Below are 54,997 nucleotides of genomic sequence, written 5' to 3'. Positions count from 1 at the left end.
AGGTGTCGGCGCCGCGCGATTCCAGGCCGTCGATTTCTTCGAAGAGGGCTTCAAGATTCACCACGCAGCCATTGCCGATAATCGGAGTGGCGTTCGGGGAAAGGATGCCGGCAGGAAGGAGCTTGAGCTCGTACTTCTCGCCGCCTACGACCACGGTGTGCCCGGCGTTGTTGCCGCCGTTTGGCTTCACTACATAGTCGACCTTGCCACCGAGCAGGTCGGTAGCCTTTCCTTTGCCTTCATCGCCCCATTGGGCTCCGACGATCACGATTGCTGGCATGGGATCCTCCCCCTTGCTTAAAGCAGCGGTTGCGGCGTGCTTAGCGCCGTCCCGGCACGGTGCCGGACAAAAAATATGCCCCTGTCCTGCTCACTGAAACCTGAAGGTCCGTTGCAAGAGTTAGGGGCTCTTACGACCAAAGTTTACCGAAACGATTAGCGAATCTCGAGTTGCACGTCACGATGTCGCCCACGCAGGCCATAAGCGACAACCAGAAAAGCTATTCCCGCGAAGAGCACGGCAATGGAAACAACGTACAGGGCAATGACGGGGTATCCCTGATCCGGGTCGAGGAACGGGTAAGGAACCCATCCATCGGACGCTCCGCGAATCAGCACTACCCCGGTCCAGAGCAACGGGTAAATCAGCAATAGCGGCACCGCCCGGTAGGACAGGGAAGTACGGTCCCTGGCCAAGAGCCAATCGGCCAGAACCAGCAGGGGACCGAGAATATGCATTACCCAATTCGCCCAAGGAAGCGGAACCCCGCCTGCGGCCCCTAAGGGTGCCAGCAGCGTGAGGTAGATCAGCCCGACCACGACCATGCACACGCTCGCCATGGCACGCAGGCCCACAACCCAGCGGGGCATCGAAGCACCCTTGGCTAGGCCCATCAGTCCTGCGATAAGCCCGACCAGAACCACCACCAGATTCGACTGGATGGTGAAGTAGCCAAAGAAATTCAGTGGCTGCACCGGGCCCCGTGAGGCAGTGTCGGCGCAGGTCGCCACGATAGCGCCCAGGGTGGCCAGCGCCCACAGTATCCGAGCCAGGTTGAGGAAGCGCAAGGCGGTTTGACGGGTCTTCACCCTGGAAGACTATAGCCAGCTGCTGCCTCATCCAAGGATTCATGCGTAGCTGCTCGGAGATTCCGGAACTTTGCCGGCCGTCAAAACCGCCCGGGAGAACTCTCGCGATGCAACAATTATTCCAGAACCAGCCAAGGGCTTGACCCTGACACAGTGTGAGGGCGGAGAACTGAAGCATGCTATCCATCGGGGCGTTTGCGCAGATCGGCCAGGTTACCCACCGCATGCTGCGGCACTGGGATACCGCCGGGGTGCTCAAGCCCGCCCACGTAGACCCGTGCAGCGGCTACCGTTCCTACGACCCTTCCCAGCTCCAGCGCTTGCATCAGATCGTGGCCTTGCGCGAGCTGGGTTTCGGCCTGGAAGAGGTTTCCCTGATCCTGGATCAGGGAGCCACCGCGGAAAAGATTGCTGAGCACTTGCAGAATCGTGCCGCGCAGGTCGAGGCCGAACACCGGCTGGCCACGCAGCGGCTGCAGGATGTGCAACGGCGCCTGCGCTTGATCTCAAAGGAGAATCTCATGTCACGCATTGAAATCATCCACAAGCCACTGCCCGCAGTGCGCTTGGCCGCAGGCCGCTTCACGGTGTCCGAGCAACCTGAAATCGCTGGTCGCATCGGCCCGCTCTTCGACAGAATCGCGCAGTCCATTCAGGGCCAAAGCCTTGCCACGCCCATTGCGCAATACAACGGAACTGAGGATGGAGTAGAGGTCATTGCCGGATACGCCACTAACGCTCCCAACCTCGCCGATGTCGAAATCATCGAGCTCCCCGCGGTGCCCGAAGCCATCTGCGGAGTGCACCTCGGCTCCATGGACACCATCCATGAAAGCTGGCAGGCCGTGCACGAAGAAGTCCTAGCCCGCGGTTTGGTTCCTACCGGTCCGTGCCGCGAAGTCTACGTGCGTGCCATCTCCGAAGACCAAGGTGATTGGGTGACCGAACTGCAGCAGCCGGTAGGCGTTTCTCAACCCACCAGCTGATGCGGGGCCTCCAACAGGTCCCCCGCCACGCTGCGCGCGGCACCGACCAGCGCACCTGTTTGGCCCAGCGGCGAGCACAGCAGTCGAGCCTGGCCGGCGATGCTCGGCGCGTGCATCTGGAGGCTGGCTTCCATGGCAGGACGTAGCCACTGTTCCAGGGCGGCAAAGTGCCCGCCAAAGACTACCGTGGAAACGTCATACAGGCGCATGGCCGAGGCCACCGCAATTCCCAAGGATTTTCCGGCCTCGGCTACCGCGCTCAGCGCGGGTTCGGTTCCGGTTTCCAGCGCTTGGAATAGCTGGTGGATCCGCCGTTGGCGCGAGGCGCTATCGACCATCGCCCCTAGATCAGCGGCAGCCAGGATCGCTTCCTGCCCGGCAATGGTTTCCAAGCATCCACGACCGCCGCAGCTGCAGGCCCTGCCCTCGGGGGCAATCACCACATGCCCGAGTTCACCGGCGTGTCCCTGGGGACCGGCAAAAAGTTCAGCGTCGATTACCAATCCGCCACCGATGCCCACTTCCCCGGAGACAAACAGGAAGTCGCGTTCTTGGACGTCCATCAACTGCTGCTGGGCCAGCGCTGAGGCGTTGGCTTCGTTAAAGAGCCTGAAGCGGGTTTTGGCGTCGGGCAGCAATGCTGCGACATCCAGGTCTTGCCGCTCCCAGCCGAGGTTAGGGGCCTGCAGGACGGTGTACCGCTCCTCGTTGACCAAACCAGGAACAGCCAACCCGCCGCCGAGAATCATTAGCCCTTGGGCCCGGGCGGCAGCTTGGAGCCTTTGACTCAGCTCTCCCAGCGCAGCGAGCACTTCGCTGGCTGTTGAGCTGTGGTTGGCACTGGGCAGGATTTCGTGTGCCAGCAGTTTGCCGCTGAGGTCCACCAGCCCGGCGGTTATGTAGTCAACGTTGATTTCCATGCCCATGACACAGCGTGCGGGGTTCAGGATGAGCCCCACCGAGGGCCGCCCGCGTTCCCCGTCGCGGTGCACGCCAATTTCGATAACTAGTCCGGCCGCCAGCAAATCGGCGACCAGGCTGGAGACCGAGGCCTTGGTGAGCTGGCTGAGTTGGGCGATATCGGCGCGTGATAACCGCTGGTCTTCCCCTGCGCCTGCGATCACCGATAGGACCCTGGCCAGGTTGGCTTTGCGCACGTCTCCGACGTTACCCGGGGCCGAAGAGCTTGCGGCACGGGCGCTAGACGCTGGTTGGCGCATGCCTTCTCCTTGAGAATTTTTTGGGACGAATCGTTCACTGCTCGCTATTGACTCTAGCGCATCACCACCCATATAGTTCAGGACATAAACTAAATGGCATCAGCCAACCCCCGATCCAAGGATGCATCCCATGACTCTTCAGCCAACCGCCGCCGACCGCTTCACTTTTGGACTGTGGACCGTGGGATGGACCGGTGCCGATCCCTTCGGTGTAGCCACCCGCAAGAACCTGGATCCGGTGGAAGCTGTCCACAAGCTGGCCGAGCTCGGCGCCTACGGCATCACCTTCCACGACAACGACCTGATTCCTTTTGACGCCACCGCTTCCCAGCGCGAGCAGATCCTTTCGGACTTCCGTGCAGCACTCAAGGAAACCGGCCTGAAGGTCCCGATGGTGACCACCAACCTGTTCAGTCACCCGGTATTCAAGGATGGCGGCTTCACCTCCAACGACCGCTCGATCCGCCGCTTCGCGCTGGCCAAGGTCCTGCACAACATCGACCTGGCAGCCGAAATGGGCGCCGAAACCTTCGTCATGTGGGGCGGCCGCGAAGGCGCCGAGTACGACGGCTCGAAGGACCTGGCCGCGGCACTTGACCGCATGGGCGAAGGCGTGGACACCGCAGCCGGCTACATCAAGGAAAAAGGCTACAACCTGCGCATCGCGCTGGAGCCGAAGCCGAATGAGCCACGCGGCGACATCTTCCTGCCAACCGTAGGCCACGGCCTGGCCTTCATCGAGAAGCTGGAACACGGGGACATTGTCGGATTGAACCCGGAGACCGGCCACGAGCAGATGGCTGGCCTGAACTTCACCCACGGCATCGCCCAGGCGCTGTGGGCAGGCAAGCTGTTCCACATCGACCTCAACGGCCAGCGCGGCATCAAGTACGACCAGGACCTGGTCTTCGGCCACGGCGATCTGTCCAGCGCCTTCTTCACCGTCGACCTGCTGGAGAACGGCTTCCCGACCGGCGGACCGAAGTACGATGGCCCCCGCCACTTCGACTACAAGCCATCGCGCACCGACGGCTACGACGGCGTGTGGGACTCGGCCAAGGCAAACATGTCCATGTACCTGATGCTCAAGGAACGCGCACAGGCATTCCGCGCAGACCCCGAGGTCCAGGAGGCGATGAAGCTCTCGGGCGTGTTCGAGCTGGGCGAGAGCACCCTGGACGCCGGCGAAACCGCGCAGCAGCTGATGGACGATGCGGCAAGCTTCGCCGACTTCGACGCCAACGCCGCAGCGCAGCGCAACTTCGCGTTCATCCGCCTGAACCAGCTGGCCATCGAGCACCTGCTCAACGCCCGCTAGACCGCTCACCCCCGCCCACCGCAGAAAGCAGCCGAAGAACAATGACGCTCGTTGCCGGCATAGATTCATCCACCCAGTCATGCAAGGTGGTCATCCGCGACGCCGCAACAGGCGCCCTGGTCCGCTCCGGCCGTGCCTCGCACCCCGATGGCACCGAAGTGGATCCGGAATCCTGGTTCAGCGCATTGCAGGAAGCGATCGCCCAGGCCGGGGGCCTGGACGACGTGGACGCCATCTCGGTGGGCGGGCAGCAGCATGGCATGGTGGTGCTCGACGCCAGCGGTGCGGTGATCCGCCCGGCACTGCTGTGGAACGACACCCGCAGCGCGCAGGCGGCCAGCCAGATCATCACCGAGGCAGGCCAGGGCGATGCCGCGGCGGGTGCCCGGTACTGGGCACAGCGCACCGGCACCGTCCCGGTCTCCTCGATCACGCTGACCAAGCTGCGCTGGCTGAGGGACAATGAGCCCCAGAACGCGGCCAAGGTCGCTGCCGTCTGCCTGCCGCACGACTGGCTGTCCTGGCGCCTGGCCGGCTACGGCCCGGGCTCCGGGGCAGCAGGGCTGGCCGCCCTGCGCACCGATCGTTCGGATGCCTCGGGCACCGGCTACTACCGTGCCGCCGAAAACGCCTATGACTACGAGGCGCTGGAGCAGCATCTGGGCCACGCCCCGATTCTGCCTACGGTCGCTGGCCCGCTGGAATCCATTGGCCGCACCACTTCCGGCGCACTGATCGGTGCCGGCGCGGGCGATAACGCCGCGGCCGGCTTGGGCGTAGGCGCCAAGGTGGGCGATGCGGTGATGTCCCTGGGCACCTCCGGCACCGTCTTCGCGGTTGCCGATTCCCCCTCGGCAGATGCTTCCGGCCTGGTGGCAGGCTTCGCCGACGCTACCGGCAACTACCTGCCGTTGGTATGCACCCTGAACGCCACCCGCATCTTCGACGCCACTGCCAGCCTGCTGCAGGCCAGCCTCGAAGAATTCAATGACCTGGCGCTGTCCGCCGCCCCGGGCTGCGACGGCCTGGCCTTGCTGCCCTACTTCGACGGCGAGCGCACCCCTAACCTGCCAGAGGCCACCGGCTCGCTGCATGGCATTACCCGAGCCAACTACACCGCCGCGAATCTGGCCCGCAGCGCGGTGGAAGCGGTAGTTTGCTCGCTGGCCGACGGCCTGCGCGCACTGGAAGCGCAAGGTGTCCAAGCCCAGCGCGTCATCCTGGTCGGCGGGGGCGCTCAGTCCCGCGCGGTCCAGCAGATCGCCGCACAGATCCTGGGCTTGCCAATCCTGGTCCCCGCCCCGGGCGAATACGTGGCCGATGGAGCCGCCCGCCAGGCGGCCGGCGTCCTGGCCGGAGAATTCCCCCACTGGGCACAGGGCACTGCCCAAGTCCCGGCGATGGAACCGGCCCCGCAGGTACTGGAACGCTACCGCGCACTGGTTTCCAGCCAGTGGCTCGACAAGTAGGGAATAGCCTTGGAACTGCGCAACAGGGAACTGAACTGGGCCGGAAATCTTGAATACCGGGCCAAAGAACTGCTCTACCCCACCAGCCTTGAACAGTTGCGGAACCTGGTGCGTGCTGCAAAATCCGTGAAGGTCTTGGGTTCGCGCCATTCATTCAATGACATCGCCGATACCGAGGAGCTGATGATCTCTCTGGCCAAGATGCCAGAAGCCATCGAGATTGATGAGCTGGCCATGGCCGTGCGCGTCAGCGCCGGCACCACCTACGGCGCCCTGGCTGATGCACTGCAACGCGCCGGCTATGCCCTGCACAATCTCGCCTCCCTGCCGCATATCTCGGTTGCCGGGGCGGTATCCACGGGAACCCACGGTTCCGGCGAAACCCATGGCAACCTCGCCACCGCCGTGCGCGCGGTGGAACTGGTGCTGGCCGATGGCTCGCAGCTGAGCGTGAAGCGCGGCGGCGAGGATTTCAATGGCATCGTGGTCGGCCTGGGTGCGCTGGGCGTGCTGACCCACCTCACCTTGGATATCGTGCCCAGCTTCGAGGTGGAGCAGACCGTCTACCAGGACCTGTCCTGGGACAAGGTGCTCGAGGACTTCGACACCATTCAGGCTTCGGCCTACAGCGTCAGCCTGTTCACTGACTGGAGCGGCGAGCAGGTAGGCCAGGCCTGGCTCAAGCGCCGCGTTGGCGACGCGCTGGCAGAGCATATTGACCAGGGCCGATTCGGCGGGTTCCCGGCGACCGCTGCGCTGCACCCGCTGCCCGGCGCCGACGGCGGGATCTGCAGCATCCAGTTGGGCCAGGCCGGTGCATGGTCGGATCGCTTGGCGCATTTCCGCATGGACTTCACCCCCAGTGCCGGCGATGAATTGCAGACCGAATACCTGGTTCCGCGCGAGCACGCAGTCGAAACGATCCAGGCTGTCCGCAGTCTTTCTCCTGCCATCACTCCCCTGCTGCTGGTCTCGGAAGTACGCACCATTGCCGCCGATGACCTGTGGCTCAGTGGAAACTACGGCCGTGACGGCATTGCCTTGCACTTCACGTGGAAGCCCCAGCAGGAGGCTGTCGAGGCGCTCCTTCCACGGATCGAGGAAGCATTGGCACCTTTTGCGGCACGTCCGCATTGGGGCAAGCTCTTCGCAGCCACCGGCGCGCAACTGGCCGGGCTGTATCCGAAGTTCAACGACTTCATTGCCTTGGCGCAGCGCCTGGATCCGTCCGGCAAGTTCCGCAACGGCTTCCTGAACCGCACGGTGTTTGGAACCTGAACGCGCACAGGCGTTGCGACTAGACTTGTCACCATGGCATTGACTCAGTTAACGGTCGTGGACACCGCGGTCGGCATCCTGCAACAGTTCGGGTTGGCTGATTTGTCGATGCGCCGATTGGCCAAGGAACTCGATGTCCAGGTCGGTGCGCTCTACTGGCATGTGAAGAACAAGCAGGAGCTGCTGGCGCAGGTTGCCGCCCAGCTGCTGAACACCCCTGCGCTGTCGGTGGTTGCCGAGGACTACAATTCCCCATCCGAGGCAATCCTGCAGCTGGCGCGCAAGCTCTACCTCGCGTTGCTGCCGATCCAGGACAGCCCCGAGGTCATCGAAGTCGCCACCGCAATGCAGGCCACCGAGCTCCAGCCGGTGCTGCAGCTTCGCACCCTGCTGGAAGCAGCAGGGCTGCCTGCCGAAAATGCCCGCCATGGACAGCAGCTGCTGCTGAACCACGTGCTCGGCTCGGTCGCCTACCGCCAGAACCTCGTGCAGCTCGATGTCGATGCACCCCTGGCTGACGGCTTCGACTGGGGCCTGCAGCGGGCCGTTGCCGGCCTCATCGGCTAGCGCCTCGCGCCGGGGCGTCCTCAACCAAACTTGCCAGGTAGTCCTTCGCTTCCTGCACCGAGTCGACAAGCAGCCAGGCTGCTTTGCACTGGATCTCCAGTTACGCGAACTCGGCCAAGGCCATATCAGCCACCCAACGCGCAATCACTGGCGTGCCGCACATCCGAGCGGCGGCGATCCGTTCCTGCGCGAAATCCTGGTACGGTTGGGCGTCCTGCGCGCCAGGTCGTGGAGCACTGCCATGGCAACAGCTCCGGCAGTACACCCTTGCTCGATCGCATCATGCGTCAATTCCTTGTTCACGGCTCCCTCCTGGAACCGCTGGCATGTGCTTGCGGCCGGACGCAGGCCGTTCTTTCCGCCATGGGTTTTGCGCCTTCGAGGGATCCTGATGAGCCGGAGGCAAGGCCAGCGGGATGAATTTCCATTCTGCTCTTCGAGCTGGTCGTATCGTTCCCGCGCTTGTCCGATGCCGGGCATATGTTTCACTGTCCGGCACAGGAGCGCATCGATCGGTGCGCGCACGGTCTTGCCTATCGGCGCAACGCGGCACTCGACTGCTACCGGACTAGCCGCCACTGGGCAGACCGGCCGCTGGCTGCCGGTCCGAAAGGCTGCTGAGCTAGCTCAGCTTGCCGCCGGATGCTTCCAGATAGCAGGCAGCGCACAGCGACTCGTACCAGACCTCTTCACCGTCGATGGCGACCTGGTCTCCGTCAAAAACAATGTGGTCACCTGATCTGCGGGTATTGAACATGGCCTTGCGCCCGCAACGGCAGATGGTCTTCAGCTCTTCAAGCGAGTGCGCCAGTTCCATCAAGCGTGCCGACCCCGGGAAGGCGCGGGTGCGGAAGTCGGTACGGATACCGTAGGCGAGCACCGGAACATCATCGAGCACGGCGATGCGCAGCAGATCATCGACCTGGGTTCGGGAGAGGAATTGCACCTCGTCGACCAGCAGGCAGGCTACCGGCGGCGCATCCACATGCGGCAGCAAGGCATCAGGGTCATCGCCGAGGCAATGGGCCGCGAACTTCTCGCGGAGGTTCTCTTCCGGCCCCACGCTGAAGTCGACTTCCCGTTCAATGCCCAGGCGGGAAACGATTGATTTCTCGCCCTTGGTGTCGACTCCCGGCTTGGCCAGCAGGATACGCTGGCCGCGTTCTTCGTAGTTGAAGGCAGCCTGCAGCAAGCTCGTGGATTTGCCCGAGTTCATCGCTCCGTAGCGGAAATACAGCTTGGCCACCATTGCTCCTCGAAAGTTGCGGTGCCTGCCAACTGGCAGGCCCCTTAAGATCTTAGTGCCCGCGCCGCGGATCGCCAGCGAACCGGCGCCGCGGACGGTTGCCCTGCTATTTCACCGCAGGCTGTTTCTTGCCGGCGAAAACCAGCCTGTAGAGCACCGACATCAAGATGACGAAGGGAACACCGAAAATCAGGGTGTACTTGAATTCCGGCACGAAGAACGAGGTCACCAGCAGGCCGGCGAGCAGTACCGAGCCGAGAATCGACGCGGCCGGGTAGCCTGGCAGCTTGTATTCCAGGACGGCCCGGTCCAGGCGCACCTGGCGGCGGAAGGACACGTGGGTCACCAGGATCATGAACCACGTCGCCAGGGCACCGAAGGTAGCCAGCGACATCATGATGCCGAAGCCTCCCTCCGGAACCAGCGCGTAGACCAGTGCTGCCACGGCGATGCCTCCGGCAGACATCCACACCGCGTGGATAGGAGCGCCCGCACTGTTGGTCCGGTGTGCCAGGCGCGGCGCGTGCCCGGAATCAGCCAGCGAATGCAGCATGCGGGTTGCCGCATAGAGCTGGGCGTTCATGGCCGAGAGCGCGGCAATGATGAGCACGAAGTTCAGTACCGAATCGGCGAACGGGATACCCATCTGGGACATCACAGTGACAAATGGCGATCCTCCGGCCAGCAGTTCGCTGGTGGGCGCCACCGCGAGGATCAGGGCCATGGTGAACACGTAGAAGAGCAGCAAGCGCAGGAAGGAGACCTTGAAGGCCTTGCGTACGGCAATCTTGGGGTTCTTTGCTTCTGCGGCGGCAATGGAGATCGCCTCGATGCCCATGTAGGAGAAGATCGCCACGATGACAGCGGTCCACATGCCGAACAGGCCATTGGAGAAGAAGCCGCCTTCGGCCGAGTAGTTATGGAACCCGTATTGGTCGCTGGGGTCGTGGAACACCAGCCAGAGGGCAATGATGATGAACGCGACCACCGCGAAGACCTTGATCGCGGAGAACCAGTATTCGGTGGTTCCGAAGATCTTCACGCTGGAGAAGTTCACGCCCAAAAGCGCGGCCGAGAAGACAAGGACCCAAACCAGCCCTGGAATCTCGGGGAACCAGTACTGCATGTACTCGCCTACCGCGCTGACTTCGGTGCCCACGGCGAAGATCAGCGCAGACCAGTACAGGTACTTGGTCAGGTACCCGGCGAAACGTCCAAGATAGCGTTCGGCGTAGACCCCGAAGGAACCGGCCACCGGCTGCTTGACGGTCATTTCCGCCAATGCGCCCATGACCAGCAAGGCGACGACCCCGCCAATGAGGTAGCTGATGATCACCGAGGGACCGGCCATGGCGATGGCGAGCTTGCTGCCCGCGAAAAGACCGGTGCCGATGGCACTGCCCAGCGCGATCATGGACATCTGCCCAGGAGTCAGCGACTTCTTCAAACCCGAACCGAATTCAGTGGCGCGTACCGGCTGCTTGCCCAACGATGCTCCCTTTAGACCTATGCGAACAGCACGGCATCGAAAATGCCGTGCTGTTGTTAAGGTTACTCTCGCGCAGATTCGCCGGCTTCGGCGCACCAAGACCCGAAAGCGGCGGAATTTGCGTTATGTCACGGCATTACGCACGGCGTACTCTTCGCGCTGCCAGGCATTGGTGTGCAGAATTTCACGCAGCTTCTCCACGGCGTCCCAGATATCGGTACGCGTCAGGTACAGCGGGGTGATGCCAAAGCGCAGGACTTCCGGTTCGCGGTAGTCCCCGATAACGCCCTGGTCAATGAGCGCAGCGATGATTTCGTACCCATGCTCATGGCGGAAGCTGACGTGGCTGCCGCGAGCAGCATGTTCGCGTGGAGTCACCAGTTCCAGGCCGTAGCCGGCGCAGCGGGTTTCAACCAGCTCGATGAACAGGTCCACCAGCTCCAGCGAGTTGGCGCGCACCTTGTCCATGTCCGCTTCCAGCGCGATATCCAGGCCGACCTCGATCATGGCCAGCGAAGTAACCGGCTGGGTACCGCACATGAAGCGGCGAATGTCATTTGCTGGAGTGTAGCTGCCAGCCATCTCGAAGGGCGACTTGTGCGACCACCAGCCGGACAGCGGCTGCCAGAAACGTTCATGGTGGCGGGCATTGACCCAGATGAAAGCCGGAGAACCCGGGCCGCCGTTGAGGTACTTGTAGGTGCAGCCCACGGCGTAGTCTGCATCTGCGGCATTCAGGTCAATCGGCACTGCACCCGCGGCATGGGCCAAGTCCCAGACCACCAGGGCTCCGGAGCCGTGGATTGCTGCGGTGGTCTCGTCCATGTCCCACATGGAACCGGTGCGGTAGTTCACGTGCGACAGGGCAACCACGGCGACAGTCTCGTCCAGTGCAGCGCGCAGCGACGCCTCGCCATCGATGAGCTTCACTTCATAGGCCACACCTGTTTCCTGCGAGAGCGAGTTGACCAGATCAGCCAATCCCTCGGCGATATAGATATCTGTTGGGAAGTTGTCGCGTTCGGTGAGAATCACCCGGCGCTGCGGGGCATCAGCCTTCTGCGTGCGCAGTGCCGATGCCAAGGCCTTGAACAGATTCAGTGTGGTGGTATCGGTGATCGCGGTTTCGCTGGGGTTCGCACCCAGCAGCCGCCCCAGCTTGTCGCCGAGCTTCAGCGGCATCTCGAACCAGCCGGCGGTGTTCCAGGAACGGATCAGGCCCTGGCCCCATTCTTCGGTCACCACCTGGGCGGCACGTTCGGCCGCACCCTTCGGCAACGCGCCCAATGAGTTGCCATCGAGGTAGATGACGCCTTCCGGGAGGTTGAAGCGGTCGCCAAAGGCCACCAGCGGGTCTGTCGCGTCCAACTGGGCAAGGGTCTCTCGGGTCAGTTCCGTGGTCATTGGATCTCCTGTTCAGCCAAGATCAAAGCGGGAGAACTTCCGTTCTCGATGGTGTTTCCATCGTAGAATCAGATTCGATATAGTGCGACTAAATCTGAACTTTCCCAAAGAATTGAGTTGATCAACCGTGGCAGGTTCATTATGGACAGTTCAAGGCGACGCCAAGCCGAATCCTGTTCGTGTAGACGAAGCGGATTTGTCCATTCTCGCCGAGCTGAGCAAGGATGCTCGAATTGCCAATAACGTCCTGGCTGCAAAAGTCGGCCTGGCGCCGTCCACCTGCTTGGGCCGGGTGAAAGCCCTCTCCAAGGCGGGGGTGATCACCGGCTACCATGCTGCGATCAATGAGCAACTTCTTGGCGTGGCCGTCAACGCCATGATCTCTATTGTGGTCTCGTCCACAGCCCGAGACCGCTTGCTCTCCTCGGCGCATCAGCTCAAAGAGCTCGCCGAGGTCAAGGAAGTCTTCGTTCTTGGCGGCTCGCCGGATTTGCTGGTTCGGGTGGCTACCCGAAGCATCGAAGACCTACGGGCATTCGTGGCCGCGCACTTGGGCTCCAACCGCGCGTTCTCATCCACCCAGACGGTAATTATCTTCGAGCACCTGGCTTAGCCGAGACAGGCTTTTTGTCATCTAACGGCGTCTCTCATCTATATCTCATTTATTTCAGCCACAATGAAAAACATGGGAAAGGAAGCTTTGCGCCGCGTCTTTGCGACAATCGCTGTAATCGCAGTCGTATTTCTTGGCGCGTTCGGAATCAGCCAAGCCTTGGAAGGCCCGGCGGACCGGGACCTCGGTGAAGGGTTCATCTTCGAAGAAGTGACTCCTTCCCCGACAATCGGCACACCTAGCACTCCTTCCTCTTCACCTTCTTCCTCGGCGGCTGAATCCCAAAAGCCGTCCTCCAGCCCGAGCACCTCTGCCAAGCCGAAAACCTCGGAAAAGCCTAAGCCCAGCGCTACCCCGACACCGAAGCCCAAGCCGAAACCTCCAGCACCAGCACCGCCAAAGAAGACCGTTGTCCCGCTGCCTCCTTCGGGCACCCAGTACGACGACGATGACGACGATGACGACTAGAGCGCCGGAACGCCGGTGGTCCATCCGGGCCCGAGTTCTGACCGGGATGATGCTCCTGGTTGGCTTGGCCTTGCTGGCAGCGGGTACGGCAAGCTTCGGCGTACAACGCCACGAACTCAATGAGCGCTTGGATGAGTCATTGACTCGCACCGTCAAGGAATTCGAAGTTCTTACCGAAACCGGTGTTGATCCGCGCACCATGGAACGCTTCAAGCACGCTGAAGACCTGCTCTACATAGCAATGCAGCGCACCTTGCCCTCCCCGAAGCAGGGCATGCTCTCCCTGGTCGGTGACGAGGTGCGTTGGACCGCACCGGATATCGTCAACACCCGCCTGGAAGATGATCCGGAATTCCTCGAATGGGCCAGAAGCATCCAGGACGCCAACCATATCCGTTTGGGAACTGTCGACACGGACATCACGACCTACCGTGCCGTCGTTGTTCCGGTTAGCCTTCCTGCAGACCACGAGCATGGCGCGTTCGTGCTGGCCTACGACTACTCTGCCGAGGCCATCGCCAACGACCGCAACTTCATGATCTATGGTGCCGTCGGCGCCTCGGTCATGCTCGTGGCCGCGCTGGCCGCCTGGCTTGTGGTTGGCCGAATGCTCGACCCGATCCGCCGCCTGCAAACTACCGCGCAGCAGATCTCGGAGACCGACGTATCCCAGCGCATTGAAGTTTCCGGAAATGACGAATTCGCCGAATTGACGGTCACCGTCAACGAAATGCTGGATCGCCTTGAAGGCGCGCTCAGCTCCCAGCGCCAGCTGCTCGATGATGTCGGGCACGAACTGCGCACGCCGGTGACTATCATCAACGGGCATCTGGAATTGATGGATCCCAACGATCCGGACGACGTTGCCCAGAGCCGCGATATCGCCATGGACGAGCTCGGGCGCATGTCCTTGCTCATCAATGACCTAGTCACCCTGGCAAAGTCCAACCGCACGGATTTCCTCCAGGTGGAACCGGCAGAAGTCGGCAAGCTGCTTGACGACATCCTCGACAAAGCCCGTGGCCTGGGTCCGCGCCAGTGGCGCGTGGACTACCGCACCGAGGCCACCGTGGCTCTCGACCCGGTCCGGACCACCCAGGCCATGCTGCAGCTCTGCGCCAACGCGGTGAAGTTCTCTGCTGCGGATAGCCGTATCGGCTTGGGCAACGAGATCGTGCGCGATGGGCATGGCAACACCACCTTGCGCTGGTGGGTATCCGATGCGGGCGTGGGCATCCAGGCTGAAGATCTTGAACGTATTTTCGAGCGCTTTGGACGGGGCCAGAACTCTGTTCGTTCTTCGGGGTCCGGCCTGGGGCTGAACATCGTGCAGGCCATAGCGGAGACCCACGGCGGACGCGTGTGGGTGAACTCAGAACATGGCAAGGGTTCGACGTTCTACATTGACATGCCGTTGACGACTGGAAGCAAGGAAGCATGAGCCAGATACTGATCATTGAAGATGAACCGCGAATCAGTTCGTTCGTAGCCAAGGGGCTGCGTGCTGCGGGACTGACCTCATCCATCGCAGAAACCGGGCATGATGGCTTCACCCAGGCCATTGACGGTGACCATGAGCTGATCATCCTCGACCTCGGCCTGCCGGATGAAGACGGCTTCTCGGTATTGCGGCGTCTGCGCGCCGCGCAGATCGATACTCCGGTGATCATCCTGACCGCACGCGGCAGCGTGGAAGACACGGTAGCCGGCCTGCAGAACGGTGCCGATGACTACATGGCCAAGCCATTCCACTTCGATGAGTTGCTAGCGCGGGTGCGCTTGCGCCTGCGCGCCGAGGACAACGCACCCGAGGTTTCCTCACTGGCCCACGAAGACTTGAACATGGACCTGCTGCGCCGCCGGGTGACGGTCAATGAGCGCGAAGTCGACCTTTCCGCGCGTGAATTCGCGCTGGCCGAAGCCTTCTTGCGCAACCCCGGCCAGGTGCTGAGCCGCGAGCAGTTGCTTTCCCGGGTCTGGGGCTATGATTTCGATCCAGGGTCCAACGTGGTGGATGTGTATGTCCGCTACCTGCGCAACAAGCTCGGCTCGGAACGTTTTGAGACGGTACGCGGATTCGGCTACCGACTCGCCTCCGAGCGCTAGCCGAATCCTGCACGGAATCTAGCGCAACGTCGGGTCCGGAACGAAGCTCTGCTGGAGCAAACGGCTCCAGCGATTGGCCGGCAGCTGCGGGTTCAGCAGTGCAATGCCGATGCAATACTTGGACATCGATACCTCTCGGATGCCCAGCTCGGCCAAGGCCTGGTCCGACGCGCCCCGGCCATCAGCGGACTTGGTCTCCACGACAACCAGGTCCGGTCCGTCAACCCTCGAATCGCCGTTGGCGTATTCCAGTTCAACGTCGCAGGTCAGCCGTTCGCCATCGATGGGGTTCACGAAAGTTGCACGCCGGTAGGCACTGTCCAGCACAGGTTGCAGTTGGGGCACGTCCTGCCCGTACTCGCTGCGCAGGACCGATTCCAGGAACTCGAGGTTCTCTTCGGTCAGCTCGCCGGCGCTGTCCAGATCCTGCTCGACGCGATGCTTCACCGTCGAGCCGCGAAGCCCCTTGGTCTTGATCTCGAACATCGACAGCCCGGTGTCAGCATAAGTGCGCGAGCGCACCTTGTATCGCCGTCGCCGCCCCTGGCGGTGGGCGCGGTACTGGTCGTAGTCCTCGGTATCGAAATACACCGATTCGTAGCGGAAGGTGCGCAGGCCATCGATCTGCATGATCTTGAATTGATCGCCCAAGCGCTCGGATAATGCCGTGAACTCCTCTGGGGCCAACAGGAACTTCTTGTCGACTCGGGTCTGCAGCGCCGCTTCGGAGATCACGTCTTCGAGACTGATCGGCTCCCGGCCGATGACGGCTTCTTCAAGAGCCGCGCGCGCCTGGGAGGCAACGACGTCCGCGCTCTTGGTTGCAAGCGCAGTCATCAGGACCACGTCTCCTGCTTGGCTCCGTTCTGCGCTGCCGGTGCGGACTGGCTGTTCGCCAATTCATAAGTGCCGGAGAAGCTCTCGGATGCGCTGGACTTGGCATTGGACTTGCTGCCGGCAGCGTTGGTACGGAAGCGGACATCAACGATGGTCAGATCGCGAACCATGTCCAGCTCGACAACTACGGTTCGCAGCACCTTGGCATCCAGCAGTTCTTCCAATGCAGCCTGCAGATCCGCCTTCTTCGGGTAGGCACGTTCCAGGGTCACGGTCTGGCGCTCGGTGCGCGGAGCGAAGCTCGGGTGGTCAGCAAGGAACATCACCAGAACCAGGGCCGCGGTGGCCGCTGGAGCCAGCCATGCCGGGTCCGGGTGCAGGCCGTTGACCAAACCAATGGCCAGCGAAATGAAGTAGTAGGCGACTTCTTCCTGGGTCAGCGTGTCTGAGCGAAGGCGAATGATTGAGAGGATGCCGAAGAGCCCCAGCCCCAGCCCCATGCCTGCGCCGCTGCCTGAAAGCAGCAAGGTGACCGCGAAGATTCCCATGCTCAAGGCGATATATGCGAGCACGAGGTCGCGGCGGAAGTGGCGGCGGAAGTATACGAAGTACACCAGAACCGTAATGCCGATGACGTTTGAGGCTAGTCCCGTCCAGAATGACAACATTGCTATCCCTTTCAAAAGTTTGAAGTGATGATCCCTTCTTTATGAACTTTAGGTGAACTAAATGAGTCCAAAAGTAGAACAACATGAGAACGCCCTCATGTTACTGAATAGGTCTTGACTTGCATGTTTGCCTTCTGCTGACGGAGAGTGTGCCGTCTGGCTGGTTTTACTCAGCTTCCGCGCACCCGAGTTCTCTTACTTCTTGAGCATGCCCTCGAAGCGTTAAACAGCTAACGGCGGCTATTCTCTTTGCGAGAATAGCCGCCGTTAGCTGTTGGAGTATCGCTTACTTGCCAGCTTCGATTTCAGCCTTGGCCGTCGAATCCGAATCGTTCAGGAACTTGCCGATGCGGTCGACTTCTTCAGTCTCGCCGATGGCTGCGGCCGCACGGCCCAGCGCATAGAGCGAGCGAAGGAAGCCTCGGTTTGGCTCATGGCGCCAAGGCACAGGGCCCTGTCCGCGCCAGCCGGCTTTGCGCAGCGAGTCCAAGCCTCGGTGGTAGCCAACTCGTGCGAACGCGTACGACTCCACGATGCGGCCCTCACTGTGCGCTTCGTTGGCAAGCAGCGCCCAAACCAGTGACGAGGCAGGGAACTTTGCCGCCAAGTCCGTGGCTTCATCACCGGCTTCATAGCGTGCCAGCACTTCGGTTTCTTCCGGAAGCAGGGTTTCCGGGATACCCAGCAGGTTTTCTCCGACCATGGTTACTTCAGCGACTTTCCGGCCGAGCCTAGCTGCTGGGCAGCTTCAACGATGCGGGCAGCCATGGACTCTTCAGCCTTGGCGCCCCAAACGCGCGGGTCATAGGTCTTCTTGTTGCCAACTTCGCCGTCGATCTTCAGCACGCCATCGTAGTTGCCCAGCATGTGGCCTGCGACCGGACGGGTGAATGCGTACTGGGTGTCGGTGTCGATGTTCATCTTGATCACGCCGTAGGCAACAGCGTCAGCGATTTCCTGCTCGGAGGAGCCCGATCCGCCGTGGAATACGAGATCGAATGGGTTAGCCTTGCCGATTTTGGCACCAACCTGGGCCTGGATATCCTTCAGGATCTCTGGGCGCAGCTTTACGTTGCCTGGCTTGTAAACGCCGTGGACGTTGCCGAAGGTCAGCGCGGTGATGTAGCGTCCCTTTTCACCGGCGCCCAAAGCCTCGATGGTAGCCAAGGCATCTTCGACGGTGCTGTACAGCTTGTCGTTGATCGCGTTCTCGACGCCATCTTCTTCTCCGCCCACGGCACCAATTTCAACTTCGAGGATCTGCTTCGCGGCAGCGGTGCGTGGCAGCAGTTCAGCAGCAATACGCAGGTTCTCTTCGAGGGTCTCAGCCGAGCCGTCCCACATGTGGGAGTTGAAGAATGGATCGCGGCCTGCAGCGACTTCAGCCTCCGAAGCGGCCAGCAGCGGCAACACGAAACCGTCCAGCTTGTCCGCTGGGCAGTGGTCGGTATGCAAGGCGATGTTCACGCCGTAGTTCTTGGCAACCTGGCGCGCGAAGGCCGCGAAGCCCAGCGAGCCGGTAACCATATCCTTGATGGATGCACCAGACCAGTATGCGGCGCCGCCGGTGGAGACCTGGATGATGCCGTCGGATTCAGCCTCTGCGAAGCCGCGAATTGCGGCGTTCAGAGTCTGCGAGCTGGTCACGTTCACTGCTGGGAAGGCGTAGCCGCCTGCCTTGGCAGCATCGATCATTGCATTGTACTTATCGGGGGTTGCGATAGGCATGCTTCACTCCTGGTGATTAGCGAGGTTACGCGTCTCCATTGACGGCGGTTCGCCATCCATCCTATCGGCTATGTCACTAACTAAGCCCTAAATCTCGTATCGTGACACGGGGAATTCCGCGGTTTACCGCAAAGCAAACGGCCAACCCAGATGAGAGCTTGTCTCATTATGGTTGGCCGCTGGCTTTTTACGTTCTCTATTCGGTTGTTGCGCTTACAGAGGTGCTTCCCGACGGAGCTAGCTGTGTCTTGGTCGTGGTGCTGGGCACTGATGCAGAGCTCTTGGAAGCCGCCGGAGTTTCAGTTCCGGTCGAGGCCGACTTCGACGAATCCGTCTTTGGTGCAGAAGCTGAGCCGGTTGGAGTATCCGTAACGGCTTCTTCTTCTGGCTTCGTTGGCTCTGGAGTTGGAGCCTCCACCTCATCAGTGGCATCCGGATCTTCGGGTCCGTCCGTAGCGCCTGGACTCTTCGAATCGTCAGGGCTCTTGGAACTATCTGGGCTCTTCGAGCTATCAGGGCTCTTCGAACCGTCCGGGCTCTGTGAACCATCTGGAGACTGCGAACCGCTCGGGCTTTCACTCTCGCTCGGCGACGGGCGCTGTGATTCCGATGGGCTTGGCTTCGGCCGTGGAATGCTTGGAGTGTCATCCTCGGGGACAATGACGTCTGGATCCGGGCCGCTTGGAGCCTTATCAGGAACGCGGGAGCCGTTGCCCTTGGGAGCACTGCCCGCATTGACTGTCAGCCGCTGCGAATTAATCATCGCCTGGCGCTGGCCCGGAATGGTTGGCAGGTAGTTGCGCGGATCATGCCAACGGCCGTCGATGATGACCTCGAAGTGCACGTGGCAACCGGTCGAGTTGCCGGTAGTGCCAGCCAGGGCGATCAGTTCACCCTGCTCGACTCGCTGCCCCACCTTGGCAATCAACTTCGAATTGTGGCTGTAGCCAGTCTGGACATTGCTGCCGTGGTCGATAGTCACGCGCATGCCGGAGTGCCCAGCCCATGCCGATACGGTCACCGTTCCAGCTTCAGAAGCGTAGACCGGCGAGCCGCAGGAAATAGGGTAGTCCTGGCCAATGTGGATCTGGTTGCCAGGACCGGTAGGGTTGGCACGCCAGCCATAAGGGCTGGAAATACTGCGGGTCTTGACCGGGTGCATCAGTTGCAGGTCGCCAGGCAATTTGCCGAGCTCGCCGACCATGCCCGCAAGCAGAGCTGAGGATTCGTTGTCATTGCCGGACGCTTCTGAGCCCGCGTCAGCGCCATCAAGCATTCCAACGGGACGGCCGTCAATAGCCAGCTCCTTGCCGGAACCGCCAAATGAGTTCAGCGGCGCATCTGCACTGACGTAGACCGGTCCGTTGAACATTGATGGATCTGCCACAGCATCGATGCCTACAGGGATATCGCCCTGCCTGGAGTCACCGGCCTGAGCCATGATCGGGATCGCCAGGGCTCCCGTCAGTCCGAGCGCGGCGACGATAGAAGTGGACCATATAACCAATGGCCTTCTGCGTCGAGGCAGCCCGGGCAACAGCAAGTCACGGTTTACTTGATGACGTCGTTTCACGACCGCCCTCTCCCAGATCACGTTTTCATAACTAAAACCCAGAGTAGGCGGAAAATGATAACTAATCCAGATGCTCGACTAAACTCGTCAGTATTAAATTTCTTGTTAACCTACTTTTTGCCCAAACACGTGCCTGCGTACCCACGCATGCATGGCAATCCCGGCTGCGGATGCCGCGTTGATTGAACGAGTCGAGCCGAACTGCTCGATGGACAAGGTGTCCTTGGCCGCAACGTGGACTTCCGGGCTGAGTCCCGGACCTTCCTGCCCGAAGACCAGCACGCAGTCCTTCGGCAGGTCGTAGGTCTCCAGTGGAACGGAGTCCGGGAAGATATCGATTCCCAGAATCGTCAACCCCTCGCCCTCAGCCCAGGCAACGAACTCCTCCACCGTTGCATGGTGGCGTACGTGCTGGTAACGATCAGTAACCATGGCGCCTCGTCGATTCCAGCGGCGACGGCCGATGATATGGACTTCTTTGGCCAGGAAAGCGTTTGCGCTGCGTACCACGGTGCCGATGTTCATATCGTGCTGCCAGTTTTCAATGGCGATATGGAAATCGTGGCGGCGTTCGTCAAGATCAGCAATGATGGCGTCCATCGTCCAGTAGCGGTACTTGTCCGCGACGTTGCGCCGGTCGCCCTCGGCAAGCAACTGGGGATCGTATTTTCCGTCGGTTGGCAGTTCCCCCTCCCAGGGGCCTACTCCGATCACATGCTGCGCGCTCGGGTCATTAACTGGTTCATGCGTTTCTTCGTTCACAGTATTAAGCCTAGTTCGTTATGTTCGCGCCCTTGTTCACGGCGCATTTGCGTGCGCCTGTGTAATCTCTTAATAGAACGGGATACTTTCAGTGCCGATAGCTCCCACCAAATATTTCCCTAGGGAGGATCCACGCCTCGTGACAACTTCAATCCGCGGTACGCGAACTGTCCACGACATCAAATGCTGGCTCACGGACATGGACGGCGTATTGGTTCACGAGAACCAGGCCATCAAGGGCGCCGCCGAGATGCTGAGCTACTGGCGCGACAACAACCTGCGCTTCCTGGTCCTGACCAATAACTCCATCTACACCCCGCGCGATCTGCGTGCCCGCTTATTGGCCTCGGGCCTGGACGTCCCGGAGGAAAACATCTGGACCTCCGCGATGGCCACTGCAGAGTTCCTGGCTCGCCAGCGCCCCGGCGGCCGCACCTTCGTCATTGGCGAAGCCGGTTTGACCACTGCCCTGCATGATGCGGGGTTCATCATGACCGACCAGAACCCTGACTACGTCGTGCTGGGCGAAACCCGCACCTACTCTTTCGAAGCCATCACCAAGGCCATCCGCCTGATCGAAGGCGGGGCGAAGTTCATCGCCACCAACCCGGACGCTACCGGGCCGTCCACCGAAGGCATTATGCCAGCCACCGGTGCGATCGCGGCTTTGATCTCGCGTGCAACCAACCGCGAGCCATACGTGGTGGGCAAGCCGAACCCAATGATGTTCCGTTCTGCCCTGAACCGAATCGATGCGCACTCGGAAACCACCGCAATGATCGGCGACCGCATGGACACCGATATCGTTGCGGGCATGGAAGCCGGACTGCTGACCGCATTGGTCTACACCGGCATCACCGCCCGCGAGGACATGGACACTTTCCCGTTCCGCCCGGACCTGCAGTTCCCATCCGTGGCGAATCTGCACGCGGAACTCGCCAAGGGTACCGCTGCAGCGGAAGCGCCTGCAGCCAAGAAGTAGCAGCTAGCGGATTCAGCAAGGCCGGGCTTTTGCCCGGCCTTGCTGCGTTGACGCAAGATTCCGGAAGTATGCTGAAACCGTGACCGAGCAAGTACCGAACGAGGTCCCGAGCGCGCGGAAGCGTGGACGGCCCAAAGGCAGCAACACGGGGACAACTAGAGCGGCGATCCTCAAAGCCGCGTCCAAGGAGTTCTCCCGTGCCGGATACGAGGCAGCCAGCCTCCGGTCGGTAGCGCGCCGAGCCGGGGTGGATCCAGCACTGGTTCACCACTATTTCAAGGACAAGAGCGACTTGTTTGTCCAGACCATGCGCATCCCCGTCAACCCAGGGGAAATCATCGCCGAGGCGGCAACAGCGCCGTTGGAGGAGATGGGCGAGGCGCTGACTCGCGCATTGCTCGCTACCTGGAGCAAGCCGGCTTTCCGCACGGCTGCAACGGCAATGATCCGGGGCTTGGTCTCCAGCAGCAGCGCGGCGAAAATCCTCCGTCCATTCCTGCAAGAGCAGATCTTCTCGCGCTTGGGTGCGCGTTTGCCGGAAGAAAGCGCCGAGCCGAGGGTAGCCCTGGTGGCCAGCCAGATTGTCGGCCTGATTGTCGCGCGCTACATCATTGGCTTGGAGCCTTTGGCCTCCATGGATGATGAGCAGGTTATCGAGCTGGTGGCCCCCACCATCCAGCGCTACCTCACCGGCCAATTGCCTGCGTTGAACCATTGACATGCTGCTGGCAGAGGTCCCTAATTCATTATGTGATGAATAAAACGGCTTGTGTCGATGTGCAGCGGCTCGACGTCAGACGCGGAAGGGCATTGGTCCTGGACCACGTGGAATTCCAGCTCGCGCCGGGACGGATCATCGGCTTGCTCGGCCCCAGCGGCAGCGGCAAGAGCACCTTGCTGCGAAGCATCGTGGGCAACCAGGTCATCAGCAGCGGAACAGTCTCCGTTCTCGGAAAGCCCGCCGGGCACAAGTCCCTGCGCAACCGGGTCGGCTATATGACCCAGGCAGCCAGCGTCTATGACGATTTGAGTGTCCGGCAGAACATCGCCTACTTCGCCAAGATCCTCGGCCAGCCCCCAGCCGAAGTGGATCGAGTCCTCGAAGCCACGGACCTGGCGGACCAGGCTGGCCGGCTGGCTATGGGCCTGTCCGGCGGACAGCGCAATCGGGTGTCCTTGGCCATCGCGCTGCTCGGCTCGCCGGAAATTGTCATCCTGGATGAACCCACGGTGGGTTTGGACCCGGTGCTGCGTGCGGATCTGTGGGCGATGTTCTCGCAGTTGGCGGCCACCGGCCTGTGCCTTGTCGTCTCCAGCCATGTCATGGACGAAGCCATGCGTTGCGATGAAATCCTGCTGCTGCGCGAGGGGAAGCTGCTCGGCCAGATGAGCCCGGCTGCATTGATGGAGTCAACCGGTGCAGACAATCCCGAAAATGCCTTCGTTGCCCTGATCGCGGCAGGCGGCACCGGGCAGCCGCCAAGGGGCACCGCACCTGCACCGAAGCATCGGGCCGAGGCCGAAAGGAACCAGCCATGAAACGGACACTCGCCACCGCCGGGCGGGTCCTGGCCCAGGTGCGCCATGACCCGCGGACCATTGCCTTGATGCTCATCGTGCCCAGCCTGCTAATCGGCCTGATCGCATGGATCTTCACCGACACCCCGGCCTTCAGCCGCATTGGCCCGGCAATGATCGCCTTGTTCCCCTTCGTGGTCATGTTCCTGGTAACCAGCATCGCAACACTGCGCGAGCGGCGCAGCGGAACCCTTGAGCGCTTGCTGAGCATGCCGCTGGCCAAGGGCGAATTCATCTTCGGCTACGCGCTGGCGTTCACCCTGGTTGCGATCCTCCAGACCATGATCGCGGTCAGTTTCGCCATCTGGGTTTGCGGCTTGGAGATCGAAGGCAGTTTCTGGCTGCTGTTCGCGGTGGCCGCCCTCGACGCGCTGCTGGGCATCAGCCTCGGCCTGATGGCCAGCGCCTTCGCACGCACCGAATTCCAGGTGGTTCAGTTCATGCCGGCGCTGGTCATCCCGCAGTTTCTGCTGTCCGGAATCATCCTGCCCCGCGAGCAGCTGCCCGGCGCGCTGGAGGCCATCGGCGACTGGCTTCCGCTGTCCCACGCCATCGACGCCCTCTCGGATGCCGCGGCGGGAACAGTGGATTCGGCGACGGCAAGCAGCATGCTGGTCATCGCCGCCTGGATCGCCGCCGCGCTGATCGTCGGTTCCCTGACCCTGCGGCGGCGCACCGCCTAGAAATACTTAGATTTTTGGATGACATGACTTAACTGGATCCGATGCCCCATTTCCTGACGTTCTTTGAACGCGACATTAATTTTACTCGAAAGAACAGATTCTCGTCTAAGCTTTATTGTCTCGCTCGTCTGATAACATCAGAAATTGTCGTGCAGTTCAGAATGTCGTTTTACGCTTGTACAATTTCAAAAGTGAGGGAATGAATTGGGGATCATAGAAGGAATTGAAGACCTTTCCGCCAAAATACGTGCGCAGAAAGATTCGATCCAGACTGAAGAAGCAACGAAGAACGCATTCGTTATGCCATTTATTTCGCGCGTCTTGGGATACGACGTATTTAATCCCCTCGAAGTGATTCCGGAATTCACGGCCGACCATGGAATGAAAAAGGGGGAAAAAGTTGACTACGCGATCATGAAAGACGGCGAAGTTCAGATTCTTATCGAGTGCAAACATGTTGGTGACTCTCTCAACGTCAAGCATGCTTCGCAGCTTTTCCGGTATTTTTCAGTTACCAACGCCCGAATCGGCGTGTTAACTAATGGGCAGGCCTATCATTTCTTCACGGATCTAGACGCTCCAAACATCATGGATCAGAAGCCGTTCCTCGTACTTGACCTGCTAGACGTAGACGAAATTGTCTACCCTGAACTCACAAAGCTCACTAAAGAAACTTTCAATCTAGATTCAGTGTTGAACTCAGCTGAAGAGCTCAAGTATGTCGGAGCGTTGAAACGCGAAATTGGCAACGAGTTCAAGGAGCCAGGAAAAGATTTCGTTCGATTGCTGATGACCAAGGTAACCGAACGTCGAGCGACCGCAGATAACTTAGCACTTTTCACTGAATTAGTTGGTAAAGCAACTAAGCAATTTTTGAAAGAAAAAGTGCATGAACGACTTAAAAACGCGTTACATGAAGGCGACGCCATTGAGGTGCCACTTCCAGACGGCCAACGGACTTCAGAACAGGTTCACAAATCAGTTGAAAACGCCGTCGAGGCAAAAGAGGAATCTGATAAGACCGGGGTAGTCACCACCGAAGAAGAACTTGCTGGGTACCAAATCATCAAGGCGATTGCGTGTAGCGAAGTCAAACCTAATCGAGTGACTCACCGCGATAGCAAAACATATTTTGGAATCTTGCTAGACGATAACAATCGACGAACGATCGCCCGGCTCCACTTCAATGCAAAAGCCCAGAAATACATCGGGCTCCTTGACGAAGACAAAAAGGAGACTCGGCATCCAATTGACGAGCTGGAAGATATCTACCTCTTCGCGGAACAGATTCGAACATGTGTCGCACGCCTAGACAGCAACTAGATTAAGTGCTTGAAACCGCTGCGCCATTCTAGTATTGGCGCAGCGGTTCGAGCACTTTCAGGTGCTGCCCTGCGGCGGCGCACCGCCTAGCGGCTACGCGATGTCCACCGGGGTGTCCAGCACGCGGCCCTCGGCCACTTCGCGCACCTTCCCGGTGATCCGGAACTCGGCCTGCAGTGGCAGGTCCTCGCTGCTGGTTCCCACCAGCGCGGTGAACTTGCCCGGTTCCACAATGCGCTTCCCGGACAGCCCGGTGAACGAGGTTCGGTCAGCATGCACGGTGAAAGCCACGCGCTTCGACTCCCCTGCCTCAAGCTGCACCTTGGCGAAGCCGGCCAGCCAGCGGCGCGGGCGCACCACCTGCGACACCGCGTCAGCCAGGTACAGCTGCACCACTTCGGCACCGGAGCGCGCTCCGGTATTGGCCACGGTGGCACTGACCCGAATGGTGCCGTCGGCAGCGATTTCAGTTTCCGGCAGTTCCAGCCCGGAGATCTCGAAGCTGGTGTAGGAGCTGCCGTAGCCGAAGGGGTAGAGCGGACGCGGATCGAGGTTGGTTACGCCTTCTGAATGCCACGCCAGCTTGGAAGCCAGGTAGGTGCCCGGCTGCCCGCCGATATGGTCGGGGATCTGCACCGGCAGCTTGCCCGAGGGGTTGACCTCGCCGGTCAGCACGCCAGCCAGTGCCGGCCCGCCTTCCACCCCGGGCATGAAGCACTGGATGATGGCCGCGGTGCGATCAGCGAATTGCCCCAGCGAATACGGGCGCCCAGTGACCAGCACCAGCACCGTCGGGGTCCCCGTGGCCAGCACGGCTTCCACCAGATCCCCCTGCCGCCCGGGCAGGCGCAGGTCGACGACGTCGCAGCCCTCCCCCGAGGTGCCACGGCCGAAGAGCCCGGCGAGGTCGCCAACGGCAACCACCGCGACTTCGGCGTTGCGGGCGGCCTGGACCGCCTGGGCGATGCCCGAATCATTCAGATCGGTGAAGTCCACGCCACGGGCATACTCGATCTGCGATCCGGCGAGCGCGGGAGCCTGCTGCAAGGCTTCGAGGATCGAGGCCATCGGCACGCCGTAGTCCTGCTGCTCGGCGAAGCGCGAGTAGACATGGTTGGTGAAGGAGTAGCAGCCTAGGTGGGTGCGCGGCTGGGAGGCGCTGGGCCCGATGACCGCCAAGCGTGCCGGGCTGGCCAAGGGCAGGATCTGCTCGTTGCGCAGCAGGATGATCGATTCCTCGGCCATTTTCCGGGCATGGGCACGGTTATCGGCCGAATCCAGTTCCACGTCATCGCCCAGCCAGGCCTGGCGCGGGTTCCAGCCCGGATCCAGCAGGCCCATCTGCAGCTTCTGGGCCAGCACGCGGCGCACCGCGGTGTCCAGGACTTCCTGCTCCAGCGCTCCGGCGCGGACCGCCTGGGCCAGGTTGGCGAAGGCGGTGGTCTCCGGGAGCTCAACGTCCATGCCGGCTTCCAGGGACAGCCGGCCCGCGGCGTCCTCGTCTTCTGCCACTTCGTGCATGCTGTGCAGGAAGCTGACGGACCAGTAGTCCGCCACGACGGTTCCCGCGAAGCCCCAGCGGCCCCGCAGCACTTCGGTGAGCAGCCGGTGGCTGCCAGCGGGCGCTTCGCCATCCACGTCCGCATAGGAGTTCATCACGGACTTCACTCCACCCTCGCGAACTGCGCGTTCGAACGGCGGGAACACCGTGTCTTCCAGCGCCCGGGGGCCCATGGAGACCGGCGCGTGGTTGCGCCCGGCTTGCGAGGCCGCGTAGCCAGCGAAGTGCTTCAAGGTGGCGTGCACCCCCGAGTCCTGCAGGCCGCGCACGTAGGCAACGCCCAGCTCCCCAACCAGGTGGGGGTCTTCGCCCATGGTCTCTTCCACCCGGCCCCAGCGGTAGTCGCGGGTGACGTCCAAGACCGGGGACAGGCCCTGGTGCACTCCCATCTTCAGCATGTCGGCGCCGATGCGCCGGGCCATGCCGCCAATGAGTTCCGGGTTGAAGGTGGCGCCCCAGGCAATGGAAGCCGGGTAGCAGGTCGCGCCAAGGGTGGTGAATCCGGTCAGGCATTCCTCGTGGGCGATGGCCGGGATGCCCAGGCGGTTCGCGGCAATGACCTGTTCTTGCAGCTCGACCAGGCGTTCGCGGCCTTCGGCGGGAGCCAGCGGGATGGTGCCGAAGGCGCGGGTGATATGCCCCAAGCCGTCCTTGATGGCGGTTTCGAAGCTGGGACCTGCGGTGAAGGTGTCGGCCATCGGCGCGACGTTGCCTTCCCCGTCCTGGTTTTCTTCCTCCGGGCGGATCCAGAACGAGCCCAGCTGCCCGGCTTTCTCTTCCAGGGTCATTTCATCCATGAGCGCGGCGACGCGCTGTTCGGCAGGAAGGGAGATGTCGTGCCAGGTTTGCTCGACGGTTTTCATGGCAGTTCCTTGTCTTCAAAGATTTCGATTGCTTGCGGGGGGCGGATCAGCCCTTGACTGCGCCCTGCAGTCCATTGACGATGCGCTTCTGCATGGCCAGGAAGAAGATCAGTGCCGGGATCATCGCCAGCGCGGTGAACGCGAAGACGCCGGCGGTGTCGGCCGAGTGCTCGCTGGAGTAGTCGGCGACGCCCAGCGGCAAGGTGCGCATATCCCCTTGCAGCAGCAGCAACGGCAGCAGGTAGGCATTCCACGAGCCGACGAAGGCCAGTACGCCGACGGTGACCATGCCCGGCCCGGACAATGGCAGCAGGATCCTCCAGAAGAAGCCGATGCGGCTGGCGCCATCGAGCTGGGCGGCTTCTTCCAGCTCCTGGGGCAGCGCCATCAGGAAGGGGCGCAGGATGACCACGGTCATGGGCAGCGCGAAGGCCGCCTGCGGCAGGGCGACGCCCCACCAGGTGTTGCCCATGTCCAGGTCCCGGGTAATCAGGATGAACAGCGGAACAATCGCCACGGTGGCCGGGAACAGCAAGCCAAGCACGAAGACCATGAAGATCGGTTCGCGCAGGCGGAACGTGTAGCGGGCCAGCGGGTAGGCAGCCATGATGCCGAAGACCACCACGACGATGGTGGTGATCACCGCGATCATCGTGGAGTTCAGCGCGTACTGCCAGAAATCCGGGTTCTTCAGCACGCCGGCGTAGTTCTCCAGCACCCACGGCTCGGGAAGGCCTGCCGGGTTCTCGGCCAGCTGCGCGTTGGTGCGGAACCCGCCGAGCACCCCGTAGAGGACCGGGCCCAGGGTGATCGCGACAACCGCCAAGGCGATGGCGTAGACCAGGACGTTTCCGCCTTGCCGGCCGTTGCGCTTCTTGGCGCGTTTTGCCTGGGCGGGGGTGTGCTGGGGCCTGGTAGCCAGGGTGGCGCTCATGCTTTGGCCTTCTTCCGCTTCGTGCGCTCATCATCGGGCTGCGAATCCCGCTTGAGGATGAACTGCTGGTAGGAGATGGCCAGAACCAGGGCGACGATGAACAAGATGACCGAGGCGGCCGCGGCGATTCCGAAGTTCTGGCGCTTGGTTCCTTCCGAAACCAGGAAGCTGGCCATGGTGGTGGTGGCGTTGGCCGGTCCGCCGCCGGTGAGGATCCAGACCATGTCGAAGAGCTGCAGCGAGCCGATCATGGACAAGAAGCCCCAGGTGCGCAGGGTGGGGCCCAGCAGCGGGATGGTGATCTTGCGCTGGATCTGCCACCAGGAGGCGCCGTCGATTTCCGCCGCTTCGTAGAGCTCGGACGGCACCCCCTGCAGCCCGGCAAGGAACAGGATCACCGCCAGGCCAAGGTACTTCCAGGTCAGCACGGCCAGCACGGTCCACAAGGCGAGTTCCGGCGTGCCCAGCCAGCCTTGGGCCGGCCCCTGGATTCCCAGCTTAGACAAGATGGTGTCGATCACCCCGTACTGCGGCTGCAGCAGCTGGAACCAGACCACCCCGGCGATGACTTCGGACAGCACGTAGGGCACGAAGATGATGGTGCGCAGCAGGGACTGGATCTTCATCTTCCGGTTCAGCAGCAGGGCGATGCCCAGGCCGATCGGCAGCTGCAGGGCGATGGAGCCGCCGATGATGACCAGGTTATGGACCAGGGCATCGGTGAACACCTCGTTGCCCAGCACCCGGACGTAATTCTTGAAGCCCACGAAGTCCACCAGCGGGCCGAAGCCCTTCCAGTTGTACATCGAGAAGCGCACGGCCTGGATGATGGGGACCAGCATGAAGACCGCGATCAGCAGCAATGCCGGGCTGACGAAGAACAGGATCTCCAGGTTCTTGCGCCGCTGCGCGGGCTTGCGCGTGCGCTTGGCACCGGCAGGCGGCAGTCCGTTTGGCGTGGAACGCCGCCTTTCGGAAAGCCCTGGGCCACCGCTGGCTGGCGGACTGGCTGCGTAGGTTACTTCTGGGGCCACGGCGTGGATCACTTCTCCAGGTCAGCGGCATCTTGGCTGGCGTCGACGATCTTCTGCGCGTCGGATTTGCCGGCGAAGAGCAGGGCGATCTCGTCGTTCATGGCCCCGCCAATGGAGGCGCCGAACGAGGTGTCGAAGTACAGCTGGAAATATGGCGCCTTGTCGCGCACGTCCATCAGCGAAGCCAATGCCGGATCCGAGATCGCGTCCTTGGCTGCCGGGTTGGTCGGCAGGCCCATGTCCAGCTCGGCGAAACCGCGCTGGACCTCGTCGGAGAGCATGTACTTCACGAAGTCCACCGCCGCGTCGGGGGCGCCTTCGGAAACTGCCCAGGCATCGCCTCCGCCAAGCTGCGCGGCCGGGTCTCCCTGGCCGCCCTCAATGGCAGGGAAGGGGAACCATCCGGTGTCTTCCCCCATGCCAGTGCCGTCTTCGGTCAGGCCCTGCATGACCCCTGGCTCCCAGTGGCCAGCCAATTCCATGGCTACCTTTCCGGTGGCCAGCAGGCCCGAAGCGGAGGTGGGGCCGGACTGCGCCGGGGTAGAGAGGAAGCCCGGGTTGAATGGCTCGGATTTGATCAGCTGGTCCACGTCTTCCCCGGCCTTGGTGAAGCACTGGTCGCTGAAATCGAGATTGGCGACCGAATCGGCCAGGGTCTGCTGGGAGCATTCGCGCACTGCCGCGTAGTACCAGTAGTGGGCTGCTGGCCATTTGTCGCCCGCGCCGATGGAAATCGGGTCGATGCCTGCCTGCTTCAGCTTCCCGGTGGCCGCAATCAGTTCATCGAAGGTCTGCGGGGCCGAGTCGATGCCCGCTTCCTTGAACAGCGCCTTGTTGTACCAGAACCCCGCACCGCCCAGCGAGAACGGCAAGGCGTAGGTCTTGCCATCGAGCTGCCAGCCGCCGGCGTTCTCGCCGAGGAAGGCGATTTCCTCGGAGGCCGCCTCGGTCAGGTCCTTGGTCAGCCCGGCGGCCACGTGGGCTGCGAGCTCCCCGCCACCACGTTCCATGTAGACATCCGGGGCGTCGCCGCTCTGGAAGGCCGCATCGAGCTTGGTGAGCATGTCCTCGTGCTGCATGGCGCTGACTTCGACCTCCACCCCTTCATGGGCGGCTTCGAAGTCGGCTGCAACCTGTTCGTAGTAGGCCTTGCCGTCGCCGTTATTGGAGTTGTGCCACCAGGTGATGGTGGTGGTTCCGTCTGCCGACGTCCCTTCCTGGCCTGCATCGGCGGCGCAGCCGGTGGCCAGCAGGGCAGTCGTGGCGGCCAGCGCCAGAATCTGCGCACCTCGGATCTTGGATAACATGCTCGTGCTCCTCAGCTGTGATGAAGACCTGCCGGCATCGGACGGCAGGCGATTGGCTCCACCAAGAATTGCACCGTGACGCAGGTCATGTCAATCGTTTTCGATAACGTTTTCGAAATCCATTGCGAAAACGTTATCGAAAGATCCGCAATCGGTCGTCATGCCCCCGTGAAGTCACGGAATTCCGGAGTATTTTGCGCTACTGTTAGTGAAGTGATGACCCCTCAGACCGGAATCCCCGGGATCGCCAATGCCCAGCAGCCGCAGATCCCCGGCGAGCCTTCCAGCGCACGCGTGACCATCAACGACGTCGCGCGCGCCGCGCAGGTCTCCGTCTCCACCGTCTCGAAGGTCGTCAATGGCCGCTACGGGGTCGCCCCGGCCACCATCGCCAAGGTCCACCAGGTCATCAGCGAACTGGGCTACGAGACCTCACTGGTCGCCTCCTCGCTGCGCAGTACCCGCACCAACATCATCGGCATCCTGGTGGCGGAGTTCGAGCCCTTCTCGCTGGGCCTGCTCAACGGCATCTCCGCGACCCTGCGCGGAACCCAATACGATTTGATGGCCTACGCGGGCAACCTTTCCCCCGAAGGGCATGCCGGCTGGGAACGCCGCTCCCTGTCCCGCTTGGGCGGAACGCTGATCGACGGCGCCATCATCGTCACCCCCACCGTGGAAGTCCCGCACAGCTCGGTGCCGGTCGTCGCCATTGACCCGCATGCCGGTCCGGAAATGCCGATCGCCATCGACGTGGACAACCGTTCCGGGGCCTATACGGCCACCCGGCACCTGCTGGATCTGGGCCATCGCCGCATCGGGCACATCCGCGGGCGCGGGGACCTGGCTTCCGCGCACCTGCGCGAGCAGGGCTACCGCCAAGCGCTGGAAGAGGCCGGCGTGGAATTCGATGGGCAGCTGTCGCACGATGGCGATTACCAGCATGATGCCGCGGTGCAGGCCGCCCATGACCTGCTGGACCTGCCCCAGCCGCCCACGGCAATCTTCGCGGCCAATGACCTCTCAGCCCTGGCCGCCTTGCAGGTGGCCGGCGAACGCGGGCTACAGGTTCCCGGCGATCTTTCGATCATCGGCTTCGATGACATCCCGGCCGCGGCACAGTCCTCTCCCCCGCTGAGCACCGTGCGCCAGCCGCTGCATGAGATGGGCGCCCAGGCGGTGAGCATGCTGCTGGGCCTGCTTGCGGGCGAGGACGTCCGCTCCCCCGGCCACCTGCCTGCCGTGCTCGTCCCGCGCGAGACCACGGGCCCCGCGCGCAGCAGCTAGCCGGGAAAAGCAGAGCACCCCGCCGCGCACCGGGAATTCTCCGGTGGGCAACGAGGTGCTGTGCAGGGAATCGCTTGCCGGCTACAGGCCCAGCTCGTTCTTGCCGTAGGCGAACAGGTACGGAACGCCGGCTTCTTCTTCGATGCGTTCCTTGGCTCCGGTGTCGCGGTCAACGATCACGGCCACGGCAATCACGTTGCCGCCGGCCTTGCGCACGCCCTCGACAGCGGTCAGCGCCGAACCGCCGGTGGTGGAAGTATCCTCGAGCACGATGACATCGCGGCCTTCGACGCTCGGGCCCTCGACCTGGCGGCCCATGCCGTAGGACTTCTGCGCCTTGCGGACCACGAAAGCGTCGATGGCGCGGTCCTTGGCCCGGGCGGTGTGCATGATGGCGGTGCCTACCGGGTCAGCGCCCATGGTCAAGCCGCCCACATTGCTGAATTCCAGCTTGGCCTCGTCCAGCAAGCCAAGCATGACTTCGCCAACCAAGCCCGATGCTTCCTGGTGCAGGGTTACACGGCGCAGATCGATGTAGTAATCAGCTTCCTTGCCCGAGGACAAGGTGACCTTGCCGCGCACAATGGCTAGTTCTTGGATCAGTTCTTTTAGTCGCTCACGGGCGCTGGTTTCGCTCATACCCTCGATTCTAGTCGGCATCATGGCTAGGCTGATTCCATGAACGCAAAACGCCCCTTGGGTTACTGGCTGAAATTGGTGGATTCGCTGATTGACGAGCAGTTTGCAGCGACTTTGGAAGAGCACGGTGTGACACGCAGGCAATGGCAGGTGCTCAACCTGCTGGAGCAGCAACCTGCCACCGAGGCGCAACTGGACGCCGGGCTTTCCCCGTTCTTCGCCTCGCCGGATGAACCGCAATCATTGAGAGAGCACCTTGCCGAGTTGATCGAATCCGGCTGGGTTACGGCAATCAACGGCGAGTATTCCATCACCGATCGGGGCCACACCTCGTTGCTCAAGCTCAGTGAGCTCGTGGAAAAGATCCGCACCCAGTTCGGCCAGGATCTGGACGGTTCCGAATATGACGCGGTGGTCGAAGCCTTGGAAAAGATTGCGCGCAATCTCGGCTGGAACCCGGACCAGGATTCCGAATAGCCCCTCCGGGATTTGTTGAGAACAGATTAACTTTCGTTCCCAGCCTGTGCAGCGGTACCGCACGGCGAGGGCTCATGCCTAGGATTAGAAGCATGCGTGAACTGCAAGCAAAGATCATTGAAGAGCTGGGCGTGCGCCCGGAAATCGACGCGGCCGACGAAATTCGCCGTCGTATCGACTTCCTCAAGGACTATCTGGCCGCTACCGGCGCCCGGGGTTTCGTGCTGGGCATCTCCGGCGGCATCGATTCAACGCTGGCTGGGCGCTTAGCCCAGTTGGCCGTCGAAGAGGTGCGCGAATCCGGCGGCGAGGCGCACTTCGTGTCGGTGCGCCTGCCGCATGGCGTGCAGAAGGATGCGGCCGATGCGGAAGCGGCCATGGATTTCGTGGCTGCCGACGAGCAGTTCGAGGTGAACATCCAAAAGCCTGTCGCCGCTTTCGATGAAGCCCTGGCCGATGCGGGCCACCTGGCGCTGAGCGATTTCAACCGCGGAAACCTCAAGGCCCGCACCCGGATGATCATGCAGTACGCCATGGCCGGGGACCGCGGGATGCTGGTCCTGGGCACCGATCACGCGGCCGAATCGATTACCGGCTTCTTCACCAAGTTCGGCGATGGCGGAGCGGACCTCCTGCCCCTGGCCGGGCTGAATAAGCGCCAGAACCAGGCACTGCTGCGCGAGCTGCAGGCTCCTGAGCTGCTGTGGGCCAAGGAGCCTACCGCGGACCTGCTGGACGGCCAGCCGCTGCGCGCAGATGAAGAGGAACTTGGCCTGACCTATCCGCAGATTGATGACTACCTCGAAGGCCGCGAGATTGACCCTGCGGCGGCCGAGGTCATCGAAAGGCGCTTCGTGGGATCCCGGCACAAGCGCACCGTACCGGCCACCTACTGGGACAAATGGTGGCGCGCTTGAGGATTACCCCAAGCCGGTGATTTCCTTCAGCGCCTGGACATGTTGCGCAAAGGCCTCCTGCCCAGCTGAAGTCAGCTTCGCCCAGGTACGAGGCCTTTTGCCCACATACCCTTTCTTGATCTGCACGTAACCGCCGGCTTCCAGTGCGCTCAGATGCCGGGAAAGCACCGAATCCGAAATGCCGATGGCTTCTTTCAAGGATTTGAAATCGGCTTCGTCCACGGCTTGCAAGGAGCCCATCAGTGAGAGCCGTACCGGGTTGGAGAAGTCGTCGTTGAGCCGTTCGCGAGCATGGGCATTCACTTGCGCACCATCGCAATTCCGGTCAGGAACAACGGCGCGGCAACGATAATCCAGATCAACGCGATGGCGCCCCAGCCCATGGGTCCCGCCCCGAGCAAGGCCACTGCCACCGCGTAAAGCACCATGCTCGCAATGAACCCCCGAAGATACATCTTGGAATGCCCGCGCGGCAGCGAGCGGTAGAGCTTCCCGTAAGCCAAGGACATCGCTGCAACGGATACGCAGAACAACGCCATGATGACGATGAAGCCGATAAAATCCGCATCGGGACGAAAGACCTGCAGCAGAGCAGCCAGGCCGCCCATGAGCACTCCCAAGATGATGCAATAGGTGCCCAGCAATTTGGCTCCGTACCCGGCGGCACGCTGCATTCCCTGCTGCGCCAACCCCAGGGCGGCCAGTTGCTCTTCAGGGCTCATTTTCTTGCCGGAACTCATTTGCTGGCCGCCTTGCGAGCCTTCTGCTGGCGCTGTGCGTAGACGGACGTCATGGTCATGCAAATTGCCATGAAGAAGCCCATGCCAATGAAGATCAGGGAGTTGTTGCCCGTGGCATAGGCGGTCATGGCCATTGCCGCGAAGGCCAGACCTGCCGCAACGGTGATGATGGTGTACCAGGTGCTGAATGGAATCTTCATTGTCCTGCTCCTTTGGCTTTGATCTTCCGAGTTCCCCAACCATAACAAGTACTTTCCGCTTTGGAAAGTACTTGTTATGAATCAGCTGGAAAGATTCCAACGGACGGATGCCCCGGCTACACGAAGGCACTGACTCCGGTCAGGGCACGTCCCACAATCAGCGAATTGATTTCATAGGTGCCTTCATAGGTATGGAGAATCTCGACATCGCAGAAGACCTTGGCCATTTCGAAATCGCTCACAATGCCATTGCCGCCAAGCATCGCTCGGCCCAAGGCGGCCGAATCCCGCGCCAGGCGGGTGGCAGTCGACTTCGCCATTGCCGCATCCACCATGTGCAATTCCGCGCGCTCTTGCTTGCGGGCAATATCGCCCATCATGGAAAGGCAGGCGCTCAGGTTGCCTGCAATTTCGGCCAGGGGCTGCTGAATCAACTGGAAAGCGGCCAGCGGCTGCCCGAACTGCTGGCGCTGCGCGACGTAGGCGCTGCAGATGTCGAGCGTTGCCATCATCGCGCCGACAGCCTGCCACCCCACCCACGCGCGAGATTGCATTAATAGCTGGTTTGCCGCAGCGAAGCTGGTCACCCCTGGAAGCTTATTCGCGACGGGAATCCGCACATTCTCCAGCCGAATATCCGCATTCTGCATGCTGCGCAGCCCGATCTTGTGTTCGATCTTGGAAGCGCTATAGCCAGGGCGGTCCGCTTCAACGAGGTAGGCCCCGACCTGCGAAGTTTCTTCGTCCTTGGCCCAGACCAGCGCGAAATCGCTGAAGGTGCCCATGCCGATCCACCGCTTGGCCCCGTTCAGAACGTACTGGTCCCCGTCGCGCTGCGCGGTGCTCCGTATGCCGCCGGCGATATCCGATCCATGTTCCGGTTCGGTCAGCGCAAATGCGCCGTAGGCTTCAAAGCCGGCGAGCTTGCCCAGCCACTGCTCGCGCTGCTCTTCCGAGCCCAATTCGCGGATCATCCCGATCACCAGTTCGTTGTGGATGCCGACCACGGATGAGATTGAAATATCGGCGCGGGCGAGTTCTGCATGGATCAGCCCCCGCAGCAAATGCGAGCTGTCCCCCAGCTGCAATCCGCCCAGTCCGAGTTCGGCCAGTTTTCCAATCAGCTCGGTCGGAAATTCTTCGCGGTTCCAATAGCCAACGGACTGCTTGCGCACCTGATGCTGCGCTACCTGCCTGATTCCAAGCAGTCGCTGCCGTTCGGTTCCACTTAGTTCTCCGGCCACATTCAAGAGGTCCATCCGGGGATTCCTTCCAAACCATAGGATGTCCAAGTATATTGTTGGACTAAGTCTTCTTTTGGGGGTATGCACATGACTTCTCCGCTCTCACGCGATCCAATCGCGCAAGCCAGGGAACAATGGATTTCCCATGGATGGTCAGCCGAGGCCGACTCCATGGCCGCAATTACCGCGGTGATGCGCACGGCATCGATTTACCTGCAGCGAGCCGATGCCATCCTCAAGCCGCACGGGCTGACCTTTGCGCGATTCGAAGTACTCGCCTTGCTCGGTTTCTCCAAGCGCGGCTCCCTGCCCATGAGCCAAGCCAGCCAGCTCCTGCAGGTCCACGCCACCAGCCTGACCAATTCGGTAGACCGCCTGGAAGCTACCGGTTTGGTGCGGCGCATCCCGCACCCGACCGACGGCCGCACCCGCCTTTTGGAACTCACGGCCGCAGGCCAGCAAGTGCTGCCAGCGGCCCGCGGCGATCTGAACGAAAAGCTCTTTGCCCAGAGCGATCTCTCCGGCAACGACGCCACCGAGATTTTCGAGATCCTGGCCCGATTCCGCAAGGCCTCCGGGGACTTCCTATAGCGATCCGTCGCGGATCGCGTTGATAATCCCGGAAAAATCGGTTCCCGCATCGCCCTCATCGCTGAACTTGCGGTACAGCGCTGCGGCCAGGGAGCCGAGCTGGGCATCGGTACTCGTATGCTCCAGCGCGCTAGCTGCCAGGCCGAGGTCCTTGGCCATCAGCGCTGCGGCAAATCCTGGCTGGTAATCGCGATTGGCAGGGGAAGCAGGCACAGGTCCGGGCACCGGGCAATTGGTGGTGACCGACCAGCATTGCCCCGACGCGGAGGAAATGACATCGAAGAGCGCCTGGTGCTCCAAGCCCAGCCGTTCTCCGAGCACGAAGGCTTCGGCAGCGCCAATCATCGAGATGCCCAGCAGCATGTTGTTGCAGACCTTGGCGGCCTGGCCTGCGCCGTACCCGCCGCAGTGCACGATCCGGTTGCCCATGTGCTCCAGCACCGGGGTGATCTCTCCGAGATCTTCGGCTTGCGCACCGAGCATGAACGTCAAAGTCCCCGCTTCTGCCCCGACCACGCCCCCGGACACCGGAGCGTCGGCGCTTCGATGCCCCGCGGAGACCGCAAGCTGCGCCGCTTCACGGGCCTGCGCTACGTCGATGGTGGAGCACTCCAGGAACAGCGTATTGGGCTTGGCGCTATCGAGCAGGTATTCGCGGTAGGCATCGAGCACGTGCTTGCCCGAAGGGAACATCGTGATGACGATGTCCACGCCGGCGGCCGCCTCGGCTCCGGTAGCCACGGTGCCGATGCCTGCTTCTCGGGCGGCCTGCACCGCATCAGGAACCACGTCGAAGCCCTTGATCCGGTAGCCTTCCTTGTGCAGGTTGATGGCCATGGGCAATCCCATATGGCCCATGCCCAGGAATCCGATAACTGGTTTTGCGTTCATGAGTGGCTCTTTTCCGCTAGATCTTCACCGAGCAGTGCGAAAGTTAGTTCTGCCCCGAACAGGGGCTCCAAATGCCGTTGCGTGCGCTGGCCCGGGCTTAGCCCCGGGACTGCTTCCGTCCATTGCGGTGTGCGGTCCTTGTCGATGACTGCGGCGCGAATCCCCTCGGCGAAATCGGGGTCATCAAGCCGGTGAACGGCAGCCCGATACTCTCGCTGCAGGTCTTTTCTCAAATCCGCTCCAGCCAGGTGGATCAGTTCTTCGGCCAAGCGCACCGAGCTCGGGCAGGCGGCGCCCAATGCCTTCAACGCCTCTTGGGCTTGCGGGCAGTCGTGCAGCTCCAGTGCACGCATGACCGCTGGGGTGCTTGCCTTGCCAAAGGCCTGTACCCATTCTTCGTGCAGGAAGCCAGGCTCCGGAGTCTCGGCATAGCTGGCCAGCACCGACGCGGCCGGCTGGGCCTCGAGGTCTGCGAGCACGTCGGGGATCCGGGCCTTGGGCACATACGAGTCGGCCAGGCCCAAAGCGATGGTGTCGGCCGCGCTGAATTTCATTCCAGTCAATGCCGCCAATCGTCCGGCCGCATGCGGGGCACGCGCCAGCAAATGCGTTCCGCCTACGTCCGGGAAGAATCCGATACCGACTTCCGGCATGCCGCAACGGCTGGTTTCGGTAACTATGCGATGGCTGCCATGCGCCGAGATGCCGATGCCACCGCCTAGGACGATTCCGTCCATGAGCGCAATGTACGGCTTGGGGTACTCGTCGATCAGGACGTTGAGCTGGTATTCAATGCGCCAGAAGTCAGCCGAAGCACCGCTGCGGTCCAAGATATCCCGGTAGATCGCCACGATATCCCCGCCGGCGCACAGGCCGCGCTCCCCTGCGCCCATAACCGCTACCTGAGCGATATCCGGGTCATCGCGCCATTCCAGCAGCACGTCGAGGAAGTCGCGGCACATGTCCGCGTTGAGGGCGTTCAGGGCCTTCGGCCGGTTCAGCGTAATGAGCCCCAGGTGCCCCCGGCGTTCGGTCAGAATCTCAGGCAACAGACTCTCCTTTGAGTGATTGAGGTCACCTACTAGTGTCGAATATACTCGGACTTCCAACTAAATTGAAGTGGCACAAGACAGCAAACTTGATAGGTTGAACTAGTGAAGATTGCAACCTGGAATGTGAACTCGCTGCGAGCCCGCGCCGACCGTGTTGAGGACTGGCTGCGACGTACCGATGTAGATGTCCTGGCTATCCAGGAAACTAAGTGCAAAGACGACAATTTCCCCTGGGAACTGTTCGAGAACAACGATTACGAGGTAGCGCACTTCGGAGTCAACCAGTGGAATGGCGTTGCCATCGCTTCTCGCGTTGGCCTCGAGGATGTTGAGCGCACCTTCCCCGGGCAGCCGGAATTCGGCAAGGCCGGCAAGAATCCGATCCAGGAGCCTCGCGCCATCGCGGCAACCTGTGGCGGAGTGCGTGTCTGGAGCCTGTATGTACCCAACGGACGCGCGTTGGATGATGAGCACATGGGCTACAAGCTGAACTGGCTGGATGTGCTCAAGCAGGAATCCGCCCGATGGCTGGCGGAAAACCCCGAGGCGCAGATTGCCTTGATGGGCGATTGGAACATCGCGCCAAAGGACGAAGACGTGTGGGATATCGACTTCTTCCTCGAGAACAAGTTGACCCACGTCTCGGCGCCAGAGCGCGCCTCCTTCGCTGCCTTCGAGGAGCTGGGCTTCACCGATGTCGTGCGCCCGCACACCGAAGGCGAATACACCTACTGGGATTACACGCAGTTGCGTTTCCCGAAGGGCGAAGGCATGCGCATCGATTTCTCGCTCACCTCGCCTGCGCTCACCGCACGCGTAACCGGCGCAAGCATTGACCGCGAAGAACGCAAGGGCAAGGGCGCCAGCGACCACGCCCCGGTCATCGTGGAGCTGGCCGACTAGTCATGGCGGCAAAGATGATTGGGCCCGCCGCAGAGCTGACCGCAGCTACAGCGCACCTGCGCGTCTACGAGCCGCTGGATGCTTTCGAGGATTGGGCCCAGTCCATCATCCTGCGTACCCCGCGGCGCACCGCGGAGCAGTGGGATGACTTCGAGAACGAGCGGCTGTGGAGCCGCACCCTGCGCCATGTCTCCGACCCGTTCCCGCATAATGAGCCGGAATTCTTCCGCAGCGTGAAGTCCTTGGACTACCAAGGGGCCGAGCACACGCGCTATTGCCCGGGGCAATTGCAGGCACGCAGCCTGCTCGCTGCCGAACAAGCCGAAGAAGCCATGCGGGCCGAGGTTTTCGACCTGCTGGTACCGCCGGCAGCGCGGCAAGCTAACGCACAACGCGTTGATGCCGACCGCCTGGCCAATGACCTGACCCATCTGCACACGAGGACCTCTTCATGGGGCATCCCGCTGGGCTGGTTTGCCCTCTTCCGCGAGGACGACGAGCACGAGCTGGTTCACAGCGGTGAGCAGCTGAAGACGGTTCGCATGTACGCCACTTTCGAACAGGCCATTGACCGCCTGGCTTGGGCAGTCCAAGCGCTGGCATCCCATGCGCCGCAGTCGCAGCTCTTCGAGGAGCTGGGCAGCCTTGGCGGATGGCTGGAATCCTTCGACAACAGATCGGTCATTGAACTGGATTATGGCCTGTTGGCAGAAATTGTGTGGCCCGATGATTCCGCGAACGACTTGATGCACGGCATTCAGGCGTTGGAAGACGAGGACATGACTAGCGCCGCCGCCGCATACCGCCGGCTGAGCAATCGCTGGATTGGTCCGCGGCATCTTGGCCGCGCGAACTAACTGCCCCTGGATACAGCAAAAGCCCCGGAATCCGGAGCTTCTGTTTAGTGTGCGACCCTGACGGGACTTGAACCCGCGACCTCCGCCGTGACAGGGCGGCGCGCTAACCAACTGCGCTACAGGGCCTAGTGCTTTGAATAAATTCAAGTCACACAGTAAAACCCCCGGGATAAACCGAGGGCCTGCGTGGCTCCGACCGGCGTCGATCCGGTGACCTTTCGATTTTCAGTCGAACGCTCTACCAACTGAGCTACAGAGCCTGGTACCACTAAGTGGACACCAAATCTACTATTGAAATAGTAAATTGAGCGACCCTGACGGGACTTGAACCCGCGACCTCCGCCGTGACAGGGCGGCGCGCTAACCAACTGCGCTACAGGGCCTTGCTTTCGCAAGCCAATGGATTTCTCCATCTGACAACCACATAATGGTTGTTTGTACCCCCAACGGGATTCGAACCCGTGCCGCTGCCGTGAAAGGGCAGTGTCCTAGGCCGCTAGACGATGGGGGCCTAAGTTGTTCGCTTCGGTTTCTTGCTTCTCCGTAGCGGACTCCAATAACTATACGCAGTGTTTTTTGCTTTTGCAAAATCGGCACCTGGACGAGTTTCACCCATGCCAAATCGGGTGCGCGGGCCTAGTCTGGAAGCATGCTTTTTGAGATGGATGACGACGAATTCCAGACCCTGGTCGAGCAGGCCATCGACGCCATTCCGGAGGCTGCATTCGCCATGATGGACAACGTCATTTTCTTCATCGAAGACGAGTATGAGCCGCTTCCAGGAGAATCAGAAAACCCTGAAATTCTGGGGTTATACGAGGGCATTGCACTCACGGAACGGGACCTGGACTGGGGCACGGGCGCACTTCCCGACCGCATAACGATCTTCAAGAATCCGACGCTTCGAGCCTGCGAAACACGTGAAGATGTAGTGCGGGAAATTGGGATTACAGTGATGCACGAAGTGGCCCATCACTTCGGAATCGACGACGCGAAATTGCACGATTTAGGGTGGTCATAGCCCCAAATCCGCAGAATCTTCTTTTGAGATCTGCCTCACAAAAATACTCGAATGCAGTGGTCGAGTCGAGGTCGAAAGAGACCCAAAGCACAGGCATGGCGCTTGGAATCGCCATCCGGGTCCAGTCGACCGGCGGGCAAGCCGCCCAAAAGCCGGCTCTCAACGATTCGCGCGCCGGTCGGTTTCCCGTTGCCCCGCTGGCGGCTGCTTTATCCGGGCGTGATCAGGTGCAGCCAGCCGGAGGAACCTGGCATGCCCCTTGCCCTTGTCCACCCAGCGACTCTGGGCCCCTCCGCCACCAAGGGCAGCGAGGTGATCCCGATTGGGAGCACGGCACCGCACCCCCTCAAAAGGATTTCGCCATTGGAGCCGGCGCCTCCGAGGCAGACCCAGCGAAGCAGAGCTTTGCGCCCTCCCGGAGTACCTTTCCCTTTTAAAGGCAAACCTTTTTGCAGCCGCACATTCCCCTCCGGCACGTTACCCAAGCTTCATGACAATCGATACCTTGGTAACGAGGCGAGATATATGTCTGAGTAATTTCCCAGCCACTCTTGATCAGCCACACAGATCCCAAATGCCACTATCTTCGCAGATCACCGCCGAATACCCAGGCGAATTACACGAATGGGATTCATGTGACTGATGTGAACAGTGTTGCCAAGCGTGTCTTAATTGGCCTAATGTGCTATTTGGAGTCTTATCCGAATCGTGACCTACTCATCGGTGAAGGTCACGACTCACGCACTCCGCGTCATCCAAGTACTTAGTGAGGAACGATATGGCTACTCGCCACACGCTCGGTGTTGCTGCAAGCACCCTAGCCCTAGCGGTGTCCTGCATTGCAGGCGCTTTGCCCGCTTCCGCATCTACTTCAGCTCTGCTTCCTCAGTCTGTGGCCATCGCTGCCGCACCTAGCGCTTCCGCGCTACCTTCGGACGCAGAGGTCCAGGACGCAAAGAAGGATAAGGCTTCGACGAACGCGATGATCGCGCGCATCGAAGCTTCCCTGGCTTCCAGCCGCGCCGAACTGAAGCGCGTTGAAACTGAGGCCGCTCAGGCTCAGGAATCCCTGCTCACCGCCGGCGAAGAGCGCGATCTGCGCACCGCTGCGGCCGAGAAGGCTGTAGAACAGCTCGAGTACGCAAAGACTTACCTGGAGCAGAGCCGCAACGATCTGGGTGCTATCGCTTCGGATATCTACCGCAATGGCGCAGGCACCTCGACCCTGAGCCTGCTCCTTGATGACAACCAGGAAGGCGACCTGTTCTACAAGGCCGCTACCATCGACGCGTTGAGCGAACAGAAGGTCCAGTCCGTCAACACCGCCACCGAGGCCGAAGGCCTCGTTTCGGCTTGGCAGGAATATGCTGATGCGGCACAGAACGCCGCCGAAGAAGCTGCAGCCAACTATGACGCAGCCGCAGCGACCGCGAACAGCACCCTGTCCACCTACGAAGCAGCTATCGCACCTGAGAAGCAGCTGCGCGATGACTTGATCGGCCACCTCGCTACCTTGAAGCAGAAGGAAGAGGCCGAGGTTCGCCAGGCGGTTGAAGAGCGCGAAACGCAGGAGCAGGAAAAAGCTCTCGCGGACGCCATCGCCGAAGAGGAAACCGCCAAGGTTCCCGAAACGAAGCAAGACTCCGTTCAGCCGCTCTCGGTTGAAAAGCCACGTGAGCTGGAGCAGGCCGAACCTGAAGAGGAAACGGTCGAGTCGGAGCCTGAGGAGGTTGAAGAGGAACCGGAAGCTGTCGAGCCTCCCGTAGCGCCGAAGCCGGAGCCAACTAAAAAGGCCGAGCCAAAGCCGGAACCGACCAAAAAGGCCGAGCCGAAGCCGGAACCGACCAAAAAGGCCGAGCCGAAGCCAGAGCCAACCAAGAAGGCCGAGCCGAAGCCGGAACCGACCAAAAAGGCCGAGCCGAAGCCAGAGCCAACCAAGAAGGCCGAGCCAAAGCCAACCAAGAAGGCCGAACCGAAGCCGGAACCCACCAAAAAGGCCGAACCGAAGCCGGAACCCACCAAAAAGGCCGAGCCGAAGCCGAAGGCTACCCCGAAGCCGGCACCCAAGCCTGAGCCAAAGCCGGAGCCCAAGCCGAAGGTCACCCCGAAGCCAGCGCCTAAGCCTGAGCCAAAGCCGGAACCTAAGCCGGAGCCGAAGCCTGAAGTCGCGCCGCAGTCCGGCAGCAACTACTCAGCAGCGTTTTCCTGGGCCTTGAAGACCGCGGATGATCCCAGCAAGTACTACGTTTACGGTGCCAACGGTCCCGATGCTTTCGACTGCTCGAGCTTCTCGCAGCGAGCTTTCGGCAAATCCGGCATCAGCCTGCCACGTACTTCGTCCCAGCAGTTCGCTAGCGCCCCGCAGTACGTGTCGCTGAGCAACCTGCGCCCAGGCGACTTGGTGTTCTCGTCTTCCAACGGCGGTTCCTCGTTCTACCACGTAGCCATCTACATCGGCAACGGCCAGGTCGTCCACGCTCGCAACCCGAACGCCGGCATCTCGGTGACTCCACTGAGCTACGTCAACAACCTCTACCCGAAGGCAGCCCGCTACTAAGTGCCACCCCCTCGAGCACGAAGGCCGCACACCCTTTTGGGTGTGCGGCCTTCCTGCATTCTGGCTACAGGCGTGCGGTCACTGCTCCTGCGCCCGCGTATCGAAGTCCTTGCGGTTCTCCAGGCGAGGGTCATCCGAGTCCGGCACGACCATCACCGGGCCCTTGGAGTGGTGCAAAACGCCCTGCGAGGTTGAGCCAAGCAGCATCCCGGTAAAGCCGCCGCGGCCCCGCGAGCCGGTGACGGTCAGTACCGCATGCTCGGATTCGCGGATCAGCACCTCGACCGGAGGCCCGGAGACCACATCGGTTTCCATCTTCAGCGACGGATAGTGCGACTTAAGCCATTTGGAGCCCACACTCATCTGGTAGCGCACATCTTCCAGCACGGCTTCCTGGTCAACGGTCGCCGGCATCCATGCCAGCGCCGCCCCCACCGGCGGCACCGCGCAGATCAGGCGCAGCGTCAGGTCGCTGGCGATGGCCGCGTCCGCGGCCGCCAGCACCGCTGAACGCGCGCGGTCTGAACCGTCAACGCCGACCACGATGCAGTTGCGGTTCGACGCCGCGGCGGCACCGGCCTCTTCCTGCTCCTTGGCCATGGCCAGCGGAACCACGACGGTCGGGCACTTGGAGTGCGCGGGCAGTGCCGAGGACACCGAGCCGAGCAGGCGGCCAACGAAGCCACCGCGGCCACGGGTTCCGACCACTACCAATTCGGCGTCCTGGCTCAGGTCCAGCAGCACGCCGGACGGGTCGCCGGATTCGATATAGGTGCGGATGGCCGCCGTGCTGCCTTCAAGCTCTGCGCGGGCCTGGCGCACAATGTCCTCGGCTCCCCCGCGGATCAGGTCGTCATCCAGGGTCGAGTAGCCTGCGTCCATGGAGGACGCGGCGAACACCGGGATGGTGTAGGCGGACACGATATTCAACACGCTGCCGCGGCGTACCGCTTCGCGTTCGGCCCAGCGCAAAGCGCATCTGCTCTGCTGGGATCCGTCCACGCCAACGACAATTCCTTCAATCTTCTCTGCTGCGACTGGTGCTTCGTCACTCATCAGACTCGCTCCTCAACTACCTCAGATATAACGGGATGTGATTTCCCTTACCACCAATGTACTTGCTTCCGCAGTTCTAGGTGTGAGTTGGGTCTAAAGTTTTCGCGTACAGCCTACTGGACACTCGGATCGATATGAATCAGCGCCCGAAACGTCATAGAATTTTTCCATGTCCTCCTCCACACAAACCGCGTCCGGGAATGCTATGGCCGCGCGCATCGACCGATACTTCAAGATTTCGGAACGGCGTTCAACGTTCTCCACCGAAGTTCGCGGCGGCATCGCCACCTTCTTCGCGATGAGCTACATCGTCGTCCTCAACCCGCTGGTTCTTTCCGGTGCCGATTCCTCGGGCGGCGAGTTGGGCATCCAGCGCGTTGCCGCGGTGACCGCATTTGTCGCCGGCATCCTGACCATCCTGATGGGCATCTGGGCCCGCCACCCATTCGCCATGGCTACCGGCTTGGGCGTCAACGCCTTCGTCGCTATCACCGTGGCAACCAACCCGGAACTGACCTGGGCTGATGTCATGGGCCTGGTGCTCATTGCGGGTGTGGTCATGTTCGGCCTGGTGCTCACAGGGTTCCGGACCGCGGTGTTCAATGCGGTTCCAGCCGGATTGAAAACCGCCATCGTGGTGGGCATCGGCATGTTCATCGCACTGATCGGCCTGGTCAACGCCGGCTTCGTCCAGCGCCTCCCGGATGCCGCGAACACCACCGTTCCGGTGGGCCTGGGCTTCGACGGAGAGCTGATGGGCTGGCCGATCCTGGTCTTCGTGGTCGGCCTGCTGCTGACCATGGCCCTGGTGGTGCGCAAGGTCAAGGGCGCGATCCTGATCGGCATCGTCGTTTCGGCGATCCTTGCCAACATCCTCGAAGCCGTCTTCCACATCGGCGCGATGGAGACCAATACCTGGTCGCTGGTGGTTCCGTCGCTGCCCGAGTGGACCCTTCCGGACCTGTCGCTGATCGGCCAGGTCAGCGTATTCGGCGCCTTCAGCAAGATCGGCGCCACCGCCGCTTCGCTGCTGGCCTTCGTCATCCTGCTCTCGATCTTCTTCGATGCCATGGGCACCATGGTGGGCCTGGCTTCCGAAGCGGGTTCCATGGACGAGAACGGGCAGATCCCCAACGTGGACAAGGTCCTGCTGGTGGATGCGGCCGGCGCGATCGTCGGCGGCGGCACCTCCAGCTCCTCGGCGCAGATCTTCGTGGAGTCCGGTGCCGGCATCGGCGAGGGCGCCCGTACCGGCCTGGCCTCGGTAGTCACCGGCCTGCTGATGATCGTCGCGATGTTCCTGAGCCCGCTGATCTACCTGGTGCCTTTCGAAGCCGTGGCGCCGGCACTGGTCGTGGTCGGTTTCATGATGATCACCCAGGTCTCCAAGATCGATTGGAACGACTGGGGCATCGCGCTGCCGGCCTTCCTGACCTTCACCCTGATGCCGTTCACCTACTCGATCGCCAATGGCATCGGTGCCGGCTTCATCTCCTACGTCTTCATCCGCGCCACGCAGGGCCGCGCCAAGGAAATCCACCCGCTGATGTGGGTTGTTTCCGCGGCTTTCGTGCTGTTCTTCGGCATCGGACTGATTGAGATGTGGGCCGGGGTCAAATAGCCCCGAAGCCCTCCAGGCGCCCCGTCATTGCTCCGGCGATGGCGGGGCGTTTTTTGCCTCCGGCCCGGCGGGAACTGGCTAGGATGGGCACTATGAGCGATCAGCAGAACACCGCTGGGCAGTGGATCCAGGTGGCCGCAGGCTTGAAGAACCCCTCGATGCGCCGGCTTCTCGGGGCGGTATTGAGCGGGCACGGGGTACCCGAGCAGGCCAATAAGTCCGAACGCAAGGACTTGGAGCGCTGGGCCAGCATCGGGCTTCTGCGCCAAGAGGGGTCCGGCTGGGCGCTGAACGACGAACTGCTGGAGAAGACCTTGGCTTCGGCCTCGGCCGCGAAGGCCGACCGCGTCGGGATCCGCCGCTTCTTCGACGAACACAAGCTGCATAGCCTCCCGGCGAAACCAGCGGACCGCCATGAAGTGCTGGTCTACCTGCGCAATGCGGTGATAGGAGCCGGGGACGAACTGCGCGAAGAGCAGCTCAATGAACGGCTGCGGGTATTCCACCCGGACGTCGCGCTGCTGCGCCGCTACATGGTTGACCACGGCCTGCTGCAGCGCGCAGCAGACGGGAGCGGATACCGGATGGGCCCCGGGAGCTAGCCGGTAATCGGCACGGCCCCGGTGGCGAAGCGCTGCACTGCCGCCCCTGAAACCAGCTGCGCCGGCAACGGCGCAGTGCGCAGGCTGCGTTCGAATGCAGGGCCGAGCTTGAGCGGTTCGTCGCTGGCCAGGAACACGATGTTCCCGTAGCGCCGGCCCTTGAGCATCGGCGGGTCGGCGATCATGGCCACATGCTCGAAGACCTCCAGCAGCGTCGCGGCTTCCGCCTTGGCGCCGGACAGGTCCGCGGTATCGCCGCAATTCATGATGTAGACGCCCCCGGCATCCAGCACGCGCTGGGCTTCGCGGGCGTAGTCCGCCGTGGTCAGCACGCGCGGGGTGGTGCTCCCGGCGAAGACATCGCGGATGATCACATCGCGGCTCGCATCGCTCAAGGTGGGCAGCACCTGGGCTGCGTCTCCCACGCGCAGGCGTACCAGCGGAGCGCGCGGAACCTCGAAGTGGACGCGCACCAGCTCGGCCAGCTTGGCATCCAGCTCCACCACGACCTGCCGGGCGTTTTCATAGCTGGCTGCGACCCAGCGGGCCATGGAGCAGCCACCTCCGCCAAGGTGGAGCACGCGCAGCTTGCGGGCGCGCCCGTCGTATTGCCCGGCCGGGAAACCGATGGCGAAGACCGGTTCCATCCAGCGCATGTACTCGAAATCGAGGTAGGCCGGGTCCTCCAGGTCCACATGGGAGGAGGGCACGCCGTTGACCTTCAGGATATAGCGGCTGGCGCCGTAGGGATCAGCTTCAATGATCGCCGTTCCGGTGTCGATCGGATACTCTCCGAGCATTGATTCCTTGGCATCCCTAGCCACGCGCGCGCACCATTCGTTGTTCGATTAAGCCATTCCAGCTGCCAGTCAGGGCTTCACTGGTTCCATCAGGCGTGAATCCCTGCTTCGCGAAGAAGGCCAGGGCCCTCTCGTTGCCTTGCAGGACCCAGACCAGGGCGTCGTGCTGTCCAAGGACAACATCGAAGAGGTGCTGGCCCAGTCCGGTACCGTAGTACTCTTCCAGGACATAGAGCATGCCCAATTCGACGTCCACACCGGCATCCTGGTCTTCTTCGATGGCCGGAGTTCCACCGGCTAGCCCGATGATGCGGCCATCACGGTCTTCCGCGATGAAGAATTGCGCTCCGGATGCCAGCCCGCGTTCCCACCAGGCTGCCTGGCCATCAAGTTGGCCATCATGGTGGGCGAAAAAGGACTCATCGCGAAGTGCGGCGTACGCTTCTCGCCAGGCTTGCAATTTCATTTGCAGCGCTGGGCGGACGTCTTGTTCAGTAGCCAGTCGGATTCGGTAGTCGTTCATTTGCGGCACTTCTCTAGCCTACGGCAGTGACTTCGCTATTTTCTTCCAACGCACCAAGGCCCCCTCCTACTAAAGTAGTATTGCGGACTGTCCAAATGCTTGAAAAAATATTCACGTAGTCGTAAACTTTTTGGCTCAAAGGGGGGGGTCGGACTTGAACCGGAATACAAAATACGCTGCCTTGACTGGTGGCCTTGTCGGTTCCCTGACCCTGACCATCAGCCTTTCCTCGACCTTCTGGGTGATTTTGCTCGGTTGCGTTCTCCTAGCCGCCGGCTTCAGCATTCTGGCCAGGTTCGAACGCTTCTGGGGCCCGGCCGAACCGGACCACTACTACTACATCGTTCCCATGCTGGTTGGCCCGGTAGTTGCGGGGCTGGTGCGCAATACCGGTTATGCCCTGTGGGTCGGCCCGCCGATGGGTATTCTCTGCGGATTGGGCGTGTACTTCTTGATCCTGAAGTCGCCGCCGTTCAAGCACGATGAAGCCGGGGAACTCGAATTCGAGCGCCCCGAGCGCTATCCAACGCGCTAGAGGACTCGCGCTAGCGCGAACCCGTCCCACCCCTTGACGCCTATAGTCTGCAGCGCCGTGGCTGATACGCGCGGGTCATCGCGCAACCACCGCAAAGAGTCCTGGATTCCGCGAACATCGGCTTCTTGCGTCCCATGCCGGGATGGGTCATCCAAGACCGCGCCGCTGCGCACCACGTTGTCGAGCACCAGCACGGTGCCTGAATGCGCCAGCTCCAGTGCGCGTTCCAGGTAGGGCACGTTGTTGCGCTTATCGGCATCTATGAAGATCAGGTCAAATGGTGCAACGCGTTTGGAAATCAGCGAATCCATGGAACCCTGAGCGGCCCCCAACCGGATTTCAACACGTTCTGAAAGCCCTGCCCGCTGCAAGTTCTCACGCGCAATCGAGGCATGCAGGGGTTCAAATTCGCAGCTGATGACGGTACCAGCTGCACCGACGCCCCGGGCGAGCCAGCTGGTGGAGTAGCCTCCGAGGGTTCCGATCTCGAGGACCCTCCGGGCACCTGTGATCTCGGTGAGCAGCTGGAGGAACTTTCCCTGGGCAGGACTGACTTCAATCCGTGGAAGCCCGGCACTATGGGAATGCTCCCGGCCTGCCTCCAAGGCATCAACGCGCAACCCCAGCGCCTGTTCCAAATATTCATCGACGGCTGCGGCATGGTTCTCTGCAGAATGGTGGATCATGACGACATGTTCTCCTCACTATCCTCAATAGCCTTCTCCAGGCGTTGGATTTTGCCATCGAGCTCACCTTCGTAACCGGGGCGGATATCGGCTTTCAACACCAGCGATACGCGCGAACCGAATCGGCCAACGGCCATGGTGGCTTGCTTGACTACCTCCATGACTTCGTCCCATTCACCTTCGATCTCGGTGAACATGGAGCTGGTGCGATTGGGGAGGCCAGAATCGCGGACGATTTTCACCGCTTCGGCCACTGCATCGTGGACCGAACCGTTGGGGTTGTCGTTACTTGGGGCTACGGAGAAAGCTACAATCATGCTTCCACTGTCCCACTACGCCTTGTGCTTGTCATCCGCCTTGCAGGCAATATCTAGGCAGCTAGTCCGCTCGCCCTCAAGACGATGGCCGCCAGAGCACCGACGACAACGACGACAAGATAGGGTGCCTTGAAAGCCAGTGCGATAATCGCCGCCGCGAGCGCACCGATACGGGCGTCAATCACCAGTTCCTGCCCGGAGGTGAAGGCGTTGACCGTCACCAACGAGGCGAGCAACGCAATGGTCAGCGTGGCCGCGACATGGGACATGGTCGGCGAGTCCAGAACCTTGCGTGGCACAAAGTAGCCGCAGAGCTTGATTGCGTAGGCCGTCAGGCAGGCTCCCAGAATCCACCAGCTCAATTCGCTCAAGGCTGGTCCTCCTCAATGCTTTCCAGATCGCCGTGCTCGGTCGCAGCCGGGGTCCGGCGGCCGGTGGCCACCGCGTAGATCGCAGCGCAGGCCGCGGTTACCAGAATCGGCAAGCCCGGCGCGGTGATCGGCACAGCCAGCGCGGTGAGGATTGCGGCCGCAATCGCGATCATGACCGGTTCAACTGACTTCAAGCGCGGCCAGAGCAAACCGATGAAGGCGGCGACCGCGGCGCCATCGAGCCCCCAAGCCGCGGGGTCCCCCATGCGTTCTCCGAGCAAGGCTCCGACGAGGGTGAACAGATTCCACAGGACGTAGACGCCCACCCCGGCGGTGAAGAAACCACGGCGCTTCTCGGCCAGGTCCGATTGCCCCAAGCTGACTGCGGTGGATTCATCGATGGTCACCTGGGCCATCCAGGGCACATGCCGTCCCAAAGGCCGCAATGCCTGCTTGATCTGCATCCCGTACACGGCATTGCGGATTCCCAGCAGCGAAGCGGCGGAGAACGCTGCCGAGGCAGCACCTCCGCCTGAGATCACGCCGATAAAGGCGAACTGCGATCCGCCGGTGAACATCAAGGCGCTCAAGGCAACGGTTTGCCACAGATCCAGTCCTGCAGCAATGGACAGGGCCCCGAAGGAAATGCCGTAGAGCCCGGTGGCGATCGCGATGGAAAGGCCCATCCTGGTCGCCGGAGTGAACCAGCTAGCGGACGTGGCGTGCATCGTACCTGACCTTGTAGACACCGCGCTTGACCTTTGCGTCGCCGATCTCGACGTGCTGCAGCTGGTTCAGGTGCTTCACGTGGGTGCCACCGCAAGGTTCGGCATTCACCCCGGCGATGCTCACGGTACGGATGCCCTGAGCATCGGTGGCCGTTGTGATTTCTCCGCCGCCAGCGATGAGTTCATCGACGCGTCCTTGGAGCCAGGCCTTGGCGGCGGCCCGTTCGTTCTCATCACCCAATGGCAGGTCGAGGCTGGCCGGATCGAAGTCGAGCCGCGACTGCCCAGGGAAGTGCGAGTGGCCCTGGTGCTGCCAGCCGCGGTCTTCGCCAGCGAAGCCCAGGACGTGCCCTGCGGTGTGCAATGCGGCATGGGAAAGGCGCAGCTCGCCATCGATCTCAGCTAGGACCTGATCACCCACCTGCCGGGCGCCGGCGCCGTACAAGACCACCAGTGCATTCGCGTCGCGCTGGACTGAGACAGGCAGCCCGTCCACGGTGCCTGAGTCTTCGGGCTGGCCTCCACCACGGGGATGGAAGATATTGGGGCTCAGGGCAATCCACAGCCCGTCTTCGCCGCTTCCCGTCGCAATGACTCGGGCCTCCGCAGCAAAAATGTACGTGTCCTGCAGGTACAGGTTGACCTGTGCGATTTCTCCGGTGTTCATGTGGCCTAGCTCAGCTCCAATTCTTTGCGCAGTTCTGCCGGGCGGTTGCTCGTCAATTCCCCGACACCCAGGTCCACCAGGAATTGCGCATCCGCGGGACGGTCAACCGTCCAGATGCGCGCCTTCAGCCCTTGTTCCAGCCATCGGCGCACAAGATGCTCATTGGCTCGGGTCCAGGCGACCCCGGATCCAATGATGCCAGCTCCCCCTGCGTTGATCAGTTCGATTCCTTCAGTCACGGAGCGGTAAAGAACATCGTAGACACCTGCTCGCCCCAGGTCGCCGGAATCAATGAGCTGCCGGACATAGTCCGGGTTGACCTCGGTCATCAGCTGGCACAATAGTGAAGTGCTGACGGTGCGTGCCAGATAGCGCAGGGAATTCGGCTCAAAGCTCATCAGGGTCACCGCGATCTGCCCTTGCGAGCCGGCCGTGCCCGTCTGCGGGTCGAAGCCATGGGCTGCGAGAACCTGCAGCACACCCTTTTCGAGCAGGTGGCCATAGGGGCTTGGATGCTTGATTTCGATAGCCAGGCCAATTGGCTTGCCGCGTGCTTCAATGAGCTCGAAAAGTTCGCCGAGGCTCAGGAGCTGTTCATTCTCCGCCCCGTACTCGGCCGGGACCATGCTCGGAACGACTCCAGTGAAGTCCATGGCTTTCATCTGGGCCAAGGTAAATCCGGCAACCAGACCGGCTGAATCAGAGGTGCGGTCGACTGTTGGATCGTGGTGGCAGACGACGATTCCGTCTTTGCTCAGATGGACGTCGCATTCGATTCCATCGGCGCCTTCGTCGATGGCCTGCAGATAGGCAGCACGAGTGTTCTCCGAATATTTATGGGAGCTGCCGCGATGGGCGAAAAAAAGCGTATCCATAATTCCTACGCTACGCGATCATCGCTCCTTGGCAACGCAGATTGGCCTCTGCCAAGACGCTTATTTCTTCGACTGCTTTCGTGGCTTCGGCCTGCGGATGCAAGCACTTGCTGCCATCGTGCAAAACACGAAGTTACCCGGCAAGAAAAGGTGTCCGCTTTCCTGATTCTGCCCCGGAATTCCAAGGCAAAATCGCCATCGTCATGGGAATCAGCATGCACGCCGATAGCTGGCTGCGATTGCCCCGCTGGCCAGCGGCTGCGCTGATATCAACTGGAGGTGACGGGAATCCTGCAATCCTGCCTCATGCAGGGTTGGTCCATGCCCGGCGATGACTGGATGGACTAGGAAGTGGTATTCGTCGATAAGTTCCATCCGGTCCAGAACCGTTGCCAATTTGCCGCTACCGAGCAGCACTCCATTGGGGTACTGGTCCTTCAGCTTCTGCACCGAGGCGCGTAGGTCGCCGCTTAGCAAGTGCGAATTCTTCCACGAGTACGCGGTGCGGGTGCTTGAGACAACGTACTTGGGCTTCTCCTCCAGCTGCTGCGCCCAGCGAAGCAGCGCTGGTGGCGCTGCGATATCTCCATGAGCGACGGCCGGCCAGTAATCTTCCATCAGCTCGTAGGTGGCACGCCCCCAGAGCATCGCTCCGTGCGCATTCATCAGTCGTGTGAAGTAGTCGTGCAATTCGTCGTCGGCGATGCCTTCGCGATGATCTACACAGCCATCCAGCGTGACGTTGATGCTGAATGTCAATTGTCCCATCGCAAGCTCCTGTAGCTATAGCCTCACCACCAGGTCCCCGGTGCCTTGACTGTAGGGTTGCCGGCCAGCCACGTCAAGCAGCGACGATGCATCATCAGGCAACCGGTGCGAAAGCAGAGACAGGCCCGTTCGCATCGGCGATGTCCGCCCAGCATCTGCGTTGGATGCAGAACCTGTAAGCGAAACACAATTTCACGCTCATCTTCCGGGAGACTAAGCGTCAAAGGTAGGCTCGCAGTATGCCGCCACCAGACTCATCCCCAAGTTTGTCCCCTGGTCCCCGCGACCTCATGCCCATTGTCCAGGGCCTGGTCCAAGGCCCCTGGCCAAAGACCGAAGTCGAGCGTGAAGTCCTGTTCGGTGCCCTTGGATTCGTTTCCGGAAACAACGTTGATGCCGAAGACCACGATTCACCACATCAAATGATGAGCCTAGACCTCGGCCTGCCAGGAAAAATGGTGAGTTTTTGGGATACTTACCGTCAGCAATTCCTCAGCGTCTGCACCCACCTCTACGGATCGCTGAACGCCCAGGACCCGGTGGCCCAGTATGGCTACGAAGCCCTGCAGGCGCAGCTTTCCCAACTGTATGGCACTCCTGAGCGCCCTTGGGACGACGAAGATCAGTCGGTGTGCATGTGGCGCTGTAATGGCCGGAGCATCACCCTGCAGCTATTTGACCGGTCGGATAGCACCGTGATGCTCACCATCGAAGACCTGGCACTCGCGTCAATAATTGAAGCCGAAGAAGCAGCCCACTAGTCTTCTCACTCCTTGGACTGCTTGAAGCGGTTCAAAGCGATTGCGATGCTTCGATAATAGGCAGGCCGCAAGCCAACAGGAACAGTGCTTAAACAAGTGCAGGGGCCAGGCTTTCATGCCTGGCCCCTGCACGGGTTAAACAGGTGAGGCCCCGGCACCAAACGGTACCAGGGCCTCAAACCATCTACTCAAGTTAAGTCCGGCGGTGACCTACTCTCCCACACC

Annotated in this window: 59 protein-coding genes and 4 tRNA genes (1 of these 63 cut by a window edge); 26 read left to right on the top strand and 37 right to left on the bottom strand. The window is 61.5% G+C overall.

Translation table 11 applies throughout. The features are described 5' to 3' along the window. Both ACIOTN_RS09575 and ACIOTN_RS09570 read right to left on the bottom strand, forming a co-directional pair. Positions 1–280 carry the beginning of an adenylosuccinate synthase gene (locus ACIOTN_RS09575; RefSeq protein ID WP_402735224.1) on the bottom strand. 1,010 nt of this gene lie to the left of the window's left edge, so the window shows 280 of its 1,290 coding nt (coding positions 1–280); its start codon is at positions 278–280; its stop codon lies beyond the left edge, outside the window. A gap of 155 nt (positions 281–435) precedes the next feature. Then, complete coding sequence (locus tag ACIOTN_RS09570) at positions 436–1,089, bottom strand: Pr6Pr family membrane protein (protein WP_402735223.1); 654 nt, start codon at positions 1,087–1,089, stop codon at positions 436–438. Between the two features lie 176 nt (positions 1,090–1,265). Between ACIOTN_RS09570 and ACIOTN_RS09565 the strand changes: the two genes are divergently transcribed. Then, complete coding sequence (locus tag ACIOTN_RS09565; RefSeq protein WP_105657919.1) at positions 1,266–2,075, top strand: MerR family transcriptional regulator; 810 nt, start codon at positions 1,266–1,268, stop codon at positions 2,073–2,075. Here ACIOTN_RS09565 and ACIOTN_RS09560 read toward each other — a convergent pair. Further along, a complete protein-coding gene (locus tag ACIOTN_RS09560; RefSeq protein WP_105657918.1) occupies positions 2,060–3,295 on the bottom strand; it encodes an ROK family transcriptional regulator in 1,236 nt (411 codons plus the stop codon). The genes ACIOTN_RS09565 and ACIOTN_RS09560 overlap by 16 nt on opposite strands. Positions 3,296–3,425: 130 nt before the next feature. On the opposite strand from ACIOTN_RS09560, the gene xylA reads away from it, so the two are divergent. The 4 genes from xylA to ACIOTN_RS09540 are packed head-to-tail and all read left to right on the top strand — an operon-like array spanning position 3,426 to position 7,927. Beyond that, complete coding sequence (xylA, locus tag ACIOTN_RS09555; protein WP_105657917.1) at positions 3,426–4,613, top strand: xylose isomerase; 1,188 nt, start codon at positions 3,426–3,428, stop codon at positions 4,611–4,613. A 41-nt stretch (positions 4,614–4,654) separates the two neighbouring features. Beyond that, positions 4,655–6,082, top strand: coding sequence for a xylulokinase (gene xylB / locus ACIOTN_RS09550; RefSeq protein ID WP_402735222.1), 1,428 nt, complete (start codon positions 4,655–4,657; stop codon positions 6,080–6,082). Positions 6,083–6,091: 9 nt separating this feature from the next. Continuing rightward, positions 6,092–7,360 (top strand): FAD-binding protein, encoded by a 1,269-nt coding sequence (locus ACIOTN_RS09545; RefSeq protein WP_105662645.1) that lies wholly within the window; start codon positions 6,092–6,094, stop codon positions 7,358–7,360. 33 nt (positions 7,361–7,393) lie between these two features. Further along, positions 7,394–7,927 carry a TetR/AcrR family transcriptional regulator gene (locus ACIOTN_RS09540; protein WP_105657914.1) on the top strand — a complete coding sequence of 178 codons (534 nt, stop codon included), beginning with the start codon at positions 7,394–7,396 and terminating at the stop codon, positions 7,925–7,927. A 622-nt stretch (positions 7,928–8,549) separates the two neighbouring features. Here ACIOTN_RS09540 and ACIOTN_RS09535 read toward each other — a convergent pair. From ACIOTN_RS09535 to kynU, 3 genes are all read right to left on the bottom strand, one after another. Further along, entirely contained in the window at positions 8,550–9,173 is a 624-nt protein-coding gene (locus tag ACIOTN_RS09535) for a thymidine kinase (RefSeq protein WP_105658007.1), read from the bottom strand. Positions 9,174–9,279: 106 nt separating this feature from the next. Further along, on the bottom strand, positions 9,280–10,662 hold the full coding sequence (locus tag ACIOTN_RS09530) for an amino acid permease (RefSeq protein WP_105657913.1): 1,383 nt from the start codon (positions 10,660–10,662) through the stop codon (positions 9,280–9,282). A gap of 123 nt (positions 10,663–10,785) precedes the next feature. Continuing rightward, on the bottom strand, positions 10,786–12,066 hold the full coding sequence (gene kynU / locus ACIOTN_RS09525; RefSeq protein ID WP_105662646.1) for a kynureninase: 1,281 nt from the start codon (positions 12,064–12,066) through the stop codon (positions 10,786–10,788). 127 nt (positions 12,067–12,193) lie between these two features. On the opposite strand from kynU, the gene ACIOTN_RS09520 reads away from it, so the two are divergent. From ACIOTN_RS09520 to ACIOTN_RS09505, 4 genes are all read left to right on the top strand, one after another. Continuing rightward, positions 12,194–12,679 carry an Lrp/AsnC family transcriptional regulator gene (locus ACIOTN_RS09520; RefSeq protein WP_105662647.1) on the top strand — a complete coding sequence of 162 codons (486 nt, stop codon included), beginning with the start codon at positions 12,194–12,196 and terminating at the stop codon, positions 12,677–12,679. A 72-nt stretch (positions 12,680–12,751) separates the two neighbouring features. Continuing rightward, positions 12,752–13,147: a hypothetical protein gene (locus ACIOTN_RS09515; RefSeq protein WP_402735221.1), complete on the top strand. Its 396-nt coding sequence runs from the start codon at positions 12,752–12,754 to the stop codon at positions 13,145–13,147. Beyond that, positions 13,137–14,588: a cell wall metabolism sensor histidine kinase WalK gene (locus ACIOTN_RS09510; protein WP_286134703.1), complete on the top strand. Its 1,452-nt coding sequence runs from the start codon at positions 13,137–13,139 to the stop codon at positions 14,586–14,588. The genes ACIOTN_RS09515 and ACIOTN_RS09510 overlap by 11 nt, the downstream gene beginning before the upstream one ends. Continuing rightward, positions 14,585–15,253 carry a response regulator transcription factor gene (locus ACIOTN_RS09505; protein WP_105657909.1) on the top strand — a complete coding sequence of 223 codons (669 nt, stop codon included), beginning with the start codon at positions 14,585–14,587 and terminating at the stop codon, positions 15,251–15,253. The genes ACIOTN_RS09510 and ACIOTN_RS09505 overlap by 4 nt, the downstream gene beginning before the upstream one ends. Before the next feature lie 18 nt (positions 15,254–15,271). Here ACIOTN_RS09505 and ACIOTN_RS09500 read toward each other — a convergent pair whose 3' ends face one another. The 6 genes from ACIOTN_RS09500 to ACIOTN_RS09475 form a co-directional block, all read right to left on the bottom strand. Beyond that, the gene (locus ACIOTN_RS09500; protein ID WP_105657908.1) at positions 15,272–16,090 is read right to left on the bottom strand and encodes a polyphosphate polymerase domain-containing protein; all 819 of its coding nucleotides are present in this window, start codon (positions 16,088–16,090) and stop codon (positions 15,272–15,274) included. Then, positions 16,090–16,758 carry a DUF4956 domain-containing protein gene (locus ACIOTN_RS09495; protein WP_105657907.1) on the bottom strand — a complete coding sequence of 223 codons (669 nt, stop codon included), beginning with the start codon at positions 16,756–16,758 and terminating at the stop codon, positions 16,090–16,092. The genes ACIOTN_RS09500 and ACIOTN_RS09495 overlap by 1 nt, the downstream gene beginning before the upstream one ends. Before the next feature lie 286 nt (positions 16,759–17,044). Continuing rightward, the gene (locus ACIOTN_RS09490; protein WP_105657906.1) at positions 17,045–17,461 is read right to left on the bottom strand and encodes a DUF3151 domain-containing protein; all 417 of its coding nucleotides are present in this window, start codon (positions 17,459–17,461) and stop codon (positions 17,045–17,047) included. 2 nt (positions 17,462–17,463) lie between these two features. Continuing rightward, a complete protein-coding gene (gene fbaA, locus ACIOTN_RS09485; protein WP_105657905.1) occupies positions 17,464–18,486 on the bottom strand; it encodes a class II fructose-bisphosphate aldolase in 1,023 nt (340 codons plus the stop codon). A gap of 196 nt (positions 18,487–18,682) precedes the next feature. Next, positions 18,683–19,993, bottom strand: coding sequence for a M23 family metallopeptidase (locus ACIOTN_RS09480; protein ID WP_105662650.1), 1,311 nt, complete (start codon positions 19,991–19,993; stop codon positions 18,683–18,685). A 171-nt stretch (positions 19,994–20,164) separates the two neighbouring features. Then, positions 20,165–20,821 carry an RNA methyltransferase gene (locus tag ACIOTN_RS09475; RefSeq protein ID WP_105662651.1) on the bottom strand — a complete coding sequence of 219 codons (657 nt, stop codon included), beginning with the start codon at positions 20,819–20,821 and terminating at the stop codon, positions 20,165–20,167. 139 nt (positions 20,822–20,960) lie between these two features. Here ACIOTN_RS09475 and ACIOTN_RS09470 point away from each other — a divergent pair, with 139 nt between their 5' ends. The 5 genes from ACIOTN_RS09470 (at position 20,961) to ACIOTN_RS09450 (ending at position 25,387) form a co-directional block, all read left to right on the top strand. Then, on the top strand, positions 20,961–21,803 hold the full coding sequence (locus ACIOTN_RS09470; protein ID WP_105662652.1) for an HAD-IIA family hydrolase: 843 nt from the start codon (positions 20,961–20,963) through the stop codon (positions 21,801–21,803). 79 nt (positions 21,804–21,882) lie between these two features. Beyond that, positions 21,883–22,521 (top strand): TetR family transcriptional regulator, encoded by a 639-nt coding sequence (locus ACIOTN_RS09465; protein ID WP_402473738.1) that lies wholly within the window; start codon positions 21,883–21,885, stop codon positions 22,519–22,521. 35 nt (positions 22,522–22,556) lie between these two features. Beyond that, positions 22,557–23,342 carry an ABC transporter ATP-binding protein gene (locus ACIOTN_RS09460; RefSeq protein ID WP_402735220.1) on the top strand — a complete coding sequence of 262 codons (786 nt, stop codon included), beginning with the start codon at positions 22,557–22,559 and terminating at the stop codon, positions 23,340–23,342. Then, positions 23,339–24,064, top strand: coding sequence for an ABC transporter permease (locus ACIOTN_RS09455; RefSeq protein ID WP_402735219.1), 726 nt, complete (start codon positions 23,339–23,341; stop codon positions 24,062–24,064). The genes ACIOTN_RS09460 and ACIOTN_RS09455 overlap by 4 nt, the downstream gene beginning before the upstream one ends. 204 nt (positions 24,065–24,268) lie before the next feature. Continuing rightward, positions 24,269–25,387, top strand: a complete 1,119-nt coding sequence (locus tag ACIOTN_RS09450) for a type I restriction endonuclease (protein WP_286134242.1) — start codon at positions 24,269–24,271, stop codon at positions 25,385–25,387. Between the two features lie 93 nt (positions 25,388–25,480). Here the strand turns inward: ACIOTN_RS09450 and ACIOTN_RS09445 are convergent, their stop codons facing one another. The 4 genes from ACIOTN_RS09445 to ACIOTN_RS09430 are packed head-to-tail and all read right to left on the bottom strand — an operon-like array spanning position 25,481 to position 31,086. Next, entirely contained in the window at positions 25,481–27,811 is a 2,331-nt protein-coding gene (locus tag ACIOTN_RS09445; RefSeq protein ID WP_402735218.1) for a glycoside hydrolase family 3 N-terminal domain-containing protein, read from the bottom strand. Positions 27,812–27,857: 46 nt separating this feature from the next. Further along, a complete protein-coding gene (locus ACIOTN_RS09440; RefSeq protein WP_105657897.1) occupies positions 27,858–28,745 on the bottom strand; it encodes a carbohydrate ABC transporter permease in 888 nt (295 codons plus the stop codon). Further along, entirely contained in the window at positions 28,742–29,779 is a 1,038-nt protein-coding gene (locus ACIOTN_RS09435; protein WP_402735217.1) for a carbohydrate ABC transporter permease, read from the bottom strand. Before ACIOTN_RS09435 ends, ACIOTN_RS09440 begins: the two co-directional genes overlap by 4 nt. An 8-nt stretch (positions 29,780–29,787) precedes the next feature. Further along, on the bottom strand, positions 29,788–31,086 hold the full coding sequence (locus ACIOTN_RS09430; protein WP_402735216.1) for an extracellular solute-binding protein: 1,299 nt from the start codon (positions 31,084–31,086) through the stop codon (positions 29,788–29,790). A 216-nt stretch (positions 31,087–31,302) separates the two neighbouring features. Here ACIOTN_RS09430 and ACIOTN_RS09425 point away from each other — a divergent pair, with 216 nt between their 5' ends. Beyond that, the gene (locus tag ACIOTN_RS09425; RefSeq protein WP_105657895.1) at positions 31,303–32,373 is read left to right on the top strand and encodes a LacI family DNA-binding transcriptional regulator; all 1,071 of its coding nucleotides are present in this window, start codon (positions 31,303–31,305) and stop codon (positions 32,371–32,373) included. Positions 32,374–32,454: 81 nt separating this feature from the next. Here ACIOTN_RS09425 and pyrE read toward each other — a convergent pair whose 3' ends face one another. Beyond that, entirely contained in the window at positions 32,455–33,012 is a 558-nt protein-coding gene (pyrE, locus tag ACIOTN_RS09420) for an orotate phosphoribosyltransferase (protein ID WP_181148872.1), read from the bottom strand. 39 nt (positions 33,013–33,051) lie between these two features. Between pyrE and ACIOTN_RS09415 the strand changes: the two genes are divergently transcribed. Further along, a complete protein-coding gene (locus ACIOTN_RS09415) occupies positions 33,052–33,489 on the top strand; it encodes a MarR family winged helix-turn-helix transcriptional regulator (protein ID WP_105657893.1) in 438 nt (145 codons plus the stop codon). A gap of 92 nt (positions 33,490–33,581) precedes the next feature. Further along, positions 33,582–34,406, top strand: coding sequence for an ammonia-dependent NAD(+) synthetase (nadE, locus tag ACIOTN_RS09410; protein ID WP_133834975.1), 825 nt, complete (start codon positions 33,582–33,584; stop codon positions 34,404–34,406). 3 nt (positions 34,407–34,409) lie between these two features. Here nadE and ACIOTN_RS09405 read toward each other — a convergent pair whose 3' ends face one another. The 4 genes from ACIOTN_RS09405 to ACIOTN_RS09390 form a co-directional block, all read right to left on the bottom strand. Next, positions 34,410–34,709 (bottom strand): transcriptional regulator, encoded by a 300-nt coding sequence (locus tag ACIOTN_RS09405; protein WP_105657891.1) that lies wholly within the window; start codon positions 34,707–34,709, stop codon positions 34,410–34,412. Further along, positions 34,706–35,146, bottom strand: a complete 441-nt coding sequence (locus tag ACIOTN_RS09400; RefSeq protein WP_105662662.1) for a hypothetical protein — start codon at positions 35,144–35,146, stop codon at positions 34,706–34,708. Before ACIOTN_RS09400 ends, ACIOTN_RS09405 begins: the two co-directional genes overlap by 4 nt. Next, positions 35,143–35,346 (bottom strand): hypothetical protein, encoded by a 204-nt coding sequence (locus tag ACIOTN_RS09395; protein ID WP_105657889.1) that lies wholly within the window; start codon positions 35,344–35,346, stop codon positions 35,143–35,145. Before ACIOTN_RS09395 ends, ACIOTN_RS09400 begins: the two co-directional genes overlap by 4 nt. A gap of 116 nt (positions 35,347–35,462) precedes the next feature. Beyond that, entirely contained in the window at positions 35,463–36,605 is a 1,143-nt protein-coding gene (locus ACIOTN_RS09390; RefSeq protein WP_400343205.1) for an acyl-CoA dehydrogenase family protein, read from the bottom strand. A gap of 72 nt (positions 36,606–36,677) precedes the next feature. Between ACIOTN_RS09390 and ACIOTN_RS09385 the strand changes: the two genes are divergently transcribed. Beyond that, positions 36,678–37,181 (top strand): MarR family winged helix-turn-helix transcriptional regulator, encoded by a 504-nt coding sequence (locus tag ACIOTN_RS09385; protein ID WP_400343207.1) that lies wholly within the window; start codon positions 36,678–36,680, stop codon positions 37,179–37,181. On the opposite strand, the gene mmsB is transcribed toward ACIOTN_RS09385, so the two are convergent. Both mmsB and ACIOTN_RS09375 read right to left on the bottom strand, forming a co-directional pair. Continuing rightward, positions 37,176–38,072 (bottom strand): 3-hydroxyisobutyrate dehydrogenase, encoded by an 897-nt coding sequence (gene mmsB / locus ACIOTN_RS09380; protein WP_402735215.1) that lies wholly within the window; start codon positions 38,070–38,072, stop codon positions 37,176–37,178. The genes ACIOTN_RS09385 and mmsB overlap by 6 nt on opposite strands. Beyond that, entirely contained in the window at positions 38,069–39,121 is a 1,053-nt protein-coding gene (locus ACIOTN_RS09375; RefSeq protein ID WP_402735214.1) for a 3-hydroxyisobutyryl-CoA hydrolase, read from the bottom strand. Before ACIOTN_RS09375 ends, mmsB begins: the two co-directional genes overlap by 4 nt. Positions 39,122–39,226: 105 nt before the next feature. On the opposite strand from ACIOTN_RS09375, the gene ACIOTN_RS09370 reads away from it, so the two are divergent. Then, complete coding sequence (locus ACIOTN_RS09370; protein WP_105657885.1) at positions 39,227–40,027, top strand: exodeoxyribonuclease III; 801 nt, start codon at positions 39,227–39,229, stop codon at positions 40,025–40,027. Positions 40,028–40,041: 14 nt separating this feature from the next. Beyond that, a complete protein-coding gene (locus tag ACIOTN_RS09365) occupies positions 40,042–40,884 on the top strand; it encodes a hypothetical protein (protein WP_105662680.1) in 843 nt (280 codons plus the stop codon). 52 nt (positions 40,885–40,936) lie between these two features. On the opposite strand, the gene ACIOTN_RS09360 is transcribed toward ACIOTN_RS09365, so the two are convergent. The 4 genes from ACIOTN_RS09360 to ACIOTN_RS09345 all read right to left on the bottom strand — a co-directional run bounded on the left by ACIOTN_RS09360 (position 40,937) and on the right by ACIOTN_RS09345 (position 41,395). Beyond that, positions 40,937–41,010, bottom strand: a tRNA-Asp gene (locus ACIOTN_RS09360). Between the two features lie 61 nt (positions 41,011–41,071). Then, a tRNA-Phe gene (locus ACIOTN_RS09355) sits at positions 41,072–41,144 on the bottom strand. Between the two features lie 49 nt (positions 41,145–41,193). Continuing rightward, a tRNA-Asp gene (locus tag ACIOTN_RS09350) sits at positions 41,194–41,267 on the bottom strand. 55 nt (positions 41,268–41,322) lie between these two features. Further along, a tRNA-Glu gene (locus tag ACIOTN_RS09345) sits at positions 41,323–41,395 on the bottom strand. Positions 41,396–41,545: 150 nt separating this feature from the next. Between ACIOTN_RS09345 and ACIOTN_RS09340 the strand changes: the two genes are divergently transcribed. Both ACIOTN_RS09340 and ACIOTN_RS09335 read left to right on the top strand, forming a co-directional pair. Further along, positions 41,546–41,905, top strand: a complete 360-nt coding sequence (locus ACIOTN_RS09340) for a metallopeptidase family protein (protein WP_402735213.1) — start codon at positions 41,546–41,548, stop codon at positions 41,903–41,905. A gap of 778 nt (positions 41,906–42,683) precedes the next feature. Then, complete coding sequence (locus tag ACIOTN_RS09335) at positions 42,684–44,462, top strand: NlpC/P60 family protein (RefSeq protein ID WP_402735212.1); 1,779 nt, start codon at positions 42,684–42,686, stop codon at positions 44,460–44,462. Positions 44,463–44,540: 78 nt separating this feature from the next. On the opposite strand, the gene ACIOTN_RS09330 is transcribed toward ACIOTN_RS09335, so the two are convergent. After that, a complete protein-coding gene (locus ACIOTN_RS09330; RefSeq protein ID WP_105657882.1) occupies positions 44,541–45,518 on the bottom strand; it encodes a universal stress protein in 978 nt (325 codons plus the stop codon). Between the two features lie 169 nt (positions 45,519–45,687). Between ACIOTN_RS09330 and ACIOTN_RS09325 the strand changes: the two genes are divergently transcribed. Both ACIOTN_RS09325 and ACIOTN_RS09320 read left to right on the top strand, forming a co-directional pair. After that, positions 45,688–47,139: an NCS2 family permease gene (locus tag ACIOTN_RS09325; RefSeq protein WP_181148871.1), complete on the top strand. Its 1,452-nt coding sequence runs from the start codon at positions 45,688–45,690 to the stop codon at positions 47,137–47,139. Between the two features lie 92 nt (positions 47,140–47,231). Further along, on the top strand, positions 47,232–47,741 hold the full coding sequence (locus ACIOTN_RS09320; protein ID WP_181149090.1) for a DUF2087 domain-containing protein: 510 nt from the start codon (positions 47,232–47,234) through the stop codon (positions 47,739–47,741). On the opposite strand, the gene ACIOTN_RS09315 is transcribed toward ACIOTN_RS09320, so the two are convergent. Continuing rightward, positions 47,738–48,565, bottom strand: a complete 828-nt coding sequence (locus tag ACIOTN_RS09315) for a spermidine synthase (RefSeq protein WP_286134238.1) — start codon at positions 48,563–48,565, stop codon at positions 47,738–47,740. The two genes, ACIOTN_RS09320 and ACIOTN_RS09315, sit on opposite strands and share 4 nt — an antisense overlap. Beyond that, the gene (locus ACIOTN_RS09310) at positions 48,558–49,064 is read right to left on the bottom strand and encodes a GNAT family N-acetyltransferase (RefSeq protein ID WP_400343219.1); all 507 of its coding nucleotides are present in this window, start codon (positions 49,062–49,064) and stop codon (positions 48,558–48,560) included. Before ACIOTN_RS09310 ends, ACIOTN_RS09315 begins: the two co-directional genes overlap by 8 nt. A 154-nt stretch (positions 49,065–49,218) precedes the next feature. Here ACIOTN_RS09310 and ACIOTN_RS09305 point away from each other — a divergent pair, with 154 nt between their 5' ends. Continuing rightward, entirely contained in the window at positions 49,219–49,599 is a 381-nt protein-coding gene (locus tag ACIOTN_RS09305) for a hypothetical protein (RefSeq protein ID WP_105657877.1), read from the top strand. Here the strand turns inward: ACIOTN_RS09305 and ACIOTN_RS09300 are convergent. From ACIOTN_RS09300 to ACIOTN_RS09270, 7 genes are all read right to left on the bottom strand, one after another. Next, a complete protein-coding gene (locus ACIOTN_RS09300) occupies positions 49,596–50,285 on the bottom strand; it encodes an O-methyltransferase (RefSeq protein WP_400343221.1) in 690 nt (229 codons plus the stop codon). The two genes, ACIOTN_RS09305 and ACIOTN_RS09300, sit on opposite strands and share 4 nt — an antisense overlap. Then, positions 50,282–50,602, bottom strand: coding sequence for an MTH1187 family thiamine-binding protein (locus tag ACIOTN_RS09295; protein WP_400291005.1), 321 nt, complete (start codon positions 50,600–50,602; stop codon positions 50,282–50,284). Before ACIOTN_RS09295 ends, ACIOTN_RS09300 begins: the two co-directional genes overlap by 4 nt. Before the next feature lie 53 nt (positions 50,603–50,655). Next, entirely contained in the window at positions 50,656–50,973 is a 318-nt protein-coding gene (locus ACIOTN_RS09290) for an AzlD domain-containing protein (RefSeq protein WP_105657874.1), read from the bottom strand. Continuing rightward, positions 50,970–51,701: an AzlC family ABC transporter permease gene (locus ACIOTN_RS09285; RefSeq protein ID WP_402735211.1), complete on the bottom strand. Its 732-nt coding sequence runs from the start codon at positions 51,699–51,701 to the stop codon at positions 50,970–50,972. The genes ACIOTN_RS09290 and ACIOTN_RS09285 overlap by 4 nt, the downstream gene beginning before the upstream one ends. Further along, entirely contained in the window at positions 51,682–52,368 is a 687-nt protein-coding gene (locus tag ACIOTN_RS09280) for a hypothetical protein (RefSeq protein WP_332727770.1), read from the bottom strand. The genes ACIOTN_RS09285 and ACIOTN_RS09280 overlap by 20 nt, the downstream gene beginning before the upstream one ends. Before the next feature lie 5 nt (positions 52,369–52,373). Further along, on the bottom strand, positions 52,374–53,243 hold the full coding sequence (locus tag ACIOTN_RS09275) for a glycerophosphodiester phosphodiesterase (RefSeq protein ID WP_400343223.1): 870 nt from the start codon (positions 53,241–53,243) through the stop codon (positions 52,374–52,376). 210 nt (positions 53,244–53,453) lie between these two features. Continuing rightward, positions 53,454–54,011, bottom strand: a complete 558-nt coding sequence (locus tag ACIOTN_RS09270; RefSeq protein ID WP_402735210.1) for a dihydrofolate reductase family protein — start codon at positions 54,009–54,011, stop codon at positions 53,454–53,456. A gap of 290 nt (positions 54,012–54,301) precedes the next feature. Here ACIOTN_RS09270 and ACIOTN_RS09265 point away from each other — a divergent pair, with 290 nt between their 5' ends. Continuing rightward, complete coding sequence (locus ACIOTN_RS09265) at positions 54,302–54,772, top strand: hypothetical protein (RefSeq protein ID WP_402735209.1); 471 nt, start codon at positions 54,302–54,304, stop codon at positions 54,770–54,772. Positions 54,773–54,997 lie beyond the last annotated feature (225 nt).

Source organism: Glutamicibacter sp. NPDC087661 (assembly GCF_044743275.1).
Taxonomy (GTDB): Bacteria; Actinomycetota; Actinomycetes; order Actinomycetales; family Micrococcaceae; genus Glutamicibacter.
Note: the sequence above shows the minus strand (reverse complement) of the source record. Positions and strands in the feature narration are given on the sequence as shown.

Bases quoted from the DNA above. Each gene is read 5' to 3' on its own strand.
- ACIOTN_RS09285 (WP_402735211.1), bottom strand. From the start codon at position 51,701: ATGCACGCCACGTCCGCTAGCTGGTTCACTCCGGCGACCAGGATGGGC.
- pyrE (WP_181148872.1), bottom strand. From the start codon at position 33,012: ATGAGCGAAACCAGCGCCCGTGAGCGACTAAAAGAACTGATCCAAGAA.
- ACIOTN_RS09430 (WP_402735216.1), bottom strand. From the start codon at position 31,086: ATGTTATCCAAGATCCGAGGTGCGCAGATTCTGGCGCTGGCCGCCACG.
- ACIOTN_RS09340 (WP_402735213.1), top strand. From the start codon at position 41,546: ATGGATGACGACGAATTCCAGACCCTGGTCGAGCAGGCCATCGACGCC.
- ACIOTN_RS09330 (WP_105657882.1), bottom strand. From the start codon at position 45,518: ATGAGTGACGAAGCACCAGTCGCAGCAGAGAAGATTGAAGGAATTGTC.
- ACIOTN_RS09440 (WP_105657897.1), bottom strand. From the start codon at position 28,745: ATGAGCGCCACCCTGGCTACCAGGCCCCAGCACACCCCCGCCCAGGCA.
- ACIOTN_RS09415 (WP_105657893.1), top strand. From the start codon at position 33,052: ATGAACGCAAAACGCCCCTTGGGTTACTGGCTGAAATTGGTGGATTCG.
- ACIOTN_RS09390 (WP_400343205.1), bottom strand. From the start codon at position 36,605: ATGGACCTCTTGAATGTGGCCGGAGAACTAAGTGGAACCGAACGGCAG.
- ACIOTN_RS09515 (WP_402735221.1), top strand. From the start codon at position 12,752: ATGGGAAAGGAAGCTTTGCGCCGCGTCTTTGCGACAATCGCTGTAATC.
- ACIOTN_RS09460 (WP_402735220.1), top strand. From the start codon at position 22,557: ATGAATAAAACGGCTTGTGTCGATGTGCAGCGGCTCGACGTCAGACGC.
- ACIOTN_RS09300 (WP_400343221.1), bottom strand. From the start codon at position 50,285: ATGATCCACCATTCTGCAGAGAACCATGCCGCAGCCGTCGATGAATAT.
- ACIOTN_RS09295 (WP_400291005.1), bottom strand. From the start codon at position 50,602: ATGATTGTAGCTTTCTCCGTAGCCCCAAGTAACGACAACCCCAACGGT.
- ACIOTN_RS09455 (WP_402735219.1), top strand. From the start codon at position 23,339: ATGAAACGGACACTCGCCACCGCCGGGCGGGTCCTGGCCCAGGTGCGC.
- ACIOTN_RS09325 (WP_181148871.1), top strand. From the start codon at position 45,688: ATGTCCTCCTCCACACAAACCGCGTCCGGGAATGCTATGGCCGCGCGC.
- ACIOTN_RS09395 (WP_105657889.1), bottom strand. From the start codon at position 35,346: ATGAAGATTCCATTCAGCACCTGGTACACCATCATCACCGTTGCGGCA.
- ACIOTN_RS09270 (WP_402735210.1), bottom strand. From the start codon at position 54,011: ATGGGACAATTGACATTCAGCATCAACGTCACGCTGGATGGCTGTGTA.
- ACIOTN_RS09265 (WP_402735209.1), top strand. From the start codon at position 54,302: ATGCCCATTGTCCAGGGCCTGGTCCAAGGCCCCTGGCCAAAGACCGAA.
- ACIOTN_RS09320 (WP_181149090.1), top strand. From the start codon at position 47,232: ATGAGCGATCAGCAGAACACCGCTGGGCAGTGGATCCAGGTGGCCGCA.
- ACIOTN_RS09310 (WP_400343219.1), bottom strand. From the start codon at position 49,064: ATGAACGACTACCGAATCCGACTGGCTACTGAACAAGACGTCCGCCCA.
- ACIOTN_RS09510 (WP_286134703.1), top strand. From the start codon at position 13,137: ATGACGACTAGAGCGCCGGAACGCCGGTGGTCCATCCGGGCCCGAGTT.
- ACIOTN_RS09565 (WP_105657919.1), top strand. From the start codon at position 1,266: ATGCTATCCATCGGGGCGTTTGCGCAGATCGGCCAGGTTACCCACCGC.
- ACIOTN_RS09335 (WP_402735212.1), top strand. From the start codon at position 42,684: ATGGCTACTCGCCACACGCTCGGTGTTGCTGCAAGCACCCTAGCCCTA.
- ACIOTN_RS09500 (WP_105657908.1), bottom strand. From the start codon at position 16,090: ATGACTGCGCTTGCAACCAAGAGCGCGGACGTCGTTGCCTCCCAGGCG.
- mmsB (WP_402735215.1), bottom strand. From the start codon at position 38,072: ATGAACGCAAAACCAGTTATCGGATTCCTGGGCATGGGCCATATGGGA.
- kynU (WP_105662646.1), bottom strand. From the start codon at position 12,066: ATGACCACGGAACTGACCCGAGAGACCCTTGCCCAGTTGGACGCGACA.
- ACIOTN_RS09365 (WP_105662680.1), top strand. From the start codon at position 40,042: ATGATTGGGCCCGCCGCAGAGCTGACCGCAGCTACAGCGCACCTGCGC.
- xylB (WP_402735222.1), top strand. From the start codon at position 4,655: ATGACGCTCGTTGCCGGCATAGATTCATCCACCCAGTCATGCAAGGTG.
- ACIOTN_RS09425 (WP_105657895.1), top strand. From the start codon at position 31,303: ATGACCCCTCAGACCGGAATCCCCGGGATCGCCAATGCCCAGCAGCCG.
- ACIOTN_RS09495 (WP_105657907.1), bottom strand. From the start codon at position 16,758: ATGTTGTCATTCTGGACGGGACTAGCCTCAAACGTCATCGGCATTACG.
- ACIOTN_RS09560 (WP_105657918.1), bottom strand. From the start codon at position 3,295: ATGCGCCAACCAGCGTCTAGCGCCCGTGCCGCAAGCTCTTCGGCCCCG.
- nadE (WP_133834975.1), top strand. From the start codon at position 33,582: ATGCGTGAACTGCAAGCAAAGATCATTGAAGAGCTGGGCGTGCGCCCG.
- ACIOTN_RS09445 (WP_402735218.1), bottom strand. From the start codon at position 27,811: ATGAAAACCGTCGAGCAAACCTGGCACGACATCTCCCTTCCTGCCGAA.
- ACIOTN_RS09490 (WP_105657906.1), bottom strand. From the start codon at position 17,461: ATGGTCGGAGAAAACCTGCTGGGTATCCCGGAAACCCTGCTTCCGGAA.
- fbaA (WP_105657905.1), bottom strand. From the start codon at position 18,486: ATGCCTATCGCAACCCCCGATAAGTACAATGCAATGATCGATGCTGCC.
- ACIOTN_RS09400 (WP_105662662.1), bottom strand. From the start codon at position 35,146: ATGAGTTCCGGCAAGAAAATGAGCCCTGAAGAGCAACTGGCCGCCCTG.
- ACIOTN_RS09505 (WP_105657909.1), top strand. From the start codon at position 14,585: ATGAGCCAGATACTGATCATTGAAGATGAACCGCGAATCAGTTCGTTC.
- ACIOTN_RS09275 (WP_400343223.1), bottom strand. From the start codon at position 53,243: ATGGATACGCTTTTTTTCGCCCATCGCGGCAGCTCCCATAAATATTCG.
- ACIOTN_RS09385 (WP_400343207.1), top strand. From the start codon at position 36,678: ATGACTTCTCCGCTCTCACGCGATCCAATCGCGCAAGCCAGGGAACAA.
- ACIOTN_RS09280 (WP_332727770.1), bottom strand. From the start codon at position 52,368: ATGAACACCGGAGAAATCGCACAGGTCAACCTGTACCTGCAGGACACG.
- ACIOTN_RS09540 (WP_105657914.1), top strand. From the start codon at position 7,394: ATGGCATTGACTCAGTTAACGGTCGTGGACACCGCGGTCGGCATCCTG.
- xylA (WP_105657917.1), top strand. From the start codon at position 3,426: ATGACTCTTCAGCCAACCGCCGCCGACCGCTTCACTTTTGGACTGTGG.